We start from the raw sequence: 47,646 nt of genomic DNA, 5'->3' as shown, positions 1-47,646 counted from the left end.
GCATCATCGGCTCGTGCCCGCCGATGCAGGACCTGTACAGCAAGATCCGCAAAGTCGCGCCGACCGATTCCAATGTCCTGATCCAGGGCGAATCCGGTACCGGTAAAGAACTGGTGGCCCGCGCCCTGCACAACCTGTCCAAACGCGCCAAGGCGCCGATGATTTCGGTGAACTGTGCAGCCATTCCGGAAAGCCTGATCGAGTCCGAACTGTTCGGCCACGAAAAAGGCGCGTTCACTGGCGCCAGCGCCGGGCGTGCCGGTCTGGTGGAAGCGGCGGACGGCGGCACGTTGTTTCTCGACGAAATCGGCGAACTGCCACTGGAAGCCCAGGCCCGCTTGCTGCGCGTGTTGCAGGAAGGCGAAATTCGCCGGGTCGGTTCGGTCCAGTCACAGAAAGTCGATGTGCGCCTGATCGCTGCGACTCACCGGGACCTCAAGAGCCTGGCGAAGATCGGTCAGTTCCGTGAAGACTTGTACTACCGCCTCCACGTGATCGCCCTGAAACTGCCGGCCCTGCGCGAGCGCGGCGCCGACGTCAACGAAATCGCCAATGCCTTCCTGGCGCGACAGAGCGCGCGGGTCAACCGCACCGATCTGAAATTCGCCGCGGATGCCGAACAGGCGATCCGTCATTACTCCTGGCCGGGTAACGTTCGTGAACTGGAAAACGCGGTAGAGCGCGCTGTCATTCTGTGCGAGAGCCCGGAGATTTCCGCCGAGCTGCTGGGGATCGACATCGAACTGAGCGACCTGGAAGACGACGACTTCATCGGCCTGCCGCCGCAACAGGGCAACGGCGCCAGCAACAACAATCATGAGCCCACCGAAGACCTGTCGCTGGAAGACTACTTCCAGCACTTCGTGCTTGAGCATCAGGACCACATGACTGAAACCGAACTGGCCCGCAAACTCGGGGTGAGTCGCAAGTGCCTGTGGGAACGTCGTCAGCGCCTGGGTATCCCGCGGCGTAAGACCGGGGTCGCCAGCGAGAGCTGAACCGCGCCTGTCTGATGTGCGGGTAACACATGACTTTGTGAAAAAACTGTTACCTCAGTCTTTTCACGTAACAGAAGCCGGGGCTTACGGTAACGAAGCCCCGGTTTTTTTCGGCCTCGAAAACCCTGCCAGCCCGCCTGCCCCCTTATTTTGCTGGACCTCACAAAAGTTGGCACGCACCCTGCTATATGTTCAGTACAAGAACAATAACAAGCAATGCACAAGACAATAAAAATAAGACGAATCGACTCACGCACAATAAAAACAAGACGGCGAGAGGCGCAGCTAACTGATTCTTTTGGAGAGGCGTTGTATTTGGGGCTTGCCCCACGACCAGGCCGAGAATAATAAAAAACTGTCCTAAGACAGTGCCTGAACTGGTTGGATCGAAGGATCACTGCAACACAGCGACCAAAGCAATCCGTTTGCTCTTGGCTCCCGATTGGGAGGGTCATGAAGGAAACACTTCATGGCGAGGGCACTTAATAAAAACAAAAAGCCCGACTCAAAAATAAAAATAGAGCATGCAACTACTTTCTTGGGGAGCTTCGGCTCCCCTTGTAGTTTCCGGCGTTTGCCCTGCCTCAGACATCTCCCTCAAGTGCTTACGCAGCTTCCTACACCATCCCCCGACTAAATGCTAGAATCCCCGCCCATCATGCGGTCATTCTTCGTTATGGCCGAACATTCCTTCAAACAGTGCATCCCATGCTGAAGAAGTTGTTCCAGTCATTCCGTTCTCCCAAGCGTCATACGCAACACATTCGCAGTACGCCTGAAGTGCTCAACAGCGGCCAACATTCGCTGCAAAAGGCCCAATTCAGCCGTTACGCGGTGAACATCGTCGAACGCCTGCAGAACGCCGGTTACCAGGCCTACCTGGTCGGCGGCTGCGTGCGTGACATGCTCCTGGGCATCACGCCAAAAGATTTCGACGTCGCCACCAGTGCCACGCCTGAGCAGGTGCGGGCCGAATTCCGCAACGCGCGGATCATCGGTCGCCGCTTCAAACTGGTGCATATCCACTTTGGCCGCGAAATCATCGAAGTCGCGACCTTCCGCGCCAATCACCCGCAAAACGACGAGGAAGAAGACAGCAATCAGTCTTCCCGTAACGAGAGCGGGCGCATCCTGCGCGATAACGTCTACGGCACGCTGGAAGAAGACGCGCAACGCCGCGACTTCACCATCAATGCCTTGTATTACGATCCGGTCAGCGAGCGCATTCTCGATTACGCCAATGGCGTACACGACATCCGCAATCACCTGATCCGCCTGATCGGCGATCCGAAGCAACGCTACCAGGAAGACCCGGTGCGGATGCTGCGAGCCGTGCGTTTCGCCGCCAAGCTGAACTTCGGCATCGAAAAGCATAGCGCCGCGCCAATCCGTGAACTGGCGCCGATGCTGCGCGAAATCCCGTCAGCCCGTCTGTTCGAAGAAGTGCTCAAGCTGTTCCTCTCCGGCCATGCCGCGGACACCTTCGAGATGCTGGTCGACTTGCAGCTGTTCGATCCGCTGTTCCCGGCCAGTGCCGAGGCGTTGGAATACAACCCGACGTACACCCACACCTTGATCAGCGAAGCGTTGATCAACACCGACCTGCGGATCAAACAGAACAAACCGGTGACCCCGGCGTTCCTGTTTGCAGCCCTGTTGTGGCCTGCCCTGCCGGCCCGCGTCCTGCGCCTGCAAGAACGTGGCATGCCACCGATTCCGGCGATGCAGGAAGCCGCTCACGAGCTGATTGCCGAGCAGTGCCAGCGGATCGCGATTCCGAAACGTTTCACCATGCCGATCCGCGAGATCTGGGACATGCAGGAACGCCTTCCGCGCCGCAGCGGCAAGCGTGCCGACCTGTTGCTGGACAATCCACGGTTCCGCGCCGGTTACGACTTCCTGCTGCTGCGCGAAAGCGCTGGCGAGCAGACCGATGGCCTGGGCGAATGGTGGACCGACTATCAGGACGCCAATGACAGTGAGCGCCGGGACATGATCCGCGACCTCAGCGGCAAGGATGAAGGCACTGGCGCACCCCGCAAACGTCGTCGCAGTGGTGGCGCCAAGCGCAAACGCGCAGCTGGCGCACCGAGTGCCACGGGCGAGTAATCCATGGAACGCATCTACATCGGCATGGGCAGCAATCTGGCTGACCCTGCCGAACAATTGCGCAGCGCCGTCGAGGCGCTGGCGCAGTTGCCGCAGACCCAACTGGTCGAGGTGTCCGGGTTTTATCAAAGCGACTCGCTCCTGCCCGGCCAGCCGCGTTACACCAACGCGGTCGCCGCCCTCGACAGCACGCTCCCGCCGCTGGACCTGCTTGATGCGCTGCAAGCCATCGAGAACGGACAGGGCCGCGAGCGTCTTGAACGTTGGGGGCCGCGCACGCTGGACCTCGATATCGTGCTGTTTGGCGATCGCCTGATCGACGAACCGCGCCTCAAGGTGCCGCACTACCATATGCAAGAACGGGCCTTTGTTCTGTATCCGCTGGCCGAACTGGCGCCTGCGGAGCTGCGTCTCCCGGATGGCCGCAGCCTGAGTGATTTGCTCGCAGCCTGCCCATTCGTCGGCCTGGAACGCCTCCCCCAAAATTGAAACCAATCCTGTGGGAGCGAGCTTGCTCGCGATAGCGGTAGCCCATTCAACATTGATGTTGGCTGATACACCGCCATCGCGAGCAAGCTCGCTCCCACATTGGTTTTGTGTTGAACAACAGATTGCATCTGCTGAATCGCATCAGTTACCCCGGTAACACCCCCCGCGTAACAATGCGGTAACACATGCAATTGACTTCCCGAGTTCTCCTCACGACTATAGGCGTCCCGCTGCCGCCAACACGGCGTTGAAGGGCGCAATCCAGGCCTTAAAAGCACGACATCAGAGCGTGCGCCTGTATTTAACGAAGAATCACGCGCGTTACTCGCAGTAGTTTCCAAGCGCCTGAATGAGGAACTTTTCATGCCAGCCATCACCCTGACCACTCTGCAAGGTCTCAAGCAAAAAGGTGAAAAAATCACCATGCTGACCTGCTATGACGCGACCTTCGCCCACGCCTGTAATCAGGCTGGCGTCGAAGTGCTGCTGGTGGGCGACTCCCTCGGCATGGTTCTGCAAGGTCACGACAGCACCCTGCCGGTGACCACCGCGGAAATGGCTTACCACGTGGCTTCCGTCAAACGCGGCAACGCCGATGCGCTGATCCTCGCCGACCTGCCGTTCATGGCCTACGCCACCACCGAACAAGCCATGAGCAACAGCGCCCTGTTGATGCAGGCCGGTGCGCACATGGTCAAGGTTGAAGGCGCATTGTGGCTCGCCGACTCGATCCGCCTGCTGGCCGAACGTGGCATCCCGGTGTGCGCACACATGGGCCTGACACCGCAATCGGTGAACATGCTGGGCGGTTACAAAGTCCAGGGCCGCAGCGAGAATCAGGCGCGGCAGATGCGCGCCGACGCCATCGCCCTGGAACAGGCCGGTGCCGCCATGCTGTTGCTTGAGTGCGTACCGAGCGAATTGGCCCAGGAAATTACCCAGGCAGTGGGCATTCCGGTGATCGGCATCGGTGCCGGCAGCGACACCGATGGCCAGGTCCTGGTCCTGCACGACATGCTTGGCCTGTCCATTACCGGCCGCGTACCTAAATTCGTAAAGAACTTCATGAACGGCCAGTCCAGCATTCACGCTGCACTGAGCGCCTACGTCAGTGAAGTCAAAGCAGCTACTTTCCCTGGGATCGAACACGGATTCTCTGCATGAACACCGTCAAAACCGTCCGCGAACTCCGGGCTGCCGTTGCTCGCGCCCGTGGCGAAGGCAAGCGTATTGCCTTCGTCCCGACTATGGGCAACCTGCACAGCGGTCATATCGCGCTGATTGCCAAAGCCTCCCAACGGGCGGATTTCGTGGTCGCGAGCATTTTCGTCAATCCGCTGCAATTCGGCGCTGGCGAAGACCTCGACAAGTACCCGCGGACCCTGGCGGCTGACCAGGAGAAACTGCTCCAGGCCGGTTGCCACTTGCTGTTTGCGCCCACCGTCGAAGAAATGTACCCCGACGGCATGGCCGGCCAGACCCGCGTCAGCGTCCCGCAACTCTCCGAAGGCCTCTGCGGCGCCAGCCGCCCCGGGCATTTTGAAGGCGTCGCGACGGTCGTCAGCAAGCTGTTCAACATGGTCCAGCCGGACCTGGCGATCTTCGGCCAGAAAGACTTCCAGCAACTGGCGGTGATCAAATCCCTGGTCCATGACCTGAACATGCCGGTGCAGATCATTGGCGAACCGACCGTACGGGCGGCCGATGGCCTGGCGCTGTCGTCGCGCAATGGTTTCCTCAGCGAAGAGCAGCGCGCCGTTGCGCCGGTGGTGTATCGCGGCCTGAGCCAGATTGCCGAGGCGATCAAACAGGGCGAGCGGGATTTCCCGGCGCTGATCGACGCCCAGATCCAGCAGCTCGAAGCGGCGGGTTTGCGCACCGATTACCTGGAGATTCGTCACGCGCAAACCTTGCGCCCGGCGACCCCGGAGGATCGGGACCTGGTGATTCTGGTGGCGGCGTTCCTCGGCACCACACGGCTCATCGACAACCTGCACCTGAACCTCGACGCTCCCGCCTGAACACAAATCCCCTGTAGGAGCCGGCTTGCTGGCGATGACATCACCTCGGTCCGGCAGATGCACCGCGGTGAGGCCATCGCCAGCAAGCCGGCTCCTACAGAGGGCTGCTCCCTCGCGCCTTGTATTGCTGCCCACATTGCCTTCGGGCAAACTGCCCGCCGTTCGATTCCGACCTGGGAAAACACTCATGCACGCCATCATGCTCAAAGCCAAGCTGCATCGCGCCGAAGTCACGCACGCCGTTCTCGATTACGAAGGTTCTTGCGCCATCGACGGCGAATGGCTGGACTTGTCCGGTATCCGTGAATATGAACAGATCCAGATTTATAACGTCGACAACGGCGAACGCTTCACCACCTACGCGATTCGTGGCGAAGAAGGTTCGCGCATGATCTCGGTCAACGGTGCTGCAGCGCACAAGGCCAAGGTCGGTGATCGGGTGATCATCTGCGCTTACGCGCATTACAGCGAAGCCGAGCTGCTCAATTTCAAGCCGCGCATGCTCTACATGGCGCCGGGCAATGAGCTGAGCCACACCAGCAATGCCATTCCGGTTCAGGTCGCCTGATCGAACCGACGCCACTCCCGTTTGTCGAACCGTTCCCTGCTTTGTGTATAAAAAAGTACCGGGAACGTGTTAGACAAAGTCAAGACAGATCGCAGCGCGAGGTTTACTGTATTCGCCCTGTGTCATTGAAATCGTGTCGACGCAGTTGACCGGACGCCTGCCCACGGCGCGCCGGGATTTTCAGTGTTCAAAAAAGCCGTTCAAGTAAAAAGGAAACCCGCAGCGATGGCGTACTACCGCACTCCTCACGACGTGACCGCTCTGCCCGCCTGGCAAGCGCTGAATGACCACCGCCAAGCCATGCAGGATTTCAGCATGCGCGAGGCTTTCAATGCCGATCCGCAGCGTTTTACTCAATTCACCCTCAGCAGCTGCGGCCTGTTTCTCGATTACTCGAAGAACCTGATCAACGCCGAGACCCGCAATCTGCTGGTGGGCCTGGCCAATGAAGTCGACCTCAAGGGCGCGATCAAGTCGCTGTTCGACGGCGAAATCGTCAACTCGTCGGAAGGTCGTCCAGCCCTGCACACCGCCCTGCGCCGCCCGGTCGGCGACAAGCTGTCGGTGAACGGCGTCAACGTGATGCCTGAAGTGCACAAAGTGCTGAACCAGATCACCGACCTCGTCGGCCGCATCCACGACGGTTTGTGGCGCGGTTACACCGAGAAGCCGATCACTGACGTGGTGAACATTGGCATCGGTGGCTCGTTCCTCGGCCCTGAGCTGGTGTCTGAAGCGCTGCTGTCCTACGCCCAGAAAGGCGTGCGTTGCCATTACCTGGCGAACATCGATGGCAGTGAGTTCCACGAACTGACCATGAAGCTGCGCGCTGAAACCACGCTGTTCATCGTTTCGTCGAAATCTTTCAACACCCTCGAAACCCTGAAAAATGCCCAGGCCGCTCGCGCCTGGTATCTGGCTCAGGGCGGTTCGGAAGCTGAGTTGTATCGTCACTTCATCGCCGTATCCAGCAACAATGCGGCGGCCGTGGCGTTCGGTATCCGCGAAGAAAACATCTTCCCGATGTGGGACTGGGTCGGCGGCCGTTACTCGCTGTGGTCGGCCATCGGCTTGCCCATCGCGCTGGCCATCGGCATGTCGAACTTCAAGGAACTGCTGTCCGGTGCCTACACCATGGACCAGCATTTCCAGAGTGCGCCATTCGAACAGAACATGCCGGTGCTGCTCGCATTGCTCGGCGTCTGGTACGGCAACTTCTGGGGTGCGCAAAGCCACGCGATCCTGCCTTACGACCACTACCTGCGCAACATCACCAAGCACTTGCAACAGCTGGACATGGAATCCAACGGCAAGAGCGTGCGCCAGGACGGTACGCCAGTGTCCACCGATACCGGCCCGGTGATCTGGGGCGGCGTGGGTTGCAACGGTCAGCACGCGTATCACCAGTTGCTGCACCAGGGCACCCAACTGATTCCGGCCGACTTCATCGTGCCGATTGTCAGCTTCAACCCGGTGTCCGACCACCACCAGTGGCTGTACGCCAACTGCCTGTCGCAAAGCCAGGCGCTGATGCTGGGCAAGACCCTTGCCGAGGCCGAAGCCGAGTTGCGCGACAAAGGCATGAGCGAAGAAGAGGTGCACAAAATCGCGCCGCACAAGGTGATCCCGGGCAACCGTCCGAGCAACACCCTCGTGGTCGAGCGCATCAGCCCCCGTCGACTCGGTGCGCTGGTGGCGATGTACGAACATAAAGTCTTCGTGCAAAGCGTGGTCTGGGGCATCAATGCCTTCGATCAGTGGGGCGTGGAGCTGGGTAAAGAACTGGGCAAAGGCGTCTACAACCGCCTTGTTGGCAGCGAAGAAACCCCGGCTGACGATGCTTCCACCCAAGGCCTGATCAACTACTTCCGCGGTCGTCACCGCGGATGATCTGACGCCGTTCCTGCGGGGTACTAACCTTGTAGGAGCCGGCTTGCTGGCGAAGCGGTGTATCAGTCGACAAAAAGTTGAATGACACACCGCTTCGCCAGCAAGCCGGCTCCTACGAGGGTCGCGCAGCTCCCCTCTTGTCGCAAAACAAGAATAAGGAACCGTCATGTTCGATATCAGCACGTTCCCCAAAGCCGATGCCGTCCGCCGGGCTGCACACTTGAGTCAAGACGACTACCACCGCCTCTACCGCCAATCCATCGAGCACCCCACTGAGTTCTGGGCCGAGCAAGCCACCCGCTTTCTCGACTGGAGCACGCCGTGGGACACCGTCCAGCGCTATAACCTGAAAACCGGCGAGGCCAGCTGGTTTGCCGGTGGCCAGTTGAACGTCAGTTACAACTGCATCGACCGTCACCTGGAAAAACGCGGCGATCAGATCGCCATCCTCTGGGAAGGCGACGACCCCGCCGAATCCGCGCAGATCACCTACAAGAAACTCCATCACAACGTCTGTCGCCTGGCCAACGTGCTCAAAAGCCGTGGCGTGAAAAAGGGTGACCGCGTGTGCATCTACATGCCGATGATTCCCGAAGCGGCCTACGCCATGCTCGCGTGTACGCGGATTGGCGCGGTGCATTCGGTGGTGTTCGGCGGCTTCTCTCCAGACGCTGTGCGCGACCGGATTCTCGACGCCGACTGCCGCACGGTGATCACCGCCGATGAAGGCGTGCGCGGCGGCAAATACGTGCCGCTCAAGCAGAAGGTCGACGAGGCGCTGCAAAGTTGCCCGAACGTCAGCACCGTCATCGTCGTCGAGCGCACCCAAGGCAAAGTGGACTGGGTTGAAGGTCGCGATCTCTGGTATCACCAAGCGCTGCGCGACGTCAGCGACGATTGCCCGCCGGAACCCATGGACGCCGAGGACCCGCTGTTCATCCTCTACACCTCCGGCAGCACCGGCAAACCCAAAGGCGTGCTGCACACCACCGGCGGCTATCTGCTGCAAGCGGCGATGACCTTCAAGTACGTGCTCGACTACCGCGATGGCGAAGTCTTCTGGTGCACCGCCGACGTCGGCTGGGTCACCGGCCACAGTTACATTGTCTATGGCCCGCTGGCCAACGGCGCGACCACGCTGATCTTCGAAGGCGTGCCGAGTTACCCGAGCAGTTCGCGCTTCTGGCAGGTGATCGACAAACACCACGTCAACATTTTCTACACCGCCCCGACTGCCCTGCGCTCGCTGATGCGTGAAGGCCCCGAGCCGTTGAAGGAAACTTCTCGCCAGAGCCTCAGATTACTCGGCAGCGTCGGTGAGCCGATCAACCCGGAAGCGTGGGATTGGTACTTCAACGTCGTCGGCGAACAACGCTGCCCGATCGTCGACACCTGGTGGCAGACCGAAACCGGCGGCATCATGCTCAGTCCACTGGTCAGCGCGCAACGGATCAAACCCGGTTGCGCAACCCAACCGATGTTTGGCGTGCAACCGGTGCTGCTGGATGAAACGGGCAAGGAAATCAAAGGCGCCGGCAGTGGCGTGCTGGCGATCAAATCCAGCTGGCCGGCGCAGATCCGTAGCGTCTATGGCGATCCGCAACGGATGGCCGACACCTACTTCAAACCCTACCCCGGCTACTACTTCACCGGCGACGGCGCGCGGCGCGATGAGGATGGCGATTACTGGATCACCGGGCGCATCGACGACGTGATCAACGTCTCCGGGCACCGCATCGGCACTGCCGAAGTAGAAAGCGCCCTGGTGCTGCACGACAGCATCGCCGAAGCGGCAGTGGTCGGTTATCCCCACGACCTCAAGGGCCAGGGCATCTACGCCTTTGTCACGCCCATGAACGGCACCGAACCCAATGACGAATTGAAGAAAGAACTGCTGGCCCACGTCAGCAAGGAGATCGGCAGTTTCGCCAAACCGGACTTGATCCAATGGGCCCCGGCCTTGCCGAAAACCCGCTCGGGCAAGATCATGCGGCGCATCCTGCGCAAGATCGCCTGCAACGAACTGGACAGCCTGGGGGACACCTCGACCCTGGCCGACCCGAGCGTGGTGCAAGAGTTGGTGGATAAACGCCTGAACCAGTAACTTCTGGTGCTATGCACTAACTGTGGCGAGGGGGCTTGCCCCCGTTCCAGTGCGCAGCACTGGCACGATTTCGCAAACACTCGACATTCTGGGGCTGCTTCGCAGCCCAACGGGGCGATGCGGCCTTCCGACAAGCCCCCTCGCCACAAAAGCCCTTGGTGCACAAAACCCCATTGGCCACAGAAAGCCACTGACCATGGGGAACGATCAGTGGCTCGGGATCAGGTGCAATACTGTTAAACTCCCGCGCCAAATTCCCCTCCTGCAAGGCGCCAGCATGTCTTCCTTGAATCAGGCGCTGCGCGCCGCCCTCGATCATCGCCAGGACCTGCTCGCCGAGCTGCATCAGCAAGGCACCGATTGCTATCGCCTGTTCCACGGCAGCCAGGAAGGCGCCGGTGGCCTGACCATCGACCGCTACGGCCCGCAATTGCTGGTGCAAAGCTTCCACCAGGCGCTGGAACGTGACGCGTTGCTGCAACTGCACGAGACCGTCAATCAACACCTTGGCCTCGATACGCTGCTGGTCTACAACGACCGCTCCCGGGGCAACTCGCGTATCGACCGCGAAGACACGGTCTACCGCGCCCACGAGGCGGCCCTGCAAGACCTGATCGGCCACGAATGGGGCCTGAACTACCGGGTTCGCGGGCGTCATGCCGGTCAGGATCCGCTGCTGTTCCTTGATCTGCGCAACACCCGCGGCTGGGTCAAGGAGCACAGCAAAAACAAAAGCGTGCTGAACCTGTTTGCCTACACCTGTGGTGTCGGCCTGAGTGCTGCGGCCGGTGGGGCACGTGAGGTGTGCAACCTGGACTTCGCCGAGGGCAATCTGGCGGTCGGCCGCGAGAACGGTCTGCTCAATCCGCAATTGCCTGCGATGGAGTTCATCCAGTCCGATTACTTCCCGGCCATCCGCCAACTGGCGGGGCTGCCGATCAGTCAGCGGCGCGGGCAGAAACTGCCGAGTTACACGCGTCTCGACCAGCGTCAGTACGACCTGGTGCTGCTCGATCCACCCGCCTGGGCCAAGAGCGCGTTCGGCACGGTCGACCTGCTGCGCGACTACCAGAGTCTGCTCAAGCCCGCGCTGCTGACCACCGCCGACAACGGCGTGCTGATCTGCTGCAACAACCTGGCAAAGGTCAGCATGGACGATTGGCGCGAGCAGGTTTTGCGTTGCGCGGAGAAGGCCGGGCGGCCGGTGCGTGAGTGGACCGTCATGAAACCGGGCGGCGATTTCCCGTCGATGGATCAACAGCCGCCGCTGAAAACGTTGATTCTGCAACTCTGATCACGCAGGAAAATTCCTACGCTAATTTCTGAAAAACCAGAAGAGTGCGATCACTTCGGAACCGGAATCGCGTGCCATACTCCAACGCACTCCGATTCAGACAGATGAAGCCGCACATGCCCAAAGGATTGATTCGCGCTATTGGCGCTTTGTTGACTGCTCTGGCCCTTTACAGCCTGCTGGGGTTTCTGATTTTGCCGGGCATTGCGTTGCGGGTCGCCAACCAGCAATTGGCCAGCTACGCCACGATGCCCGCCACGATTTCCCGGATCGAACTCAACCCTTTCAGCCTGGAAGTGACCCTCTGGGGTCTGGTCATCGGCGAGCCGGGCAAGGAACAGGTCGGCTTTGAACGCCTGTATGCCAACCTGCAGATCGACAGCCTGTGGACCAAGGCGTTGCACCTGTCCGATATCGAACTGGACAAACCCAAGACCGAAATCCTTTTCGGCAAGGACGGCAAACTCAATCTGCTTGGCCTGTTCAAACTCCCCGCCAGCGAACCGACCCCAGCCGACCCGAACGCCAAGCCATTCCCGTTGCGCGTGGAACGGATCAAGCTGGCTGGCGGCAATGTGCACTTCCAGGATGCACGCCCCAGCGAACCCATCGAATTCCTCTACGACAAGCTCGACTTCGAACTGAAAAACCTCAGCACCCTGCCCGAAGACAGTGCCGACATGACGTTGGTGGCCGTCGGCCCGGCCGGTGGACAGATCGACTGGACCGGTAACTTCAGCCTGATCCCGATTGCCTCCGAAGGTAAGCTGAAGATCACCGACGGCAAGATGAAAGCCTTTTGGCCCTATGTGCGTGACGCTTTGCCTCTGGTGCTCAAAGACGGCGTCGTCAACCTGAGCACCGACTACAAACTCAACCTGTCCAAGGAAACCGAGCTGCTGCTAAGTAACGTCGCCGTCAGCATCGCGCCATTCGCCATCAACGCCCCAGATGGTCGACCGCTGGCGAAACTCGAACGTCTGGACATCAGCGAAACCACGGTGGACCTCGCCAAACAGCAAGTGGTGGTCGGCAAGATCCGTAGCAATAAACTGGAAACCTGGGCCGCCCTGGAAGCCGATGGGCAACTCGACTGGCAAAAACTGTTCGCCAGCCAACCGTCCAAAGCAGCGGTCAAAGCCAACGCCGAACCGGCGAAAACTCCGGCGGCAGCCGATTCGCCCAAAGCCGAACCCGCGCCACCGAGCAAACCGTGGCAAGTCCTGCTCAAAGACGTACAACTGCGCAACTACCAGGTGCATCTGGCCGACCGCAAGGCACAACCCGCCGTTGCGTTGGATGTCGGCCCGCTGAACCTCGACTTGCAGAACTTCGACAGCCTCAACGGCTCGCCTTTTAACCTCAAGCTCGACACTGGCGTGGGCAAACAAGGCAAGCTCATGGCCGACGGCGTGGTTAACCTGGCACCGGTCAGCGCCAAATTGAACGTGCAGACCAAGGACATCGACCTGCGTGTCGCCCAGTCCTACATCAACCCGTTCATTCGCCTGGAACTGCGCAGCGGCATGCTCGGCAGTGATCTGGCGGTCGATCTGAAAAGCACCGAGCCATTGGCGTTCAGCGTCACCGGTAAAGCGCAGGTCGATCAACTGCACACCCTCGACACCCTCAAGACCCGCGACTTCCTCAAGTGGCAGCAGTTGGTGCTCGAAGGTCTGAACTATCAACACGGCGACAGCCTGTCGATCGACAAGGTCAACCTGTTCCAGCCTTACGTGCGTTTCATGATCAACGATGACCGCACCACCAACATCGATGACCTGCTGATCCCGCAACCGGCCGACACCGGAGTTGCCAAGACCGCCGCAGCCAAACCCGCCAGCAAGGACAAACCGCTGGGCATTCACATTGGCGGCATTGCCATCAATGACGGTTCGGCGAACTTCGCCGACTTCAGCCTGACTCCGAACTTCGCCACGGCCGTGCAGCAGCTCAACGGGCAGATCGGCACCATCGACAGCCGGCAGGCAAAACCGGCCACCGTCGATATCAAAGGCAAGGTCGACCGCTACGCGCCCGTGACCATCAAGGGTTCGGTCAATCCGTTCGACCCGATGTCCAGCCTCGACATCGCCACCAGTTTCAAACGCGTGGAATTGACCACGCTGACGCCCTACTCCGGCAAGTTCGCCGGTTACCGTATCCGCAAGGGCCGGCTCAATCTCGACCTGCACTACATCATCGTCAAGGGCCAGCTCAAGGCCGAGAACAAAGTGGTCGTCGAGCAGCTGCAACTGGGTGAGAAAGTCGACAGTCCGGACGCTGTAAGCCTGCCGCTGAAACTGGCGATCGCGTTGCTCAAGGACGTCGACGGCAAGATTTCCATCGAGCTGCCGGTAACCGGCGACTTGAACAACCCGCAGTTCAGCGTCATGCCGATTGTCTGGCAGACCCTGCGCAACCTGATCGTCAAGGCGGCTGCCGCGCCGTTCAAAATGATTGGCGGGCTGGTCAGTGGCGGCGGTTCCGAAGATTTGGGCACTGTCTCGTTTGCGCCGGGCTCGAGTGAGCTGAGCAAGGACGCCGAGGGTTCGTTGGTCAAACTGTCCCAGGCCCTCAAGGAACGTCCTGCCCTGCGCCTGGAAATCGAAGGCACCGCGGCCGCCAAAAGCGACGGCCCACTGATTGCCGAGCAACGGCTTGAGCGCGAATATCAGTACAACTACTACAAAATGCTCCAGCGACGCGGTGACAAGGTTCCGGCCCAGGCTTCGTTGCTGCAAGTGCCGGACGGCGAGAAAGGTCCGCTGTTGGAAGGGATCTACCGCACGCGCCTGAAGACTCAGCCACCGGCTGAATGGAAGGATCTGGGCAAGGAAGAACGCACCGTTAAAATGCGCGCAGACGTGATCAAATTCTGGAGCACCAGCGATGTGTTGCTGCGCCAACTGGGCCAGGAACGCGCCAGCAGCATCAAGGATTATCTGGTGGACAAGGCCCAGATGGCCGATGACCGCGTCTACTTCATCGACGCCCAACTGGGCGAGGCCGAAAGTGACGGTCGGGTGGTAACACCGATGCACCTGGATGCCGAGTGATGATCAGACGATTGCTGATCAGCCTGACCCTGGCGCTGGCGGCCGGTCAGGCCTCGGCGGCCGATACCCTGCGCTGCGGCAGCCAATTGGTCAGCGTCGGGGACAGGTCCAGCGAGGTGCTGCAGAAGTGCGGTGAACCCGTCAGCCGCGATCTGCTGGGCTACAAGCGCAGCGCCAACCGGCGGGAAGAGTTTCAGGTCGAGGAATGGACCTACGGGCCCAATGGCGGGATGTATCAATACCTGCGGTTTGAAGGTAATCGTCTGAAACAGATCACCAGTAAACGCGGTAACTGAACCCACAATCCAAAGTGGGCACATACCAATGTGGGAGCGAGCCTGCTCGCGATGGCGGTGTGTCATTCAGCATTGATGTTGACGGACACACCGCTATCGCGAGCAGGCTCACTCCCACATTGGTTTTTGCGACGCCCACAATAGAACAGGCCCCCGACACGAATGTCGGAGGCCTGTAATGGCCACATCCTTGTGGCCTTTCGCATGAACTCTCCAGATGCGGCTGGCGTATTGCTCGGCCCGCCTGCCGCGCCTTCTCCCAGTCCAGGCGAGAAGTCTTGCCTTACTCGGCTTTCAGGCCGTCAGCGGATACCGCTTTGACGCCTTTGATTTTCTTGGTGATCGCCACAGCGGTGGCTTTCTGAGCGTCAGTCACCGCAACGGTGGACGACAGGGATACAACACCTTTGTTGGTTTCGACTTTGATATCGGTACCAGGAATGCCTTTTTCAGTTACCAGGTCACTTTTGACTTTGGTGGTGATCCAGGTATCGGAGGTAGCTTCTTTGGCTTTGGTCACTTCACCGGCTGCCAGGACCATTGGAGCCTGGGTCACCTGGGTTTGAGCGAATGCAGCGTTGGCCATGGTCAGGGTCAGCGCGGTAGCAGTAGCGGCAGCGATAGCGAACTTCTTCATACGAGTAACTCCTGTTTTTCTAGAAAGTCTGCTGCGTGTCTTGTCAGCAGGGTTACTGGGTATATTGCGAACGCTGTGCCAACTTTGAGACAGGAAATAATTCCTTATAAAACAGTTACTTATGAAACAGGCCGATTTTCGAAATCATGCAAAATGCATGACTTCGAGATTCTCTACATGCAAGTTGCGGTTTTTGACGTGGGCCTAAGGCCATGAATTGTCGAGAATTTCTTTCTTTCACGAGTTTTCCCCTACGTCAGACAAAAAAAATGCCCTGTCTTTGCAGACAGGGCACTCGTCAAGCCGCCGAGAAACTACGTTCCGGTGGCATTACAACCTTTCGGCGCGTAATCAGGCGCAACCGTGGTGGCGCATGTCCAGCCAGCCAACGTGCGCGACAGGGTGATTGTCTTGCTCAAAACCGGACCCGGTGCATTAAGAATCGTGCAAGCGATAGAACCGGTACCATCAGTCGCCACGCCAGAAGCTGTAGTGGTGCAGTTAGAGGTAGTGGCTGTTCCCCCGACCTTCGTCAGATCCGGATTGGTACCGGAGTTCATAAGGTCCTCAAACGGGACTTTCAACGCTGTGATCTCTGCCAGACCGGCCGTCACCTTGGCACGCGCTTGATACTTCGAATAAGCCGGCAACGCAAACGTCGCCAGAATCCCGATGATCGCTACCACGATCAGCAATTCGATCAGGGTAAAACCTTTTTGAGTATTCATAGACAGGCTCCATGCATGAGTCGAAATCTCATGATCTGAACTAGCTTCAGCACACCCCGTGCCAAGCGCTGCGCCCCCTGTTCACGGGGCGCGAAGCGAGAGCAAAGACCTTTCCTACCCCCAGGATCCGCACTATCTGACACTATTTGTCACCTGACGGCCGCTGGTTTGGCTCAGCGCCTTGACTAGGCTATAAGTCATGAACTGTCTGCGTCCGGTATCCCTATGAATGACATCGCCCTTAGCGGTCTGGCCAAGCAACTGGTCCTGGCCGAACTGCTTACTGAACAAAGCGCGCAACAGGCGTATCAGCAAGCCCAACGCAGCAGAATCTCCCTGGTCAGTTACCTGGTGCAGAACAAACTGGTGAAGAGCCGACAGGTCGCCGAGATTGCGTCGGAGCATTTCGGCATGGCGCTGCTCGACCTCAATTGCCTGGACAGGGAAACCCAGCCCCGAGGGTTGGTCAGCGAGAAGCTGATCCGTCAGCACCACGCCCTGCCCCTCTGGCGCCGTGGCAACAAACTGTTCGTGGGGATTTGCGACCCGACCAATCATCAAGCCATCAATGACATCCAGTTCAGCACCGGGTTGAACACCGAAGCCATCCTGGTGGAGGACGATAAACTCAGCGACGCCATCGAGAAATTCTTCGACAGCCATTCCACCGGCCTGGAAGACATGGCCGATGTTGACCTTGACGGGCTGGACATCGAGTCGGTCGACGACAACAAAAAGGACGCCATCGCCGGCCAGGATGCCGATGACGCGCCGGTGGTGCGTTTCGTCCACAAGATGTTGCTCGATGCGATCAAAAGCGGCTCTTCCGACCTGCATTTCGAACCCTACGAAAAAACCTACCGGGTGCGGATGCGCACCGACGGCATGCTCCGCGAAGTCGCCAGTCCGCCAAGCCAACTGGCCAACCGCATTGCGGCGCGGCTGAAAGTCATGGCCAGCCTCGACATCTCCGAGCGGCGCAAACCCCAGGACGGGCGGATCAAGATGCGCCTGTCCAAGACCAAGTCCATCGACTTCCGGGTCAATACCCTGCCAACCCTGTGGGGCGAGAAAGTGGTGATCCGGATCCTCGACCCGTCCAGCGCGCAAATGGGCATCGATGCCCTCGGCTACGAGCCTGAGCAGAAAGACTTGTACATGGCCGCGCTGAAGCAGCCACAGGGGATGATCCTGGTCACCGGGCCGACCGGCTCGGGCAAGACCGTGTCGCTCTACACCGGCCTGAATATCCTCAACACCGTGGACATCAACATCTCCACCGCCGAAGACCCGGTGGAGATCAACATGGAGGGCATCAACCAGGTCAACGTCAACCCCAAGCAAGGGCTGGATTTCGCCCAGGCGCTGCGATCATTCCTGCGTCAGGACCCGGACGTGATCATGGTCGGTGAAATCCGCGACCTCGAAACCGCCGAAGTCGCCATCAAGGCCGCCCAGACCGGGCACATGGTGCTTTCCACCTTGCACACCAACAGTGCTGCAGAAACCCTGACCCGCTTGCACAACATGGGCATTCAGGGCTTCAACATCGCCACCTCGGTCACCCTGATCATCGCCCAGCGGCTGGCGCGCAAATTGTGCAGCCATTGCAAGAAACCCATCGTGATTCCCCGCGAAGCGCTGCTCAAGGAAGGCTTCCCCGAGGAACGCATCGGCTCATTCACGATCTATGAGCCGGTCGGCTGTGATCAGTGCAACCGCGGTTACAAAGGTCGAGTGGGGATTTATGAAGTGGTAAAGAACACACCGGACCTGCAACGACTGATCATGGCCGAAGGCAACTCACTGGAAATCGACATCCAGATGCGCAAGGACGGTTTTAATGACTTGCGCACCTCGGGCTTGATCAAGGCCATGCAAGGCGTCACCAGCCTTGAAGAAATCAACCGGGTCACCAAGGACTGAACATGGCGGTCAAAGCAGCAAAAATCAGTGTCTACGCCTGGGAAGGAACGGACAGGAAAGGTTCCAAAATGACCGGCGAGTTGAGCGGTCTCAACCCGGCGCTGATCAAGGCCCAGTTGCGCAAGCAGGGAATCAACCCCGGCAAGGTGCGCAAGAAATCCGCCTCGATTTTCAGCTTTGGCAACCGCATCAAGGCTCAGGAAATTGCCCTGTTTACCCGGCAGATGGCAACGATGATGAAAGCCGGCGTGCCGCTGCTGCAATCGTTCGACATCATCGGTGAAGGCTTCGACAACCCGGCCATGCGCAAACTGGTGGACGAGGTGAAGCAGGAAGTCGCGGCGGGTAACAGCTTCGCTGCGTCCTTGCGAAAAAAGCCGCAGTACTTCGATGAGCTGTACTGCAACCTGGTGGACGCGGGTGAGCAGGCCGGCGCGCTGGACACCCTGCTGGAACGGGTGGCGACTTATAAGGAAAAGAGCGAAAGCCTCAAGGCCAAGATCAAGAAAGCCATGACCTACCCGCTGGCGGTGGTCTTTGTGGCGATCATTGTCACCGGGATTCTGCTGGTCAAGGTGGTGCCGCAGTTCGAGTCGGTGTTCAAGGGCTTTGGCGCCGAATTGCCGGCCTTCACCGTGATGGTCATCGGCTTGTCGGAGTTCTTGCAGGCTTGGTGGTGGATGTTACTTGGCGTGTTGATCGCCGCGATCTTCGGTGTGCGCCACGCCTTTGAAACCTCCCAGGCCTTTCGGGACCGCATGGACACTTGGCTGCTGAAGCTGCCGCTGATCGGCACACTGATGTACAAGTCCGCCGTGGCCCGTTACGCCCGCACCCTGTCGACCACATTCGCCGCCGGTGTGCCGTTGGTCGAGGCCCTGGAGTCAGTGGCGGGCGCGACCGGCAACATCGTGTTCAAGCGAGCGGTGCTGCGCATCAAGCAGGACGTGTCGACCGGCATGCAGCTGAATTTCTCCATGCGCACCTCGGGCATCTTTCCCAGCATGGCGATCCAGTTGACCGCCATTGGCGAAGAATCCGGTGCACTGGACGACATGCTCGATAAGGTCGCGAGCTTCTACGAGGACGAAGTGGACAATATGGTCGATAACCTCACCAGCCTGATGGAGCCGTTCATCATGGTGGTGCTGGGTGTTATTGTCGGTGGCCTGGTGGTTGCGATGTACCTGCCCATCTTCCAACTCGGCTCAGCGATCTGACATGCCCTTGAACGAAATCCTGATCCTCTATCCGCTGGTGTTCGTGGTCATCGCCCTGGCGGTCGGCCTGCTGGTTGGCAGTTTCCTCAACGTGGTGGTCTGGCGCCTGCCGAAAATGCTCCACCGCGAATGGCGGCTGCAAGCCCATGACGTGTTGGGCGTTCCGCCCGAAGCACCGGGCCCGGCCTACAACTTGATGCTGCCTCATTCCCACTGCCCACAGTGCGACCATCGAATCCGCGCCTGGGAAAACATCCCGCTGCTCAGTTATCTGTTTTTACGGGGTCGATGCTCGAACTGCGCCGCGCCAATCAGCAAACGTTATCCGCTGACTGAACTGGCCTGCGGTCTGCTCTCGGGGTTTATCGCCTGGCATTTCGGCTTCGGCTGGCAGGCCTGCATGGTGCTGGTGCTGACCTGGGGTTTGCTGGGCATGAGTCTGATCGACGCCGAGCACCAACTGCTGCCGGATGTGTTGGTGCTGCCGCTGCTGTGGCTGGGGTTGATCGTCAACAGCTTCGGATTGTTCGTGTCATTGCATGAAGCGTTGTGGGGCGCAGTGGCCGGTTACATGACGTTGTGGTCGGTGTTCTGGCTGTTCAAGCTGCTCACCGGCAAGGATGGCATCGGCCATGGCGATTTCAAGCTGCTGGCCCTGCTCGGGGCCTGGGGTGGCTGGCAGATATTGCCGCTGACCCTCCTCCTGTCATCGCTCGTGGGGGCCATCATCGGGGTAATTTTGCTGCGACTGCGCAACGCGAAAACCTCGACTCCGATCCCCTTCGGACCCTTTCTGGCAATTGCCGGCTGGATTGCCTTGCTCTGGGGTGGTCAAATAACCGGCTTCTATTGGCAGTTTGTCGGTTTGAAATGAATACCCCTGTGGAAAAACCCTGGATCCTGGGCTTGACCGGCGGCATCGGCAGCGGCAAAAGCGCGGCTGCCCAGCACTTCATCGACCTGGGCGTGCACGTAGTGGACGCCGATCATGCAGCCCGCTGGGTGGTGGAGCCGGGGCGCCCGGCGCTGGCGAAGATCGCCGAACATTTCGGCCCCGGCGTATTGCAAGCCGACGGGCAACTGGATCGCGCGGCATTGCGCAAACTGATCTTTGAGGTGGCGGAGGAACGCCGCTGGCTCGAAGCGTTGCTGCATCCGCTGATCGCCAAGGAAATCACCGATCACCTGGCCAAGGCACAATCGCCTTACGCGATTCTGGTTTCGCCGTTGCTGATCGAGTCCGGCCAGTACGCCATGACCCAACGGGTCCTGGTGATCGACGCCCCGGAACAGCTACAGATCGAACGCACCTTGCAGCGTGACCAGACCAGCGAGCAACAGGTCCAGGCGATCCTCAAGGCGCAATCCAGCCGCCAGGACCGCGTGAGCCACGCCGACGATGTGGTGGTCAACGACCGCGACCTCGCCTGGCTGCACAGCGAGGTCGAACGCCTGCATCACTTTTACCTTACTTTGCGTGGAGGCCAGTCATGAGCCAGACCCCAACCGTCAATTGTCCAACCTGTGGCGCCCCTGTCGAATGGAGCGCCGACAGCACGTTCCGGCCATTCTGTTCGGACCGTTGCAAACTGATCGACCTGGGCGCCTGGGCATCGGAAGAACACAAGATTCCGGTCAGCCCGGACGCCGAAGACGAGATGTTCAGCGAAGACTTCGAGCCGCGCCACTGAGACTCAGGGCCGCATAAAGCCATAGTCCTGGTCTTCATCGAGGTTTTCCGCGAGAAAGCGCAACTCGTCGGCCAGGTCTTCGGCACTGCGCACCGCCTTGCTCTGCTGCACCACCGCGCTGAGCAAGGCGCGCAGGCTCAATCCCGGATCAAACCCCACTTCCTGCGCGCCATCCAGACTCTGACGCAGCTCCTGCCTTGCCCATTCGTACACACTCATTTCGATGCTCCTGAAGGTTTTGCAGAGCATGGAAGCGTCAGCGATTGATGGATTTGATGTGGATCAAGACTTGGGATCGTCGTCTTTCCAGGGCGCCGAAAGGTAGCGTGTGCGGTTGAAGGTCTCCAGCCATTCCGGGCTGAACACCACCAGCGCGCTGACAATCATGCCGTTGATGAAAGCTTCCGGAAAAATCAGCAGCCACAGATAACCGACAAAATCTTCCAGCCAGTACGGCATCTCGAAACGTTCGTTGAACCACAACAGCCACAGCGCCAGTAATAGGCACAGCAACGCTGACAGCGCCGCTGCAAAGAAGCCGGAAACGAAGATATACACAAAGGGATTTCGCGGCTGTGCGCGCTCGACCAGGATCGCACAGCATTCGGTCACCAGCACCGGCAACAAAATCAGCAGCGCACCGTTGACCCCGAAGGCCGCCAGATCCTGACGCCCGAGCAGCACCAGCCCGCACTGCGCCACCAAGGCACCGACGATCGCCAACGGCCAATCCAGCAGCAACGTTACAGCCGTCATGCCAATGAAGTGATACGACACGCCTGTATCGAAATCACGTCGTACCAGCCACAGCATGAACAGCGCGAACACCGTGCCGAACAGCAAATGCTGACGGCGGCTGTCGGTGAACAGTTCAACCCACGGCGCACGCCAGATGGCCCAGAGCAACACAGGCACAAGAATCAGCCAGCCGACTGTCAGCGTTTGCAGGGACAGCAGCTCGGCACCGATCATGGTCGAACCTTCTCCAGTGCCTCATGCAGCTGCGCGGCCGTGGCATATTCGTGTTGCGCAACCAAATGACCGTCTTTGAGTTGCAGCCACAGCACTTTATCCACAGCCCCGGGATAGCGCGGCGCCACACGCCCCTCGCGGTCCAGCATGACCCGGTAGGCATAATCGCGCATGGCCGGAACGGCAAACATCTTCGCGATCAGCCGTGGCATGCGCTGGATGTCCGCTAAAAACACGACGTGTCGCGCCTCCAGATAACCCTTGGGCTGGCCTTGCAGCGCAGCGTCAACCAGTTTGGCAGCGTCCATGCTTCGCGCCACCAGCAACGTCTGAGTCTGATTATCGAGCGTGTAGGCCTGGTCGAATTGATCGAGCAAGGTCCAGGGCGCCAGTCGCTCACCCACCTCCAGCGCCTGGGCCCATAAGGGCAGAAGACTCAGCAGTAACACCGGCCAATATTTCACGTTCAACCCCTTGTCAGATCGCTTAGGCATCATTGCCATCAGTCTACACCGCCCGTTCCGACTGCCCAGTGACGTCCTTTGCCGGTAAACGCTTTCAGCTTGTCGCATTTGAACGCTAAGCTTGGGCCTATGGATGACTCAGATTATTTACGCCTGCTGACCATCGCGGCCGAGCAAGCCAACGCATTCCTGTCCAATGCCCGCAAATGGGAGCGTGAGCGTTGGGTTTGCCAGCGCCTGCTGCAAGGCCTGAACATTCCCTATCGCGCCGACGAGTTTGCCCCTGCCGGGGAGCCACCGGACGTGCTGTTTCGTGACGCCAGTTTCGAGGTGTTCTTCGTCCTCGACGAAGGCCGGCGCCTCAACGACGAATGGCGCGATGAGCTGCAACGCCGGCGCAGCGCGTTTTCCCTGAGCCAGCTCGTGCGTCGCGAGGCCAAGCCCCGGCGCATTCCCGCTAATGAATTTCTGCTGAGACTGGCGCCGACCTTGCGTAAAAAAGCGCACAACTACAAAGAACGCGGCATGGACCTGGGGGAACTGGACATCATCGCGTTCGCCAGCCTCAAGCGTGAAGTACTGGACCTCAACAGCCATTTTCCACCGCCGACCGAATACCTGCGCCAGGGCTGGCGCTCGCTGTCGCTGGTCGGCCCGACGTTCGCCCGCGTGCTGTTCGCCCACCCGGATGCCCCGGATTTCCTGCGCAATAACCTGGGGCGCAGCATCGTCTTCGACGTCGGGATCAGCCTGTGAGCCCGTTACAGGAATTAATCGCCGAAGTCCCACAAACCGGCCGCGTGCGCTGGATCGGCGTGCGCCCGGAACCTCACGTGCCGATGATCGAACTGGATGCCGTGGAGGCGCGACTTGAAGCCGGCCTGACCGGCGACCGAGCCCGCCCCGGTGTCCGCAATGCGCGGCAAGTGACGTTGATCCAGTGGGAACATCTGGCGGTGATCAGTTCGCTGATGGGCCGCCCGCACGACCAACCGGTCTTGCCTGAAGAGTTGCGGCGCAACCTCGTTATCAGTGGTATCAACCTGTTCAGCCTCAAGGGTCGGCGTTTCCGCATCGGCCAGGCCATTTTCGAAACCACCGGCTGGTGCCAGCCGTGTGCGCGTCTGCAGAACAACCTGGGCCCCGGGACGTTTCAGGCCGTTCGCGGACATGGCGGAATCACAGCCCGAGTGTTACAAGGTGGAATCATCCGCCTGGACGATACGGTGAGCGTCGAGCCCATTCCCGACAGCGGCTATGCTCCGTTCAACGTTCGTTAATCAGCCTGTAGCTTCTACACATTCAGCAACGTCTACCTGACGAGGCCCAATATGACCAGCCGCCTGAACCCCGACGACCAGAAGCATGTCGAAGAGTACCTGCACCTGTCCCAGCACCGAGTCGAGCGCCGGCCTTTCCGGCCGTGGATGCTCCTGGTGGTGGTGTTGGCAGTGACCATTGGTTTAGGCCTGTTGAGCCGATTTATCAGTTACCTGACGCTATGAGCAGCTTCGCGCTCGCTCGGGTAATTGCACCGATTTCTTTTAGCCTTGCGAGATATCCCTATGACTCATCGTATTGTCATCGTTGGCGGCGGCGCCGGCGGTCTGGAGTTGGCTACCCGTCTGGGTAAGACTCTGGGCAAACGTGGCACGGCCAGTGTGATGCTGGTCGACGCGAACCTGACCCACATCTGGAAGCCGCTGTTGCACGAAGTGGCGGCCGGGTCGCTGAACTCTTCCGAAGACGAACTCAACTATGTTGCCCAGGCGAAATGGAACCACTTCGAGTTCCAGCTGGGGCGCATGAGCGGGCTCGATCGCGAACGAAAGAAAATCCAGCTGGCCGCCACTTACGACGAAGCCGGCCTGGAACTGGTGCCGGCGCGTGAAGTGGCTTACGACTCGCTGGTGATTGCCGTCGGCAGTACCACCAACGATTTCGGCACGCAGGGCGCGGCGCAGCATTGCCTGTTTCTCGACACCCGCAAACAGGCCGAGCGTTTCCACCAGCAACTGCTCAATCACTACCTGCGCGCCCATGCCGGTCAGACCGACAAGGTCGAGCAGATCAGCGTCGCCATCGTCGGTGCGGGGGCCACCGGGGTTGAGCTGGCCGCCGAACTGCACAACGCCGCGCATGAATTGGCGGCTTACGGCCTGGACCGGATCAAACCGGAAAACATGCACATCACCCTGATCGAAGCCGGCCCACGGGTGCTGCCAGCCCTGCCGGAACGCATCGGCGGGCCTGTGCATAAAACCCTGGAGAAGCTCGGGGTCAACGTCATGACCAATGCGGCGGTCAGCGAAGTGACTGCTGACAGCTTGATCACCGCCGACGGCAAAGTGATCAACGCCAGCCTGAAAGTCTGGGCCGCCGGCATTCGTGCGCCGGGTTTCCTCAAGGACATCGATGGCCTGGAAACCAACCGCATCAACCAGCTGCAAGTGCTGCCGACCCTGCAAACCACCCGCGACGAAAACATTTTCGCCTTCGGGGACTGCGCGGCCTGCCCGCAACCGGGCACCGATCGCAACGTACCGCCGCGCGCCCAAGCTGCGCACCAGCAAGCTTCGTTGCTGGCCAAATCGCTGAAACTGCGGATCGAAGGCAAGGCGTTGCCGGAGTACAAGTACACCGATTACGGCTCGCTGATCTCGCTGTCACGTTTTTCGGCGGTGGGTAACTTGATGGGCAACCTGACCGGGAGCGTGATGCTCGAAGGCTGGCTGGCGCGGATGTTCTACGTGTCGCTATATCGCATGCACCAGATGGCGCTGTATGGCGCGTTTCGCACGGCGATGCTGATGCTCGGTAGCAAAATCGGCCGCGGGACTGAGCCGCGACTCAAACTGCACTAGGATTTTCAGCGTCTATCTAGGCCTTTTCGCGGGCAAGCCCGCTCCCACAGGTAATGTGTCGACCGTGAAATCCGCGTTCAACGCGTAACCTGCAGGAGCGAGGCTTGCCCGCGATGCAGGCGCCTCGGTCTAACCTGCGGACACTTGTGTGTCTCACTGTATCTCCCGCCGCGATTCCACCCCTTCGCTTACAAACTCCCCCTTGCGCGACACAGTAGCGATACACCCCGCCCTTTAAATGGCCACATCCGAGCAAGGCAACTCGCCCGCTACGGTTATCGCCGCACTCACGTGGCGTCCTTTATCGAACGGTTGTGTCGTGCAACCCAGGAGTATTGAAATGTCCCGTACTACCAAAAACACTATTGGCCTGCTCGGCGCTGTTTTGGCCGGCGGCATGATGTTGTCCGGTTCCGTATTCGCAGCGCAGCCGTTGACCCAGGGCTACCTGCTGGCCTCGGCCGAACAGGTGGTGAAAACCCCTGAAGGCAAGTGTGGCGAAGGCAAGTGTGGCGATGCGTCGATGGCGAAGACCGATACCGATGGCGACGGCAAGGTCTCCCGTGCCGAATTCCAGAAAGTCGCGCCGAAGTCCAATTTTGACAAGATCGACACCAACCATGATGGCTTCATCGACGAGCAAGAGGCTTACGACAACGTAAAAGCCAACTTCGAAGCCAATGGCAAGAAAATGCCAAAAGGTCTCTTCGAACATTTGAAAGACCAAGACGGCGCCTAAGCCTTCAGGAATCAAACCGCGCTTTTCCTTCGGGAAGCGCGGTTTTTTTCGTCTGGCGATTTACACCTGGAAGCGCTGCACCATAGTGCGCAGCGAATTGGCCAGTTGTGAAAGCTCATGGCTCGAAGCGTTGGTCTGATCCGCACCGGCCGCGGAACGCACCGACAGGTCGCGGATATTCACCAGGTTGCGGTCGACTTCCCGCGCCACTTGCGCTTGTTCTTCAGCAGCGCTGGCGATCACCAGGTTACGTTCGTGAATCTGATGGACCGACTCGGTGATGGTCTGCAACGCCTCGCCCGCACGCTCGGCCAGGGCCAATGTGCTGGCCGCACGGGTCGAGCTCGCCTGCATGGAGTCCAGCGCCTGGGTTGAGCCACTGCGCATGCCCTGTACCATTTGCTCGATTTCCTGGGTCGATTGCTGGGTGCGATACGCCAGCGCACGTACTTCGTCCGCCACCACCGCAAAACCTCGACCGCTTTCCCCGGCCCGCGCCGCTTCGATGGCTGCGTTGAGCGCCAGCAGATTAGTTTGCTCGGCAATGGCCCGAATCACATCCAGCACCTTGCCAATGTCCTGCGACTGGTTGGCCAGGGATTGCACCAGCCCACCGGTGATCTGCACATCGCTGGCAAGTGCGCTGATGGCGGTGACGGTTTCGCTGACACGCTCCTGGCCAACGTGTGCGGACTCACTGGATTGGCGCGTGGCGTCGGAGGTCGACACGGCGTTGCGCGCAACCTCTTCCACGGCGGTGGTCATTTCAGTGACGGCGGTGGCGGCTTGTTCAATCTCGTTGTTCTGTTGTTGCAGGTTCTGCGTGCCGTCGAGGGTGACGGCGTTCAACTCATCAGCCGCCGTGGCCAATTGCGCCGCCGAACCGCTGATACCTTGCAGGGTTTCCCGCAGGTTCTGTTGCATGGTCGCGAGGGCCTTGAGCAAGCGGCTTACTTCGTCATTGCCATGGGTTTCGATGGGGCGAGTCAGATCGCCTCGGGCTACGTTTTCTGCGGCATGCAAGGCTTCGCCCAGCGGTTTGACGATGCTGCGCGTGAGCAACATCGCAAGGCCAACGGTGGCCAAGGCTGCGAGGGCGATGAACAAGCTAACGATCATCCGAGATGTTTCGTAGTGCGCTTCGGATTTCTGGCTTTCGGCGGCGACCTGTTTGGCGAACAGATCGGCCAAGTCATTGAGCTGTTTACCGGAACCATCGACCACGGTTTTCATGTCCACCAGCAGCAGCTTGGTCAGTTCGTCACGGCGCCCCTGCTCCGCCAGTGAGAACGATTGGGCAATGCCGGCACGATACGCCGCGAAGGTGGTTTTGAACTGGTCATACAGCGCCTTGCCTTCGACGGTGTTGACCAACTGGTCGTAGGCCGCAATCTTTTCGCTCAGTTCTTTGTCGCGGGTATCCATCTGGCCGCGATAGACAGGAATGTTCTTCGGGTCCTGATCGAGGGCCATGCGCAGGGAAATGGTGCGGATGCGCAGCATGATCTCGCGGATCTCGTCCCCGCCGCGGATACTCGGCAGCCATTGTTTCTCCACGGCCACTTCGCTGTCGCGAATACTCGACATCTGCCCCAGTGCAAAAATCCCGAGCAAAGCAACCAGTACGGCAATCAGGGCAAACCCCAGGGCGGCCCGAGGAGCAATATTCAACTGACGAAGCAACATAACGAACGCCCTATTCTTGTAGTGGCTTGGATAAGGGGTGTTGTTTCGGCAGTACCCCGTCGCCTCGTTATCGGCAAGTTGTACGATGACTGAAGTGTTGCTTCTTGAAAAACAAAAAATCGAAGACAAAAAAAATCCCCGTATCTTTCGATACGAGGATTTTTAGTATGGTCGGGGTAAGGGGATTCGAACTCCTGACATCCTGCTCCCAAAGCAGGCGCGCTACCGGACTGCGCTATACCCCGGTAAAAAAAAGGCACCTTTTAAAGGCGCCTTCTGCGAACAGAGCTTTTGGCGTCTGATCTTAAGATCTGATCCCAGCGTTAACTGGTTTCAAAAATGGTGGGTCGTGTGGGATTCGAACCTACGACCAATTGGTTAAAAGCCAACTGCTCTACCAACTGAGCTAACGACCCAAAAATGGTCGGGGTAAGGGGATTCGAACTCCTGACATCCTGCTCCCAAAGCAGGCGCGCTACCGGACTGCGCTATACCCCGGTTTGAAATTGGCTCCGTGACCAGGACTCGAACCTGGGACCCAATGATTAACAGTCATTTGCTCTACCGACTGAGCTATCACGGAACTACATATTTCAATTTACAACTGTGACGCTTGCTTCACCTCTTCGACCCGTTCGCATCGCTGCGTTCGTGTGTCTGAGGCGCGCTATTCTACAATCTTAAGCACCTCTGTCAACCCCTTAAATTGCATTCAAGTTAATGATTTGCAACTTATTTCAGATTCCTGCTTGGGGAGCAGAAACCCTTACGGGTGACTTACTGCGGGGCGCACTTTACAAGCCTTTTCCTTTCAGTTCAACAACCTGACGAAAAAAAGGCCTCGCGATGCGAGGCCTTGTTTATTTCACTGCCGTGACGGGTCAGGCAAATACGATTTCGTCGTTCTCCACCGTGCCGACAGCCGTGTCGCCAGCCATGAAACGACCGGACAGAATCAGCTGTGCCAGCGGGTTCTCGATCCAGCGCTGAATCGCCCGTTTGAGCGGTCGTGCGCCGTACACCGGGTCGTATCCCACCGCAATCAGCTTGTCCATGGCCTCTGGACTCAGCTCCAGTTTCAGCTCGCGCTCAGTCAGACGACTGCGCAGACGACCCAACTGGATCTCGGTAATGCCCGCGATCTGATCCCGCGCCAATGGCTCGAAGATCACCACTTCGTCGACCCGGTTGATGAACTCCGGCCGGAAGTGCGTGGAAATCGCATCCATCACCGCCGCACGCTGCGCCTCGCGATCACCGACCAGTTCCTGGATCTGCACCGAGCCCAGGTTGGAGGTCATGACGATCACGGTGTTCTTGAAATCCACCGTGCGGCCATGGCTGTCCGTCAGGCGGCCATCTTCCAGCACTTGCAGCAAGATGTTGAACACATCCGGGTGGGCCTTCTCGACCTCGTCCAGGAGGATCACCGAATAAGGCTTGCGACGCACCGCCTCGGTCAGGTAACCGCCCTCTTCATAGCCCACGTAGCCCGGTGGGGCACCGATCAGCCGGGCCACGGAGTGTTTCTCCATAAACTCGGACATGTCGATCCTCACCATCGCCTCTTCCGTATCAAAGAGGAACTCGGCCAGCGCCTTGCACAGCTCGGTTTTACCGACACCGGTCGGGCCGAGGAACATGAACGAACCGCTTGGGCGATTCGGGTCGGACAACCCGGCCCGGGAACGCCGCACCGCGTTGGAAACGGCGATCACCGCTTCGTCCTGACCGATCACACGCTGGTGTAACAGGCTTTCCATCTTCATCAGCTTGTCGCGCTCGCCCTCGAGCATTTTCGACACCGGAATGCCGGTCCACTTCGAGACGACTTCGGCGATCTCTTCTTCTGTCACCTTGCTGCGCAGCAACTGGTTTTCGCTTTTACCGTGCTGATCGACCATTTGCAGGCTGCGCTCCAGGTCCGGGATCACACCGTATTGCAGCTCGGCCATGCGGTTCAGGTCGCCTTTACGGCGCGCGGCTTCCAGTTCCTGACGGGACTGTTCGATTTTCTGCTGGATCTGCGCAGAGCCCTGTACCTCGGCTTTTTCCGAGTTCCAGATTTCTTCTAGGTCCGAATACTCACGTTCGAGGCGGACGATTTCTTCCTGAAGTTTTTCCAGACGTTTTATCGCGGCTTCGTCGCTTTCTTTCTTCAGCGCCTGGGATTCCACCTTCAACTGAATCAAGCGACGTTCCAGGCGATCCAGGACTTCCGGCTTGGAGTCGATCTCCATGCGGATACGGCTGGCCGCTTCGTCGATCAGGTCGATGGCCTTGTCCGGCAATTGACGGTCTGTAATGTAGCGATGGCTGAGCTTGGCCGCGGCGATGATGGCGCCGTCGGTGATCGCGACTTTGTGGTGAACCTCATAACGCTCTTTGAGGCCACGCAGAATCGCGATGGTGTCTTCTTCGCTCGGCTCGTCCACCAGGACTTTCTGGAAGCGCCGTTCGAGGGCTGCATCCTTCTCTATATATTGGCGGTACTCGTTGAGTGTCGTCGCGCCAACGCAGTGCAGCTCACCGCGCGCCAACGCGGGCTTGAGCATGTTGCCCGCATCCATCGAGCCTTCGCCTTTGCCGGCGCCGACCATGGTGTGCAGTTCGTCGATGAACAGAATGATTTGCCCTTCCTGCTTCGACAGCTCGTTGAGCAAGGATTTGAGGCGTTCTTCGAACTCGCCGCGGTACTTGGCACCGGCGATCAGCGCCCCCATGTCCAGGGACAACAGACGCTTGCCCTTGAGACCGTCCGGCACTTCACCGTTGATGATGCGCTGGGCCAGGCCTTCGGCGATGGCGGTTTTACCCACGCCAGGTTCACCGATCAGCACCGGGTTATTCTTGGTGCGACGTTGCAGGACCTGGATGGTCCGGCGAATTTCGTCGTCACGGCCGATCACCGGGTCGAGCTTGCCTTCTTCGGCACGCTTGGTCAGGTCGACGGTGTACTTGTCCAGCGCCTGGCGCGATTCTTCGTGGTTGGCGTCATTGACCGCTTCGCCGCCACGCAGATTAGTGATCGCGTTTTCGAGGGCTTTTTTGCTGACGCCCTGACCGAGCAGCAATTTTCCGAGCTTGCTGTTCTCGTCCATCGCGGCGAGCAACACCAACTCACTGGAAATGAACTGATCGCCCTTCTGCTGGGCCAGGCGATCGGCCTGGTTAAGTAGGCGCGCCAGATCCTGCGACATGTTCACGTCGCCGGTCGGGTTCTGGATTTTCGGGAGCTGGTCGAGCTCTTTGGTCAGCTCTTTACGCAGGCTGTTGACGTCGAAACCGACCTGCATCAACAGGGGTTTGATCGAACCACCCTGCTGTTCAAGCATGGCCTGCATCAAGTGCGCCGGCTCGATGCCGGGATGGTCCAGGCCGACGGCCAGGGATTGGGCGTCGGATAGAGCTAACTGCAACTTGCTGGTTAAACGATCTATACGCATGGGTCACCTTCCTTTTGAGCAGGCCGGACCTATAAAACATCCTGAATGAAGAAACCTGCCAGATACCTCATTAGATGTGGTCGATTCTGGGAGATTCAAGCGTCGTACAGTTGATGTAGATCAGAGAAGTCTAGCGTTCGAGCCAGACAAGGGAGGCAAACCGACCGGTGCGTGGGTTGCGGCGGTAGGAAAAGAAGCGAGGATCGGTGACGGTGCAGAAACCGCCGCCATAAACAGCGGTGACACCACGAACGGCCAGACGTAGGCGCGCCAGCTCGTAGATGTCGGCCATGAACTTGCCGGCATTTTGGCTGGGCACGAAGGCCTTGGCCGCTTCGGGCAGTTGCTGGACGAAGGTCTCGCGTACTTCGGGGCCGACCTCAAAAGCTTGCGGGCCAATGGCCGGGCCCAGCCAGACCAGCACGTCTTCTGGTGGCACATCGAGACTATCGAGGGTGGCTTCGAGCACACCCGCCGCCAATCCACGCCAACCGGCATGGGCCGCCGCTACGCGAGTGCCCGCACGGTCGCAAAACAAGGCTGGCAGGCAATCAGCGGTCATTGCCGCGCAGGCAATGCCAGGTGTTGCGGTCCAACTTGCGTCAGCAGTGGCCACGAGGCCTGGATCAGCATGAGCCACGACAATGCCGTGAACCTGCTTTAACCAGGCTGGCTGAATAGAGAAATGATCGGTGAGGCGACGGCGATTTTCGGCAACCGCTTCGGGGTTGTCGTCGACGTGATCGCCAAGGTTGAGGCTGTCGAACGGCGCCAGACTGACGCCGCCCGCTCGGGTGGTCACACAGGCTTTCACCCCGGCAGGCGCAGGCCAGTCGGGAATCAGCCAGTCACTCATCCGATGAACGCCTCACGGTCTTGCTTGAGCAGGGTCAGCAACCAGACGAAATCGTCCGGCAGTGGCGATTCCCAGCTCATGCGTTTTCCGGTAGTCGGGTGATCCAGCTCCAGGAACCGTGCGTGCAGGGCCTGACGCGGGAACGCCTTCAACGATTCGACCATGGTCACACTGGCAGCCGGTGGAATACGGAAGCGACCACCGTAGGCAGGGTCTCCGACCAACGGGTAGTTGATGTGAGCCATGTGCACGCGAATCTGGTGTGTACGACCGGTTTCCAGCTTCACCCGCACATGCGTGTGGGAGCGGAAACGCTCGAGCACGCGGTAATGGCTGACGGCTTGCTTGCCCCCTTCCATCACGGCCATGCGCTGGCGTTGCTGGCCGTGACGACCGATCGGCGCATTGATCTTGCCGCCGGCCGTCACCACACCGATCACGATGCATTCGTAGATCCGGCTTACGCTGCGGCTCTGCAATTGCGTGACAAGCTGTGTCTGCGCCTGAATGGTCTTGGCCACCACCATCAGACCGGTGGTGTCCTTGTCAAGGCGATGCACGATACCGGCGCGGGGCACATTGATAATGTCCGGCACGTGGTGCAGCAAGGCGTTGAGCAAGGTGCCATCCGCGTGACCGGCGGCAGGATGCACCACCAGACCCGCGGGTTTGTTGATCACCAGGATGTCGTCGTCTTCATAGACGATGTCCAGCTCGATGTCTTGAGCGATCCATTCGCCCTGAGCTTCCTGCTCGGCAGTCAGTTCAAGAATGGCACCACCATGAACGATGTCTCGCGGGCGGATAACCGCCCCATCCACAGTCAGGCGGCCGTCTTTGATCCAGGCGGAAAGGCGCGAGCGCGAGTGCTCAGCGAATAATTGTGCGGCGACTTGATCGAGGCGTTGGCCGCCCAATTCGGACGGCACCTCTGCGCGAAGTTCAATTTTATCGGACATGCTCAGACTAGGCGTCGGCACAGCCTTTGGTTTCGGCTGCGCGCTTGTGGTTAAATACGGCGTCTTTTGCCCCGAGGCTTATCAACGGGGCGCTCATCATAACAGGACGGCCCCGCCCAAGACAGCGGCCGTCATAGGGACGCAAGCCGCCATGCAAGTGAAACACCTGCTGCTGATCGCCATCCTCGCATTGACCGCTGCTTGCTCATCGAAGGAAGTCGTAGACGAAAACCTTAGCGAAGTCGAGCTGTACCAGCAGGCTCAGACCGACCTGGACAACAACAGCTACACTGCCGCCACAGCCAAGCTGAAGGCGCTGGAGTCGCGTTATCCGTTCGGGCGCTACGCCGATCAGGCTCAACTCGAGCTGATCTACGCCAACTACAAGAACACCGAGCCTGAGGCTGCGAAGTCTGCTGCCGAGCGTTTCATTCGTTTGCACCCACAGCATCCGAACGTGGATTACGCGTATTACCTCAAGGGTCTGACTTCTTTCGACCAGGACGTCGGCCTGCTGTCGCGTTTCCTGCCGCTGGACATGACCAAGCGTGACCCGGGTGCTGCCCGCGACTCGTACAACGAGTTCGCCCAGCTGACCAGCCGTTTCCCGAACAGCCGCTACTCGCCGGACGCCAAGCAGCGCATGATCTACCTGCGCAACCTGCTGGCGGCCTACGAGATTCACGTTGCCGACTACTACCTGACCCGTCAGGCCTATGTCGCCGCCGCGAACCGTGGCCGTTACGTGGTGGAAAACTTCCAGGAAACCCCGTCGGTCGGTGACGGCCTGGCAGTGATGACTGAAGCCTACCAACGTCTGCACCTGGACGACCTGGCAGCCACCAGTCTCGAAACCCTGAAGCTCAACTACCCGAACCATCCAAGTTTGGTAGACGGTCAGTTCAAGCCTTCGGTCGACGAAGCCGACAACCGTTCGTGGCTGAGCAAGGCCACCCTGGGCCTGATCGAATCCCGTCCGCCGCTGCCGCCGGGCGAAACCCGCGCCAACCAGGACGTGCAGAAGCAGTTCCAGGATGCCAAGGACGCGATTCCGAACGATCTGAAGCCTAAAGATGCAGATGGCGACGTGATCGAAGAAGAGGAACACGAAGCGCAAGGCAACAACGAAGACCGCTCGTGGTTCAGCTACATGACCTTCGGTGTGTTCGACTGACACATCGGGTTATGCAAAAAGGGAGACTCTTGAGTCTCCCTTTTTTATTGCGCTGTGCGCAGGTCAGGTCCTTGGCTAAACTGCCTGCTCATTAGCCAATAAAGCAGCTCACCATGCTTCGTTTACTGTTCTGGATCGCCCTGATTGCCGCTGCGGTATGGTTCTGGCGAAAGTTCAAGGCTTCGACTTCCGCGCCCAGGTCCTCCGCCGAGCTGGATGCCGCGCCGATGGTCCGCTGCGCGCATTGCGGCGTACACCTGCCCCGCGATCGCGCACTGAGCCTTCAGCAACAATGGTATTGCAGCCAGGCTCACCTTGAGCAAGGCCCGGGCCCAAGTGGTCGCTGAGACGTCCAGTCCCGGCGGCAAACAGGCCCAGCGACTGTTGCGCCTTTATCATCTCTACCGTTTAAGCGTCGGCATCACCCTGGTGCTGTTGATTTCCAGCAACATGGACAGCCAGTTGCTGGCCTTCGCCCAGGACGACCTGCTGCGCAGTGGCAGTTGGTTGTACCTGGTGCTGAACATCCTGCTGGTGGTCTTTTGGGAGAACACCCGACGGCCTTCACAGCTTTTCAGCCTCGCATTGGTCGATGTCCTGCTGCTGTGCGGCCTGTTCTATGCCGCGGGCGGCGTGGCCAGCGCCATCGGCAACCTGCTCATTGTCTCGGTGGCCATCAGCAACACCCTGTTGCGCGGACGTATCGGCTTGTTGATCGCGGCGGTCGCCGCCCTTGGCATCGTCGGCCTTGGCTTCCTCCTGAGCTTCAGTCACCCGATCAGTCCCGGCGAGTACCTGCAAGTCGGCACCCTCGGCGCGCTGTGTTTTGCCGCTGCGTTGCTGGTGCAAGGTCTGATCAGGCGACTGGAAGTCAGCGAGCACCTCGCCGAACAACGGGCCAGTGAAGTGGTTGGCCTGGAAGCGCTCAATGCGTTGATCCTGCATCGCATGCGCACGGGCATCCTGGTGCTGGACGACCAGCGACGGGTGCAACTGGCCAATCACAGCGCCTTGATCCTGCTGGGGCAAAACGACCTCGATGGTCAATTGATCGACGACTATTCGCCGACACTGGTCGAACGCCTTCAGCTGTGGTTCAACAATCCATCGCTGCGACCGCAAAGCCTGAAAATCGCCAGCAGTGGTGTTGAACTGCAACCCAGCTTCATTGCCCTGGACCAAAGCCCGAACCACCATACCCTGGTGTTTCTCGAGGACCTTGCCCAGATCGCCCAACAAGCGCAGCAACTGAAACTTGCCGCACTCGGTCGCCTGACGGCCGGTATCGCCCATGAAATCCGCAATCCACTGGGCGCCGTTAGTCATGCCGCGCAGCTATTGCAGGAATCCAAGGAACTGAACGGCGCGGATCGGCGTCTGACGCAGATTATTCAAGACCACTCTCAGCGAATGAATCGGGTTATCGAAAACGTCCTTCAAATGTCCCGCCGCCAGCAAACCGTATCGCAACGGCTTGATCTGAAGCCGTGGCTGGAGCACTTCGTCGCCGAAACCCGTGAAGGCACGACCGATCGCCAATTGATTCACCTGCACATCGGCCCCGGCGACTTCAAAACCCTGATGGACCCGAATCAGCTGACCCAGATTCTCGACAATCTGTTGCGCAATGCCTGGCGCCATAGCGCCCTGAATCACGACTTGGCGCAGGTCTGGCTCGAGATGTTTGTCGAACCAGACAGCCAGTTGCCGACGCTCGAAGTCCGGGACAACGGCCCCGGCGTGGCGCCGGACCAACAGTCGCATTTGTTCGAACCGTTCTTTACCACCAGTAGCCAGGGCACAGGCCTGGGGCTTTATCTGTCCCGTGAGCTGTGCGAAAGCAACCAGGCCCGCCTAGACTTCAAACCACGCCAAGGCGGCGGCTGCTTTCGCATCACTTTTGCTCACGGACGGAAACAAAGTTGAACATGAGCCCACGGCCAAAAGTCCTGATCGTCGACGACGAACCGGATATCCGCGAACTCCTGGAAATCACCCTGGGACGGATGAAACTCGACACCTACAGTGCCCGCAACCTTGGCGAAGCCCAGGCCTTGTTGACGCGGGAGACATTCGACCTGTGCCTGACGGACATGCGCCTGCCCGACGGCACCGGCCTTGAGTTGGTGCAGTACATCCAGCAGCGTTACCCACACGTGCCGGTGGCGATGATCACCGCTTACGGCAGCCTCGAAACGGCGATCAACGCCCTCAAGGCAGGGGCTTTCGACTTCCTGACCAAGCCGGTTGACCTGACGCGCCTGCGCGAACTGGTCACCAGTGCCCTGCGCTTGCCGGCACCGGGTGGCACCAGTACCGCCATCGATCGTCGGTTACTGGGCGATTCACTGCCCATGCGCAACCTGCGCAAACAAATCGACAAACTCGCCCGCAGTCAGGCCCCGGTGTACATCAGCGGCGAATCCGGCAGCGGCAAGGAATTGGTCGCCCGACTGATCCACGAGCAGGGCCCGCGGGCCAATCAACCGTTCGTCCCGGTCAACTGCGGGGCCATTCCGTCGGAGTTGATGGAAAGCGAATTCTTCGGTCATCGCAAAGGCAGTTTCAGCGGCGCCATCGAAGACAAGCCCGGGCTATTCCAGGCCGCCCACGGCGGCACACTGTTTCTCGACGAAGTCGCCGATCTGCCCTTGGCGATGCAGGTCAAACTGCTCCGGGCCATTCAGGAGAAAGCCATTCGCAGTGTCGGTGGTCAGCAAGAAATGGTGGTCGATGTCCGCATCCTTTGCGCCACCCACAAAGACCTCGATGCCGAAGTCACCGCCGAACGCTTTCGCCAGGATTTGTACTACCGGTTGAACGTGATCGAACTACGCGTTCCTTCTTTGCGCGAGCGCCGCGACGACATCGAACCGCTGGCCAGCCATGTACTCAAGCGCCTGGCGACCGGCAGTGGTCAACCCGCCGCAAAACTCCATCCACTCGCCCTGGACGCACTGAAAAGCTACCGCTTTCCGGGTAACGTGCGGGAACTGGAGAACGTGCTGGAACGGGCTTACACCCTGTGTGAGAACAAACAGATTGAAGCCAGCGACCTGCGACTGGCCGAAGGTAACTGCATGGCAGAGAGCGGCGTGCCGGACCTGACGCAGATCGACAACCTGGAAGACTATCTGGAAAACGTCGAACGCAAACTCATCCTCCAGGCACTAGAGGAAACCCGCTGGAACCGCACGGCGGCGGCTCAGCGGTTGAATCTTTCATTCAGGTCGATGCGTTATCGGCTCAAGAAATTGGGTCTGGATTGAGGGCCCCTTCGCGGGCAAGCCTCGCTCCTACAGGGGATTCACGTCGTTCCAAAATGCACTGATCGACTCAAACCTGTAGGAGCTAGGTGTGCCCGCGAAAGCGATCTGGCAGGCAATAAAAAACCTTGCTGTCAGATCCGCCCGGTCGGCGCATACGGCGCAGGATCAATAATCGGCGCCCTGTCCAACATCACATCCACAAACAACTGACACGACGCCGGCGCCAGCACCAGCCCATTACGGTAATGCCCGCAATTGAGCCAAAGTCCCTCGAACCCTGGCACTCGGCCAATATAGGGAATCCCCTCCGGCGACCCCGGTCGCAATCCGGCCCAATGCCCCACCACTTCGGCCTCCGCCAGCGCAGGAATCAGCTCCACCGCCGATGCTTTCAGACTCTCCAGCGCCGAGTCGGTCGGCGTCTTGTCGTAGCCTTCGTGCTCCAGCGTACTGCCAATCAGAATGTGCCCGTCGCGCCGGGGGATCGCGTAACGTCCCTTGGCCAGCACCATGCTCGGCAGGAAGTCCGCCGCGCATTTGTACAGGATCATCTGCCCTTTGACCGGCTCGACCGGCAGCTCCAGGTCCAGACTCTTGAGCAAGTCACCACTCCAGGCACCAGCCGTCAGGACCACCTGGTCACCGTGGATGGGGGCCATTGAAGTCTGCACGCCGACGACTCTATCGCCTTCACGAATAAAACCGCTGACTTCGCACTGCTCACGAATTGTCACGTTCGGCAGCGCCAGCAATGCAGCCTTCAGGGACTTTACCAGCCGTGGATTACGCACGTTGGCCACATCGGCCATATAGATCGCCCGAGAAAACCCAGCGCCCAGCACCGGTACGGCGTCGTGTGCCGCCGAGATATCCACAGCCCGCAACGGACGGTTTTCCCGCTCGGCCCAGGCCAGCGCCTCGGCCTCGTCATCCAGATCCAGCCAGTAAAGGCCGGTGGTATGCACTTCAGGATCAACCCCGGTCGCGGCGAACAGTCGCTCACCGAGCTGTGGATAAAAATCCTGGGACCAATGCGCCAGCGCGGTGACTGCCGGGCTGTAGCGCCATGGATAGAGCGGCGAAACGATACCGCCACCGGCCCATGACGACTCCTGCCCCACACTCGAACGATCCAGCAACACAACACTTTGCACTTCGGACGCGAGATTGAACGCCGTCAGCAGCCCAATCACGCCGCCGCCGACAATCACCACTTGCTGTTGCCTGCTCATGTTCTGATCCAACCGATAAATAGACAGAGGCGCAAACAGGCGCCCGAAAAAGGAACTCAGCGACCCCAGCAATCTTTGGTGACGAGCCCGGACGTCGCATTGACCATGCTTCTGACGCCGGTGTTGGTGAGGGTGAAATCCCCACACTTGTCGGTCGCCATTGCCGCACCGGTCTTGCGCGTTGCCGTCAGCAAAAAGGTTTGATCGGTCAGGGTCGGGGTGATTGTGTAAAAATCATTGCCGGCGCTCAGTCCGGTGGCAGCGGTGTAAACATTGTTCTTCGAGTAGAACCGCTCAAGGATCTGCGCCTGTTCGGAAAGCAGCCCGGCCACTTCGGTGCGCCGACCCTTTTTCACGTACTCGGTGAGGCTCGGGGCACCAATGGTGATGACGATCCCGATGATCGCAATCACGATCATGATTTCGATCAGGGTGAAACCTCGGTTGGATCTACGCATTCCTTCACTCTCACTTACTGTATTTGTCGCCACATGATGCGACGGCTGCCGCCGCCGGGTTTTTCCACCTTGGTGCTGACGCCGCCACTGGAATCGTTCACGATTTTACGGGAACCACCATTGACGATGGCGTTCAGGGTCGGGATGCCACCGGTGAAAATCACTCCGCTGGACACCGTGTCCGTGCTGTCGACCGTCCCATCGTTGTTGGTGTCGAGCACCGCATAGTTGAGCATCTTACCGCTGAACGCATCCAGTTCGACCAGTTTGCCGGTACCAAAGCTGGCACACGGGTCAGTGGTGTCCACACTCGCCGTGGTAAAGACGATCCGTCCCAGCACCAGGCTGACCTGATTGATCACCCGCTCCCCCGTCAACACGCTGTTGTACACCAGCGGCAAGTACCAGCCCTTCTCCCCCGGATAGGTCACGTCGTTCTGGCTGGTGGTGATGAATTGCCCGGAGCTGCCCGAGAACACACCGGTCACCGCTTGAGCCTGCAAACTGGACACGGTGATCTGGCCCGCGCCGCCCTCCGCATCCCACACGGCGTAGAACGCCTGCAAATCCTTGTTGGTCTTGTCGGCAGTCTCATTGAATTTGCCGGTGCCAAAAAACACTTCCTTGCCGCCCAGTGAATTGTCCGCCAGCAACGGCTGCACAGTAATGGGCTGAGTGGCGCCACCCGCCGTGGTAAACAGCGGCTTGCCGGAGAATGCCACGCCCCAGGTGTCGGGGGCGGTAGCGCTCAAATCGAACTTCCATAACCGTCCTTTCAAGTCGCCACCATAGGCGGCCTGCACCACATTCTGCGAGTTGACCCTGAGCTTCACCGACGACAGGCCATTGCTGGTGTCGGCGCTGTCGACCACGATTTTCTTGATCAACGAGCCGTCACGAATGTCCACCACATACAACGCCGCCACCCCGGAATTGCTGCCATAACCGTTGGAAATGAACGCGGCCCAGCGACCGTCTACCAAGCGTGCCACTTCCGGCCGTGCATAGGCATAACCCAGGTCATTGAAAACGTTCGCCGTGCTGGCGGTGGCCGGTGCACTGATTTCCCACAGTGCCTTGAACACGTTACCCGCTGACGCGTCGAACAGCTGCAACGCATAAAAAGTCCTGCCGCCGGCCCCGGTTCCGCCAATGGCCAGGGTTTTCCAGGCGCTGCTGGATTGGGCATCGAACACCCCGACCTGACCGTCGACCAGAAACTTGTGGCTCACACCGTTGATGTAAGTCGGATCGGCGATGTAACGCAGCGATGGCAACACACTGGAAGGCATGTAGGCATAACGCCGGACGCCATTGGCCGAGTTGATGACATTCACAAACCCGTCGTTGGCATTCACCACCAGGCTGGGACTCATGGTCGCGGCTTTGGTGGTCAGGTAGGTGCTGTAAGTGGTATCCCCCACCAGATCAGAGGCGGTCTTGTCAGTGGGTGACGCCAGTACGAGGGGCGAATTGATGATGTCGCCGAGCAGCACGCTGCGCACCTTGAGCCCGGTTTTGTTGGTGCCCTTGCTCCACTCCACCAGATCGTTGCCGGTGATGCCGGTGGGTAGGCTTTGGCTGAGGGAGGTCTGCTGTGCCGGGGAGAAACTGGCATAAGCCAGGGTAACGGCGGCGTTGGTCAGGGTGTTCCAGGACTGGTAAGTCGGCGCTGTGGCACCGGCAACGATGGTGGTGTCGGTGGTCCACTGCACTGCGGCGGTGTTCACCACCCCAGCCGAGGTAAAACCGAAGGATTTGATGGTGCCGCGCCAGTCCTTCGGGTCATAACTGGTCTGGAAGTAACTTGAGTTGCTGGCCAGGGTGGTGCCGCTGGTGACGCCGCCGCCACCGGAACCGGCCTTTGAGGTGATATCGCTCAGCGCCGACGACAATGCACTGTTTAGCCCTGCGCTGTCGGTCGCCTGATAGTACTTGCCCTGCCCGTAATCGGCCGCGTCCGACAACATCTGGTTCGCGGCGGTAAAGCCCACGGTGTAGGTGTTTATATTCTGCTTGGGAAAATCCGCAGCATTCCAGCTTTTGCCTGCCAGATCGGTTCCTGTGGAGCGCATATCGATGTCAAAGGCAAACTTGGCGATGTCATCCAGATACAGCGTGTCGCCCTCTCCGTCACCACTCAGGTTGTCACCATCGTTATTCACACCATCCCAGTTGGGCAGACGAGTGCCACCCAGCGGATCGGTAGTCGGAAAAGTCCGGTCATAGGTCGGCAAGCCATCGGTAATTACCACACCATAGTTTTTCTGACAGCGATATTGAATCGGGCTGGTGTAAGTCGCAGGCGTCGAGTTATAGAACGGCGCCAACCCCCGAAAATAGCGGTTTATTTCATAGTAGGTTTCCGCCAGCGGTGTATTGGCTACGGCACTCAAGCCGTTGATGGCAGAGATCAGGTTGTTGTAGTTGGTATCCGCCTGGGATTGGGTGACGCTGCCGCTCACCGCAGAGAGATCGCTGATCGATCGGGCGATGAAGCCACCACCACCGGAGTTGCTGGTCGTTGGGGGATTGAACGTCGCTAGACCAATACGTAGCGAGCGATTGCTGGAGACCAGGTTTGTGGAGACATCCTGGGCCACGCTGATCCGGTATTCATTGGGAATCGCGCTGGCACCCGTGGTGAAATCCTTGCTCGAACCGTTGGCCAACCCCAGCAGATAAGCCAGGTAGTCGGCGGTGTAGCGCGTGTTTTCATTGCCCACCGGGTCCGGCAGCTTCAGGCAGATGGGTGTCAAGCCGAGAAAGCCGCGATAAAAACCGTACCAGTTGCCGTTGGTCGAGCAACCGCCACGATTGAGGCTCGACAGCAAAATATTGGTATCACTCATGTCCAGGTTCTGACCGCTTAAACAAGAGGTGTTGGAACTGCAAATCGCGATCTGCCCATAGTTGGCCGCCGGATTGAACCCCGGCGCCCAAATGATGTTGTTCATACTCCCCGAATCGTCGATCAGCAGCATGACGTTCGGAGCGACTGCTGCCGCGCTTAACAGCGGTGAATCCGACGGTGTGAAGGCATACGCCGGTGCGGACAGGTAAAGCCCCAGCACAACGCCGCAAAACAGCTGCCACACGCCACGGCGCCCTTCAGTACTTCGCATAAATACTCTCCACGACGCTGCGCGAGTTGCCCGCGATGCCGACAGCGGTCACCCGGTAAAGCGTCGCCGAGGTGTTGCTCGGCACATTCACGGCGTTGACCGTGGTGCCGATATTCTGCACCCCGTAAAAGCCCTTGCCCGAGGCGATCCAGGTCATGCCGGGGGTGGAACCGGGGCCGGCGGCAGTGACCGTCAACGCGTCGGACGGTGGCGCGCACTGGCTGCAGACCGGCAATGAATAGCTGTCCAGCTGCACCGCGCTTTCTCCCACGCGTAACGCGGCTTCGGCGCCCTGGAACGACTGGTTGCGCAAGCTCACGCTGCCGGCCATTTTTTCCTGCAGGGTGGCGTTCTGCATCGATGAAAGCCCGATCAAGGTCAGCAACAGCAGAAACACCAGGCTGACCAGCAGTGCCATACCTCGCTGGGCATGAAAAGTCATGTAGGCCTCCCTCATGGCAACCTGTTGCGCAAGGCGGCAACCACGGTGAAGGTTTGATTTTTAACCCGACTGTTCGGGTCGAAGAGCGTCATCGTCAGGCGCACGCTGCGAATTCGCGCGGGGTCGGACGGGTTGGCGCTGTAAGTGGAAGCGGCTACATCAGTGGCGGAATTGGCGAGGCCGAAGAGCACGCTGAAGGCACTGACGTTATCGACCAGTACGAACTGGGTCGGTGTGCCGGGACCAGAGCCCATCATGATTTTGTTATTGCTGAAGCTGTAGATCAGCCGCCGTATCGGAAACGCCAACTGCCCCGATGTCAGAGCCGGTGGATTCGTATACGCCGTCGCCGTGTTTCGACAATCGGAAACCACTGTCCAGGCTGGCGCCCCGCCACCCGCCCCCACATCGGCGGTCACCAGGGTCAATTTGAGGTTGGCATTATCCCAGCTGATCGGTGTTATCTGACTGACAGCGAAGCTCCCCCCCGTACTTGAATCGGTGATCGTCCCCAGGCAGCCAAACATGCCGACCATACGGATTTCCTGAATCATCTTGCTGAGCACAAAACGCGCATCTTCCTGCATGGCGGCGGCGGCGTTCTGGCTGATGTAGGTGTTCTTGGCGGCGATGAAGATCTGCGCCACGCCCAGCACCACAATCAAACTCAACGCGAGGGCGATCAACAACTCGATCAGCCCGAAACCTCTGCTGGACCACCTCATGGGGTTGCCACCGGGTCGACCGTGGCGCGACTGGTCAAGACAAAGCTGCGGCGCGAGTTGGCGATATTATCGGCGCGCGAGTCATCCCAAGTGATCGTGATGGTGTACACCCGCTGATTCAGCGTAACGGTGCCGGTGGCCGTCGCACCGCCGAAATTGACGATACTGGTGGTGAAATCGTAGAGGTCCTGATCACGGGCGACGTTCAGGTTGCCCGAGGTCGGTGGCGTCACGGTATAGTCGGCGCCGGAATTGGCGCGGATACGGTCCATCATGTCGTAGGCGATAAAACTCGCCTGGCTGGTCATCCGCGAGCTGTCGGTGTATTTCAGCGCATTAAGCTGAATCGCCGCCGCGCCCAGCAGACCCACGGTCAGAATCACCAACGCGACCAGCACTTCGATCAGCGTCATGCCCTCCTGTGCATGTTTGCCCCGTTCCCTCATCCGCAACTTCCACCCAATAGAATTCGTCCGTTCAAACACACATTCAGCGTCCTGGTTTGCGCCCCCAATACATAGCTGATCACCACGGGTGTGGCGGGCGCTGACAAACCACCCATATTGTTGAAATCGATGGCGGTCACTCCTGAGGGTAGCGTCAGACTCGCGCCGCTGCTTAGCGCTGGAACAACCCGCAATACATTGGCCGATGTGCCAGTACTGTCATAAACCGCCAAGTCACCGGTCCAGACATTGCCACCAGCAGTCGGACGAACCCGAGTGGCAACGCCCCGGTCGATGGCCTCAAGTCGTGCGAAATTGAGTCCGCGTTGCAGGTCGCCGATTTCGGTGTCTGCCTTGGTGCCTTGCACCGACCGGGTAAACGCCGGTACGGCCAGGGTGATCAGGATCAAAAAGACCGCGAGCGAGACCAGCAGCTCGATCAGCGTGAAACCTTTTGTACGATGATCCATCGATGCCCTCCGTTGCCGTCGGCTATACCTGCTTCTACACGCTAGAACATTCGACCGACCGGCGTGCGGTTGATTTGCCATTACTCGCGCACGGATTGCGCGGGCCGCAGCACTCCACGGAGGGAGATGACATGCATCAGCGAGGTTTCAGCCTGATCGAACTGCTCATGGGACTGACAATTGCCGGGATTGTTCTGCTGTTGGTCAGTCCGGCGTTCGCGGCCCTTACAGAATCGAATCATCGCGAGGCGGCGGCAAAGTCGCTTGCCAGTGGTATTCGCAGCGCCAGAAGCGAAGCACTCGCGCGCAATCAGACCATCGTCATTCATGGCATCAACGACGACTGGGGTCAGGGCTGGCGCATCATTCTGGATATCAGCGGAAAAGGGCCGGAAGACAGCAGCAACCCGCTGCTGATTGAGCGCGTGAGTGGCGCTCGGGTGCCGATTGTTGGCAACTGGCCGGTCAGGCGATACATCCGCTTTAGCCGTATCGGCGAACCACAGATGCCTGGCCGGGCCTTCCAAGCGGGGACACTGCACGTTTGCACAGCGCGCGAACCGGTCAGCCAGCTCCAGGTGGTGCTGGCCGCGACCGGTCGCGTCAGCCTGCGCAGCGATAAGGCTGAGCAGGCGCTGTGTCCGGGAGGGAAAAAAGTTAAAGCAGGGAGCGCACGCGCAACTCTTTAGGCATGGAGAACGTGATGTTCTCCTCGCGACCCGCTAATTCATCGGCCCCGGTAGCCCCCCAGGCCTGCAACTGCTGGATCACGCCACGCACCAGCACTTCCGGTGCGGAGGCGCCAGCGGTGATGCCGATACGCTCGACACCGTCGAACCAGCTCTTTTGCAGGTCTTCGGCGCCGTCGATCAGATAAGCCGGAGTGGCCATGCGCTCGGCGAGCTCACGCAGGCGGTTGGAGTTGGAGCTGTTCGGGCTGCCGACCACCAAAACCACGTCGCATTCGTCGGCCAGTTGCTTGACGGCGTCCTGACGGTTTTGCGTGGCGTAGCAGATGTCGTCCTTGCGCGGACCACCGATCGCCGGGAAGCGTGCACGCAGGGCGTCGATTACACGGCTGGTGTCGTCCATGGACAGCGTGGTCTGGGTCACGAACGCCAGTTTGTCGGGATTGACCACCTGCAGCGAGGCAACGTCTTTCTCGTCTTCAACCAGATAGATTGCGCCACCGTTGCTGCCATCGTACTGGCCCATGGTGCCTTCGACTTCCGGGTGACCGGCGTGGCCGATGAGAATGCATTCACGTCCGTCGCGACTGTAACGCGCGACTTCGATGTGCACCTTGGTCACCAGCGGGCAGGTCGCGTCGAACACTTTCAGGCCACGGCCAGCGGCTTCGGTACGCACAGCCTGGGAAACGCCGTGGGCACTGAAGATCACGATGACGTCGTCGGGCACCTGATCCAGTTCTTCAACGAAGATCGCCCCGCGAGCACGCAGGTCCTCGACGACGAATTTGTTGTGGACCACTTCGTGGCGCACATAGATCGGCGGCCCGAAGACTTCCAGGGCGCGGTTGACGATTTCGATTGCCCGGTCCACACCGGCGCAGAAGCCACGGGGGTTGGCGAGTTTGATTTGCATGCTGTGCCTCGTGTCTTGCGCGCAAGAAATAGCGAAAACAATGAAAAACTACTGTGGGAGCGAGCCTGTTGTGGCGAGGGGGCTTGCCCCCGTTTCGATTGCGCAGCAATCGTAATCCATTCACCGCAGGTTCATTCAGATTCGCGGAAGCCATTTTTGGGGGCGCTTCGCACCCCAACGGGGGCAAGCCCCCTCGCCACCTAGGCTCGCTCCCACAGGTTACAGCGATTTGACGCTGATGATCTCGACGTCAAAGGTCAATGTCTTGCCGGCCAGCGGGTGGTTGAAGTCGATGGTCACTTGCTCGTCATCGAATTCCTTCACCACGCCTGGCAGCTCAGTATTGGCCGCATCGTTGAAGATCACCAGCAACCCCGGCGACAGCTCCATGTCCTTGAACTGCGAACGCGGGATGATCTGCACGTTTTGCGGGTTCGGCTGGCCAAACGCGTTCTCCGGCTGAATCGTCAGCGTGCGCTTGTCGCCGGCCTTGAAGCCGAACAACGCTGCTTCGAAACCTGGCAACAGGTTGCCATCGCCGACCTTGAAGGTCGCCGGGGCTTTGTCGAAGGTGCTGTCGACGGTGTCGCCGTTCTCCAGGCGCAGTGCAAAGTGCAAGGTGACTTCCGTGTTCTGGCGGATGCGTTGCTCAGCCAATACCTGTTCAGTCATGAACGGCTTCTCCGGTTTTCTTACTTTTGAACATGTCCAGCGCAAGCATCACGGCACCGACGGTAATCGCACTGTCGGCAAAGTTGAACGCCGGGAAGTACCAGCGGTTCTGCCAATGCACCAGAATGAAATCGATCACATGGCCCAGGGCAATGCGGTCATACAGATTGCCCAGCGCCCCGCCCAGTACAAGCGCCAAAGCGACGGCCAGCCAGGTTTCGTTGCGCCCCAGACGCTTGAGCCAAACCACCAGCACCGCACTCACCACAATGGCAATCAGGGCAAACAACCAGCGCTGCCAGCCGGAGCTGTCGGCCAGGAAGCTGAATGCCGCGCCGGTGTTGTAGGCCAGGGTCCAACTGAACAGATCGGGAATGATCACGATCTGCTGGAACATTTCGAGCTTGTTTTCGAAGTAGAACTTGCTGGCCTGGTCGATGACCAGGACCAGCAAACTCAACCAGAGCCAGCTCAACCGTCCGAAACGGCCAACGGCGTTAGGCATAATGACGAACCTCGCCCGCGCCGCTGATGTTGTCGACGCAACGACCGCAGATTTCCGGATGCTCCGGGTTCACGCCGACGTCTTCACGGCAGTGCCAGCAACGGGCGCACTTGGCGAAGGCCGACTTGACGATTTTCAGCTTCAGGCCGCTGACTTCGGTGACTACCGCGTCCGCAGGTGCCTGAACAAAAGGCGCTACGCTGGCGGTCGAGGTGATCAGTACGAAGCGCAGTTCGTTGCTCAGCTTGGCCAGGTCGGCGCTCAGCGCGTCTTCGGCGAACAGCGTCACTTCGGCTTGCAGGTTGCCACCGACGGCCTTGGCCGCGCGCTGGATTTCCATTTCCTTGTTCACCGCGACCTTCACCGCCATGATCCGCTCCCAGTAGGCGCGGCCCAGTTCGACGTTGTCCGGCAGTTCGGTCAGGCCTTCGTACCAGGTGTTGAGCATCACCGATTCGTTGCGCTCACCCGGCAGGTATTCCCACAGTTCGTCGGCGGTGAAGGCGA

Annotated in this window: 46 protein-coding genes, 4 tRNA genes and 1 pseudogene (1 of these 51 running past the window's edge); 26 read left to right on the top strand and 25 right to left on the bottom strand. The window is 59.4% G+C overall.

Translation table 11 applies throughout. The features are described from left to right. From K0F88_RS19335 to K0F88_RS19285, 11 genes are all read left to right on the top strand, one after another. Nucleotides 1-998 (top strand): sigma-54-dependent Fis family transcriptional regulator (locus K0F88_RS19335; protein ID WP_257605298.1); only part of this gene is annotated, 998 nt, incomplete at its 5' end. 708 nt (nt 999-1,706) lie between these two features. After that, nucleotides 1,707-3,107, top strand: a complete 1,401-nt coding sequence (locus K0F88_RS19330; RefSeq protein WP_219096110.1) for a polynucleotide adenylyltransferase PcnB — start codon at nt 1,707-1,709, stop codon at nt 3,105-3,107. Between the two features lie 3 nt (nt 3,108-3,110). Then, entirely contained in the window at nt 3,111-3,596 is a 486-nt protein-coding gene (gene folK, locus K0F88_RS19325) for a 2-amino-4-hydroxy-6-hydroxymethyldihydropteridine diphosphokinase (RefSeq protein WP_219096109.1), read from the top strand. 363 nt (nt 3,597-3,959) lie between these two features. Beyond that, nucleotides 3,960-4,760: a 3-methyl-2-oxobutanoate hydroxymethyltransferase gene (panB, locus tag K0F88_RS19320; RefSeq protein WP_219096108.1), complete on the top strand. Its 801-nt coding sequence runs from the start codon at nt 3,960-3,962 to the stop codon at nt 4,758-4,760. Next, on the top strand, nt 4,757-5,617 hold the full coding sequence (gene panC, locus K0F88_RS19315) for a pantoate--beta-alanine ligase (RefSeq protein ID WP_219096107.1): 861 nt from the start codon (nt 4,757-4,759) through the stop codon (nt 5,615-5,617). Before panB ends, panC begins: the two co-directional genes overlap by 4 nt. A gap of 187 nt (nt 5,618-5,804) precedes the next feature. Beyond that, complete coding sequence (panD, locus tag K0F88_RS19310; protein ID WP_003228271.1) at nt 5,805-6,185, top strand: aspartate 1-decarboxylase; 381 nt, start codon at nt 5,805-5,807, stop codon at nt 6,183-6,185. A gap of 225 nt (nt 6,186-6,410) precedes the next feature. After that, nucleotides 6,411-8,075, top strand: a complete 1,665-nt coding sequence (pgi, locus tag K0F88_RS19305; protein WP_219096106.1) for a glucose-6-phosphate isomerase — start codon at nt 6,411-6,413, stop codon at nt 8,073-8,075. A gap of 166 nt (nt 8,076-8,241) precedes the next feature. After that, complete coding sequence (gene acs, locus K0F88_RS19300; protein ID WP_219096105.1) at nt 8,242-10,179, top strand: acetate--CoA ligase; 1,938 nt, start codon at nt 8,242-8,244, stop codon at nt 10,177-10,179. A gap of 277 nt (nt 10,180-10,456) precedes the next feature. After that, nucleotides 10,457-11,473 (top strand): class I SAM-dependent rRNA methyltransferase, encoded by a 1,017-nt coding sequence (locus K0F88_RS19295; protein WP_219096104.1) that lies wholly within the window; start codon nt 10,457-10,459, stop codon nt 11,471-11,473. 104 nt (nt 11,474-11,577) lie between these two features. Next, nucleotides 11,578-14,532 (top strand): DUF748 domain-containing protein, encoded by a 2,955-nt coding sequence (locus K0F88_RS19290; protein ID WP_219096103.1) that lies wholly within the window; start codon nt 11,578-11,580, stop codon nt 14,530-14,532. Continuing rightward, nucleotides 14,532-14,828, top strand: a complete 297-nt coding sequence (locus tag K0F88_RS19285) for a DUF2845 domain-containing protein (RefSeq protein WP_094470605.1) — start codon at nt 14,532-14,534, stop codon at nt 14,826-14,828. Before K0F88_RS19290 ends, K0F88_RS19285 begins: the two co-directional genes overlap by 1 nt. A 283-nt stretch (nt 14,829-15,111) precedes the next feature. Here K0F88_RS19285 and K0F88_RS19280 read toward each other — a convergent pair whose 3' ends face one another. Together K0F88_RS19280 and K0F88_RS19275 are read right to left on the bottom strand one after the other, a co-directional pair. Further along, nucleotides 15,112-15,465: a BON domain-containing protein gene (locus K0F88_RS19280; protein ID WP_219096102.1), complete on the bottom strand. Its 354-nt coding sequence runs from the start codon at nt 15,463-15,465 to the stop codon at nt 15,112-15,114. A 314-nt stretch (nt 15,466-15,779) separates the two neighbouring features. Beyond that, entirely contained in the window at nt 15,780-16,193 is a 414-nt protein-coding gene (locus K0F88_RS19275; protein WP_094470603.1) for a pilin, read from the bottom strand. Between the two features lie 225 nt (nt 16,194-16,418). Here K0F88_RS19275 and pilB point away from each other — a divergent pair, with 225 nt between their 5' ends. The 5 genes from pilB to yacG are packed head-to-tail and all read left to right on the top strand — an operon-like array spanning nt 16,419 to nt 21,030. Then, nucleotides 16,419-18,119, top strand: a complete 1,701-nt coding sequence (pilB, locus tag K0F88_RS19270; protein ID WP_094470602.1) for a type IV-A pilus assembly ATPase PilB — start codon at nt 16,419-16,421, stop codon at nt 18,117-18,119. A 2-nt stretch (nt 18,120-18,121) separates the two neighbouring features. Continuing rightward, nucleotides 18,122-19,339, top strand: a complete 1,218-nt coding sequence (locus tag K0F88_RS19265) for a type II secretion system F family protein (protein ID WP_094470601.1) — start codon at nt 18,122-18,124, stop codon at nt 19,337-19,339. A gap of 1 nt (nt 19,340) precedes the next feature. Then, entirely contained in the window at nt 19,341-20,213 is an 873-nt protein-coding gene (locus K0F88_RS19260) for an A24 family peptidase (RefSeq protein WP_219096101.1), read from the top strand. Then, the gene (gene coaE / locus K0F88_RS19255; RefSeq protein WP_219096100.1) at nt 20,210-20,833 is read left to right on the top strand and encodes a dephospho-CoA kinase; all 624 of its coding nucleotides are present in this window, start codon (nt 20,210-20,212) and stop codon (nt 20,831-20,833) included. Before K0F88_RS19260 ends, coaE begins: the two co-directional genes overlap by 4 nt. Continuing rightward, the gene (gene yacG, locus K0F88_RS19250; protein WP_094470598.1) at nt 20,830-21,030 is read left to right on the top strand and encodes a DNA gyrase inhibitor YacG; all 201 of its coding nucleotides are present in this window, start codon (nt 20,830-20,832) and stop codon (nt 21,028-21,030) included. Before coaE ends, yacG begins: the two co-directional genes overlap by 4 nt. Nucleotides 21,031-21,033: 3 nt before the next feature. On the opposite strand, the gene K0F88_RS19245 is transcribed toward yacG, so the two are convergent. The 3 genes from K0F88_RS19245 to K0F88_RS19235 all read right to left on the bottom strand — a co-directional run bounded on the left by K0F88_RS19245 (nt 21,034) and on the right by K0F88_RS19235 (nt 22,466). Then, the gene (locus K0F88_RS19245; RefSeq protein WP_094470597.1) at nt 21,034-21,249 is read right to left on the bottom strand and encodes a hypothetical protein; all 216 of its coding nucleotides are present in this window, start codon (nt 21,247-21,249) and stop codon (nt 21,034-21,036) included. A 63-nt stretch (nt 21,250-21,312) separates the two neighbouring features. Continuing rightward, nucleotides 21,313-22,002, bottom strand: a complete 690-nt coding sequence (locus tag K0F88_RS19240; protein ID WP_094470596.1) for an energy-coupling factor ABC transporter permease — start codon at nt 22,000-22,002, stop codon at nt 21,313-21,315. Continuing rightward, nucleotides 21,999-22,466, bottom strand: coding sequence for an FAD/FMN-containing dehydrogenase (locus K0F88_RS19235; RefSeq protein ID WP_094470617.1), 468 nt, complete (start codon nt 22,464-22,466; stop codon nt 21,999-22,001). Before K0F88_RS19235 ends, K0F88_RS19240 begins: the two co-directional genes overlap by 4 nt. 129 nt (nt 22,467-22,595) lie before the next feature. Between K0F88_RS19235 and K0F88_RS19230 the strand changes: the two genes are divergently transcribed. From K0F88_RS19230 to K0F88_RS19210, 5 genes are all read left to right on the top strand, one after another. Continuing rightward, a complete protein-coding gene (locus K0F88_RS19230; RefSeq protein ID WP_109634930.1) occupies nt 22,596-23,222 on the top strand; it encodes a DUF1780 domain-containing protein in 627 nt (208 codons plus the stop codon). After that, complete coding sequence (locus K0F88_RS19225; protein ID WP_094470594.1) at nt 23,219-23,746, top strand: MOSC domain-containing protein; 528 nt, start codon at nt 23,219-23,221, stop codon at nt 23,744-23,746. Before K0F88_RS19230 ends, K0F88_RS19225 begins: the two co-directional genes overlap by 4 nt. A 51-nt stretch (nt 23,747-23,797) precedes the next feature. After that, complete coding sequence (locus tag K0F88_RS19220; RefSeq protein WP_008028730.1) at nt 23,798-23,971, top strand: DUF3094 domain-containing protein; 174 nt, start codon at nt 23,798-23,800, stop codon at nt 23,969-23,971. A 60-nt stretch (nt 23,972-24,031) separates the two neighbouring features. After that, nucleotides 24,032-25,330 carry an NAD(P)/FAD-dependent oxidoreductase gene (locus K0F88_RS19215; protein WP_219096099.1) on the top strand — a complete coding sequence of 433 codons (1,299 nt, stop codon included), beginning with the start codon at nt 24,032-24,034 and terminating at the stop codon, nt 25,328-25,330. Between the two features lie 340 nt (nt 25,331-25,670). Further along, a complete protein-coding gene (locus K0F88_RS19210) occupies nt 25,671-26,069 on the top strand; it encodes a hypothetical protein (RefSeq protein ID WP_010467563.1) in 399 nt (132 codons plus the stop codon). A gap of 60 nt (nt 26,070-26,129) precedes the next feature. On the opposite strand, the gene K0F88_RS33010 is transcribed toward K0F88_RS19210, so the two are convergent. The 9 genes and pseudogenes from K0F88_RS33010 to rluD form a co-directional block, all read right to left on the bottom strand. Further along, nucleotides 26,130-26,993, bottom strand: a complete 864-nt coding sequence (locus tag K0F88_RS33010; RefSeq protein ID WP_374039726.1) for a methyl-accepting chemotaxis protein — start codon at nt 26,991-26,993, stop codon at nt 26,130-26,132. Next, nucleotides 26,985-27,755, bottom strand: a pseudogene (locus tag K0F88_RS33005) (MCP four helix bundle domain-containing protein); the annotation flags it as partial. The gene K0F88_RS33010 and the pseudogene K0F88_RS33005, both read right to left, overlap by 9 nt. A 168-nt stretch (nt 27,756-27,923) precedes the next feature. After that, a tRNA-Pro gene (locus K0F88_RS19200) sits at nt 27,924-28,000 on the bottom strand. A 95-nt stretch (nt 28,001-28,095) separates the two neighbouring features. Beyond that, nucleotides 28,096-28,171 (bottom strand) — tRNA-Lys (locus K0F88_RS19195). Nucleotides 28,172-28,176: 5 nt separating this feature from the next. Continuing rightward, nucleotides 28,177-28,253 (bottom strand) — tRNA-Pro (locus tag K0F88_RS19190). A gap of 9 nt (nt 28,254-28,262) precedes the next feature. Beyond that, a tRNA-Asn gene (locus K0F88_RS19185) sits at nt 28,263-28,338 on the bottom strand. A gap of 298 nt (nt 28,339-28,636) precedes the next feature. Then, nucleotides 28,637-31,201, bottom strand: a complete 2,565-nt coding sequence (clpB, locus tag K0F88_RS19180; protein ID WP_219096097.1) for an ATP-dependent chaperone ClpB — start codon at nt 31,199-31,201, stop codon at nt 28,637-28,639. 130 nt (nt 31,202-31,331) lie between these two features. Beyond that, the gene (gene pgeF, locus K0F88_RS19175) at nt 31,332-32,057 is read right to left on the bottom strand and encodes a peptidoglycan editing factor PgeF (protein WP_219096096.1); all 726 of its coding nucleotides are present in this window, start codon (nt 32,055-32,057) and stop codon (nt 31,332-31,334) included. Further along, on the bottom strand, nt 32,054-33,016 hold the full coding sequence (rluD, locus tag K0F88_RS19170) for a 23S rRNA pseudouridine(1911/1915/1917) synthase RluD (protein ID WP_007942311.1): 963 nt from the start codon (nt 33,014-33,016) through the stop codon (nt 32,054-32,056). The genes pgeF and rluD overlap by 4 nt, the downstream gene beginning before the upstream one ends. Before the next feature lie 151 nt (nt 33,017-33,167). Here rluD and K0F88_RS19165 point away from each other — a divergent pair, with 151 nt between their 5' ends. The 4 genes from K0F88_RS19165 to K0F88_RS19150 all read left to right on the top strand — a co-directional run bounded on the left by K0F88_RS19165 (nt 33,168) and on the right by K0F88_RS19150 (nt 37,459). Next, on the top strand, nt 33,168-34,190 hold the full coding sequence (locus K0F88_RS19165; protein WP_219096095.1) for an outer membrane protein assembly factor BamD: 1,023 nt from the start codon (nt 33,168-33,170) through the stop codon (nt 34,188-34,190). A gap of 113 nt (nt 34,191-34,303) precedes the next feature. Then, nucleotides 34,304-34,537 (top strand): PP0621 family protein, encoded by a 234-nt coding sequence (locus K0F88_RS19160; protein WP_094470587.1) that lies wholly within the window; start codon nt 34,304-34,306, stop codon nt 34,535-34,537. Further along, on the top strand, nt 34,527-36,116 hold the full coding sequence (locus K0F88_RS19155) for a PAS domain-containing sensor histidine kinase (RefSeq protein WP_094470586.1): 1,590 nt from the start codon (nt 34,527-34,529) through the stop codon (nt 36,114-36,116). The genes K0F88_RS19160 and K0F88_RS19155 overlap by 11 nt, the downstream gene beginning before the upstream one ends. A gap of 2 nt (nt 36,117-36,118) precedes the next feature. Further along, the gene (locus K0F88_RS19150) at nt 36,119-37,459 is read left to right on the top strand and encodes a sigma-54 dependent transcriptional regulator (RefSeq protein WP_094470585.1); all 1,341 of its coding nucleotides are present in this window, start codon (nt 36,119-36,121) and stop codon (nt 37,457-37,459) included. Between the two features lie 131 nt (nt 37,460-37,590). On the opposite strand, the gene thiO is transcribed toward K0F88_RS19150, so the two are convergent. From thiO to K0F88_RS19115, 7 genes are read right to left on the bottom strand one after another with little or no spacing between them, the layout of a single operon-like run. Further along, the gene (gene thiO / locus K0F88_RS19145; RefSeq protein ID WP_094470584.1) at nt 37,591-38,691 is read right to left on the bottom strand and encodes a glycine oxidase ThiO; all 1,101 of its coding nucleotides are present in this window, start codon (nt 38,689-38,691) and stop codon (nt 37,591-37,593) included. A gap of 56 nt (nt 38,692-38,747) precedes the next feature. Further along, complete coding sequence (locus K0F88_RS19140; RefSeq protein WP_083375726.1) at nt 38,748-39,149, bottom strand: type IV pilin protein; 402 nt, start codon at nt 39,147-39,149, stop codon at nt 38,748-38,750. 14 nt (nt 39,150-39,163) lie between these two features. Continuing rightward, on the bottom strand, nt 39,164-42,274 hold the full coding sequence (locus tag K0F88_RS19135) for a pilus assembly protein (RefSeq protein ID WP_094470583.1): 3,111 nt from the start codon (nt 42,272-42,274) through the stop codon (nt 39,164-39,166). Beyond that, complete coding sequence (locus tag K0F88_RS19130) at nt 42,261-42,731, bottom strand: PilX N-terminal domain-containing pilus assembly protein (RefSeq protein ID WP_094470582.1); 471 nt, start codon at nt 42,729-42,731, stop codon at nt 42,261-42,263. Before K0F88_RS19130 ends, K0F88_RS19135 begins: the two co-directional genes overlap by 14 nt. Continuing rightward, on the bottom strand, nt 42,728-43,441 hold the full coding sequence (locus K0F88_RS19125; protein ID WP_094470581.1) for a PilW family protein: 714 nt from the start codon (nt 43,439-43,441) through the stop codon (nt 42,728-42,730). Before K0F88_RS19125 ends, K0F88_RS19130 begins: the two co-directional genes overlap by 4 nt. Beyond that, nucleotides 43,438-43,887, bottom strand: a complete 450-nt coding sequence (gene pilV / locus K0F88_RS19120) for a type IV pilus modification protein PilV (protein ID WP_094470580.1) — start codon at nt 43,885-43,887, stop codon at nt 43,438-43,440. Before pilV ends, K0F88_RS19125 begins: the two co-directional genes overlap by 4 nt. After that, entirely contained in the window at nt 43,884-44,357 is a 474-nt protein-coding gene (locus K0F88_RS19115; RefSeq protein ID WP_094470579.1) for a GspH/FimT family pseudopilin, read from the bottom strand. Before K0F88_RS19115 ends, pilV begins: the two co-directional genes overlap by 4 nt. A gap of 131 nt (nt 44,358-44,488) precedes the next feature. Here K0F88_RS19115 and K0F88_RS19110 point away from each other — a divergent pair, with 131 nt between their 5' ends. Further along, nucleotides 44,489-45,046 (top strand): GspH/FimT family pseudopilin, encoded by a 558-nt coding sequence (locus tag K0F88_RS19110; RefSeq protein ID WP_094470578.1) that lies wholly within the window; start codon nt 44,489-44,491, stop codon nt 45,044-45,046. Here K0F88_RS19110 and ispH read toward each other — a convergent pair. From ispH to ileS, 4 genes are all read right to left on the bottom strand, one after another. Beyond that, nucleotides 45,015-45,962 (bottom strand): 4-hydroxy-3-methylbut-2-enyl diphosphate reductase, encoded by a 948-nt coding sequence (ispH, locus tag K0F88_RS19105; protein ID WP_109634961.1) that lies wholly within the window; start codon nt 45,960-45,962, stop codon nt 45,015-45,017. The two genes, K0F88_RS19110 and ispH, sit on opposite strands and share 32 nt — an antisense overlap. Before the next feature lie 219 nt (nt 45,963-46,181). Beyond that, nucleotides 46,182-46,619: an FKBP-type peptidyl-prolyl cis-trans isomerase gene (gene fkpB / locus K0F88_RS19100; RefSeq protein WP_193393009.1), complete on the bottom strand. Its 438-nt coding sequence runs from the start codon at nt 46,617-46,619 to the stop codon at nt 46,182-46,184. Between the two features lie 7 nt (nt 46,620-46,626). Then, the gene (gene lspA / locus K0F88_RS19095; protein ID WP_219096094.1) at nt 46,627-47,139 is read right to left on the bottom strand and encodes a signal peptidase II; all 513 of its coding nucleotides are present in this window, start codon (nt 47,137-47,139) and stop codon (nt 46,627-46,629) included. Further along, nucleotides 47,132-47,646 carry the 3' end of an isoleucine--tRNA ligase gene (ileS, locus tag K0F88_RS19090; RefSeq protein ID WP_219096093.1) on the bottom strand. Its footprint extends 2,317 nt past the window's final position, so 515 of the gene's 2,832 nt are visible here — the last part of the coding sequence; its start codon lies off the right edge, out of view; its stop codon occupies nt 47,132-47,134. The genes lspA and ileS overlap by 8 nt, the downstream gene beginning before the upstream one ends.

Origin of the sequence: Pseudomonas sp. UMAB-40 (assembly GCF_900095275.1) — a bacterium.
GTDB classification, from domain to species: Bacteria; Pseudomonadota; Gammaproteobacteria; order Pseudomonadales; family Pseudomonadaceae; genus Aquipseudomonas; species Aquipseudomonas mandelii_B.
Note: the sequence above shows the minus strand (reverse complement) of the source record. Positions and strands in the feature narration are given on the sequence as shown.

Coding starts and splice junctions, on each gene's coding strand:
- K0F88_RS19330 (WP_219096110.1), top strand. CDS start 1,707: ATGCTGAAGAAGTTGTTCCAGTCATTCCGTTCTCCCAAGCGTCATACG.
- folK (WP_219096109.1), top strand. CDS start 3,111: ATGGAACGCATCTACATCGGCATGGGCAGCAATCTGGCTGACCCTGCC.
- panB (WP_219096108.1), top strand. CDS start 3,960: ATGCCAGCCATCACCCTGACCACTCTGCAAGGTCTCAAGCAAAAAGGT.
- panC (WP_219096107.1), top strand. CDS start 4,757: ATGAACACCGTCAAAACCGTCCGCGAACTCCGGGCTGCCGTTGCTCGC.
- panD (WP_003228271.1), top strand. CDS start 5,805: ATGCACGCCATCATGCTCAAAGCCAAGCTGCATCGCGCCGAAGTCACG.
- pgi (WP_219096106.1), top strand. CDS start 6,411: ATGGCGTACTACCGCACTCCTCACGACGTGACCGCTCTGCCCGCCTGG.
- acs (WP_219096105.1), top strand. CDS start 8,242: ATGTTCGATATCAGCACGTTCCCCAAAGCCGATGCCGTCCGCCGGGCT.
- K0F88_RS19295 (WP_219096104.1), top strand. CDS start 10,457: ATGTCTTCCTTGAATCAGGCGCTGCGCGCCGCCCTCGATCATCGCCAG.
- K0F88_RS19290 (WP_219096103.1), top strand. CDS start 11,578: ATGAAGCCGCACATGCCCAAAGGATTGATTCGCGCTATTGGCGCTTTG.
- K0F88_RS19285 (WP_094470605.1), top strand. CDS start 14,532: ATGATCAGACGATTGCTGATCAGCCTGACCCTGGCGCTGGCGGCCGGT.
- K0F88_RS19280 (WP_219096102.1), bottom strand. CDS start 15,465: ATGAAGAAGTTCGCTATCGCTGCCGCTACTGCTACCGCGCTGACCCTG.
- K0F88_RS19275 (WP_094470603.1), bottom strand. CDS start 16,193: ATGAATACTCAAAAAGGTTTTACCCTGATCGAATTGCTGATCGTGGTA.
- pilB (WP_094470602.1), top strand. CDS start 16,419: ATGAATGACATCGCCCTTAGCGGTCTGGCCAAGCAACTGGTCCTGGCC.
- K0F88_RS19265 (WP_094470601.1), top strand. CDS start 18,122: ATGGCGGTCAAAGCAGCAAAAATCAGTGTCTACGCCTGGGAAGGAACG.
- K0F88_RS19260 (WP_219096101.1), top strand. CDS start 19,341: ATGCCCTTGAACGAAATCCTGATCCTCTATCCGCTGGTGTTCGTGGTC.
- coaE (WP_219096100.1), top strand. CDS start 20,210: ATGAATACCCCTGTGGAAAAACCCTGGATCCTGGGCTTGACCGGCGGC.
- yacG (WP_094470598.1), top strand. CDS start 20,830: ATGAGCCAGACCCCAACCGTCAATTGTCCAACCTGTGGCGCCCCTGTC.
- K0F88_RS19245 (WP_094470597.1), bottom strand. CDS start 21,249: ATGAGTGTGTACGAATGGGCAAGGCAGGAGCTGCGTCAGAGTCTGGAT.
- K0F88_RS19240 (WP_094470596.1), bottom strand. CDS start 22,002: ATGATCGGTGCCGAGCTGCTGTCCCTGCAAACGCTGACAGTCGGCTGG.
- K0F88_RS19230 (WP_109634930.1), top strand. CDS start 22,596: ATGGATGACTCAGATTATTTACGCCTGCTGACCATCGCGGCCGAGCAA.
- K0F88_RS19220 (WP_008028730.1), top strand. CDS start 23,798: ATGACCAGCCGCCTGAACCCCGACGACCAGAAGCATGTCGAAGAGTAC.
- K0F88_RS19215 (WP_219096099.1), top strand. CDS start 24,032: ATGACTCATCGTATTGTCATCGTTGGCGGCGGCGCCGGCGGTCTGGAG.
- K0F88_RS19210 (WP_010467563.1), top strand. CDS start 25,671: ATGTCCCGTACTACCAAAAACACTATTGGCCTGCTCGGCGCTGTTTTG.
- K0F88_RS33010 (WP_374039726.1), bottom strand. CDS start 26,993: ATGCAACAGAACCTGCGGGAAACCCTGCAAGGTATCAGCGGTTCGGCG.
- clpB (WP_219096097.1), bottom strand. CDS start 31,201: ATGCGTATAGATCGTTTAACCAGCAAGTTGCAGTTAGCTCTATCCGAC.
- pgeF (WP_219096096.1), bottom strand. CDS start 32,057: ATGAGTGACTGGCTGATTCCCGACTGGCCTGCGCCTGCCGGGGTGAAA.
- rluD (WP_007942311.1), bottom strand. CDS start 33,016: ATGTCCGATAAAATTGAACTTCGCGCAGAGGTGCCGTCCGAATTGGGC.
- K0F88_RS19165 (WP_219096095.1), top strand. CDS start 33,168: ATGCAAGTGAAACACCTGCTGCTGATCGCCATCCTCGCATTGACCGCT.
- K0F88_RS19160 (WP_094470587.1), top strand. CDS start 34,304: ATGCTTCGTTTACTGTTCTGGATCGCCCTGATTGCCGCTGCGGTATGG.
- K0F88_RS19150 (WP_094470585.1), top strand. CDS start 36,119: ATGAGCCCACGGCCAAAAGTCCTGATCGTCGACGACGAACCGGATATC.
- thiO (WP_094470584.1), bottom strand. CDS start 38,691: ATGAGCAGGCAACAGCAAGTGGTGATTGTCGGCGGCGGCGTGATTGGG.
- K0F88_RS19140 (WP_083375726.1), bottom strand. CDS start 39,149: ATGCGTAGATCCAACCGAGGTTTCACCCTGATCGAAATCATGATCGTG.
- K0F88_RS19135 (WP_094470583.1), bottom strand. CDS start 42,274: ATGCGAAGTACTGAAGGGCGCCGTGGCGTGTGGCAGCTGTTTTGCGGC.
- K0F88_RS19130 (WP_094470582.1), bottom strand. CDS start 42,731: ATGAGGGAGGCCTACATGACTTTTCATGCCCAGCGAGGTATGGCACTG.
- K0F88_RS19125 (WP_094470581.1), bottom strand. CDS start 43,441: ATGAGGTGGTCCAGCAGAGGTTTCGGGCTGATCGAGTTGTTGATCGCC.
- pilV (WP_094470580.1), bottom strand. CDS start 43,887: ATGAGGGAACGGGGCAAACATGCACAGGAGGGCATGACGCTGATCGAA.
- K0F88_RS19115 (WP_094470579.1), bottom strand. CDS start 44,357: ATGGATCATCGTACAAAAGGTTTCACGCTGATCGAGCTGCTGGTCTCG.
- K0F88_RS19110 (WP_094470578.1), top strand. CDS start 44,489: ATGCATCAGCGAGGTTTCAGCCTGATCGAACTGCTCATGGGACTGACA.
- ispH (WP_109634961.1), bottom strand. CDS start 45,962: ATGCAAATCAAACTCGCCAACCCCCGTGGCTTCTGCGCCGGTGTGGAC.
- lspA (WP_219096094.1), bottom strand. CDS start 47,139: ATGCCTAACGCCGTTGGCCGTTTCGGACGGTTGAGCTGGCTCTGGTTG.